We start from the raw sequence: 56,482 nt of genomic DNA, 5'->3' as shown, positions 1-56,482 counted from the left end.
TCACGTGAGCAAAGGAGCTTCAAAGTGGCTGGCCTCAGCAACAAGTTCGACTCTGAATACGAAAGCAAGAGCGTCGAGGAACTGGCCAAGGCACCCGTCGGTGCACTCCAGGGCCTGTCCGAGTCTGACGCCCAGAAGCTCCAGGAAGCCCTCGGCATCAAGACCATCAAAGACCTGGGTACCAACAAGTACTTCCTATGGGCCCAGGCGGTAGCAAAACTCGCAGAATAATCCGTTACGCACTGAGAACGCCGGCCTGCCGATCATGACGGCGGGCCGGCGTCGTTCGTGTTCGCGGTTCCAGGTTTCTGCGCGCGCGTCGCGTAGGAGCCGGAACGGGAGCGGAACTGCAATGATCAGACCATGAACAGAGTGGACGGCACAGGACACCAGGCACGGAACTTCGACCGGGCGGCACATCATTCGAGGCTCCGGTTGCTGGTGATGGCCGTCGTCGGTCTGGCTGTGGCCGGGGCCGTGGGACTCCTGCAGTCGTGGACTTATGCGCCGGCCATGGGCTGGGCTGCCGCGTCCGCTACCTATCTCATCTGGGTATGGGCCATCATCGCGCGCTTGCCGGCGGCGGCCACGGCGGCCCACGCCCGGCGCGACGATCCCGGCCGGGCCGCCTCAGACGCGCTGGTGCTGGCCGCCACTGTGGCCAGCTTCGGTGGCGTTGCCATGATCCTTGGGGACGCTTCCAACAGTGCAGGCGGAGCCAAATCGGGCATCATCGCACTCGCGCTCGGGAGCGTGGCGCTGTCCTGGTTCCTCGTACACACGCTCTACACACTGCGCTACGCGTCCATCTACTACCGTGACAAGACCGGCGTCGATTTCAATCAGGAAAACCCGCCGCGCTACTTGGACTTCGCCTACCTCGCCTTCACCGTGGGCATGGCCTACCAGGTCTCGGACACCAACCTCAAAACCGATGCAATTCGCGGTACCGTGCTGCGCCAGGGGCTGCTGTCCTACCTGCTGGGGGCGATCGTTCTGGCGACGATCATCAACCTGGTCTCCGGTCTGGTCCACTGACGGGCCGTCGCCTCGCCGAGTTACCAAAAGTGGCCGCTTCGAAGACTCGTCGCCTCGCCGTTTTACCGAAAAGGGCCGCTAGGAAGCCACTTTATGCGGCCCTTTTGGGCTAAGCGGCGAGTCTTCCCCCCGGAGGCCGCCGCTCACCACGGGCCGGGGTCAGAACTGCGATTCACCGACCGCATCCGGCTAGAACCGACACGCCCGTCTAATGGCCGCCTTTAGTGCCCCGCCTTCACGGTGAGCACCCTCAGGGCGGCGGCGTTGACCGTGGCGGCAAACGCGGTATTGTGCTGGGCGAGCTGCAGCACGGCGGTGTACATCGCCGGAACGGAGCGGGGGTTCGCACACAGCAGCATGGTCCCTCCGGCGTTGATGAAGCTCGTGGCCCGTGTGCCCAGAGCCCACGGACCCAGCTGCACCGCGTTGCACAGGTCATCGGACATGACGACGCCGGTGAAATGCAGGTCCGTGCGCAGCATCGTGCGCATGATCAGCGCCGAGAACGGGGCGATATGGCCGGGGTCGATGCGTGTGTAGTAGGCGCTCGAGACCATGACCCACCGGTCTCCCGCCTGGATCGCCGTCCGGAACGGCAGCAGGTACGGGTCGGTGCGCGTGGTCACGGTGTCCTTGACGTTCCGGCTGATGTCCGTGTTCAGGGCGACGCGGCCCAGGCCAGGAAAGTGCTTGATGACCGGCGCGATGCCCGCCTGGCGCATGCCGGCTGCGAAGGCGCCGCCGTGGGCCGAGACCGCTTGTGGCGTGAAGCCGTATTCGCGGCCAAAGAACCCGATAGGGGCATTGTGCGGTGCGAACTGCCTGCTCGGCACGGTGTCGAGAACCGGCGCCAGATTCATGGTGAGCCCCGCCGTGCGCAGCTGGCTTCCCCAGACGCGGGCATTTGCCTGCAGGGCCGCCGTTGTCTGTGTTCCTTGGGACAGCGCAGTAGGAATGACCGAGAACCCCGGCCCGCCGAGCACCTGGACGAAGCCGCCCTCCTGGTCCGTCGCCACGGCGAGGCGGATGCCGCCGGTAGTGGCCGCGGAGACCGTGGCGGTCATCCGGCGGACGACGGCGGCCGTCGCCGCGGTGCCAGCCCGGCTCCGCCCGGCAAGATACACGTTGCCGACGTGGAGCCTGGTGAGGTCGGACATGGTGTTGGCGTCTGCTCCGGTGGCCGTGGCTGCCACCATGAACAGCTGGCCGACCCGCTGCGGCATCGTGAGGCGGGCGAGCTGCTGCGCCGGAGTGGGCGCGGCTGCCTTGACGGCGGCCGCGTGGCTCACGGCGGGCTTTCGGACAGCACCTGGGACAGCACCTGGGACAGCCGCGGGCCGGCTTGCTGCGGGCCGCCGTATTGTGGGCCGGCTTGCTGCCGGCGGGTTTGCAGCAGGCAGGAACTCGGCCCTTGTCGCCGACAGGGACTTGCTTGTTGCGGACGGGGACTGGGGCGGGCCGCCCGCGGCAGACAGAGCAACCAAAAGCGCTGCTCCCAGAACTGCCAATCTACTCAGATGATGCATGTTCACACGGCTTTGCTGGGGCACTCATATACCAACGAGGGTACGCCGTTTCCGCCGGGACGGCCGCACCAAGGCGTCGTTTCATGGCACGGATCAGTTAGCGAACGGACACTTGAGGCCCTAAATAACGGAGCCACAAGGATCCGTTCGCTTCTTGGGTCTATGCATCGTGCGTCGTGTTGCCAGGAATGGCCGCTTGGAAGCATTTCAGGCGGCCATTATTGGTATATCGGCATGGAAAATGCCGCCCTGCAGTGTTGGGGGCCATCGCAGGACGGCATGGATCAAAGGTACTGTTCCGCCCGTTGCCGCAACAGCCTTAGTCCGGGAATAGCCGCAATCTTAACGTTTTTCTAACGCCTGTCCGCGTTTGAACGGCCGAAGGCGTGGAGGGGCACGCCGGACACGACGAGGCCCTGTCCGCTCTTACCGGACAGGGCCTCGAGCTTTAAAGCGGGACCTTAGTGCCTTCTGAAGGCGTCCTTGATCTTTTCGCCGGCTTGCTTCAGGTCGGCCCTGATGTGGCGGGCCCTGCCTTCAGACCGGAGCCTTTCGTTTCCGGTGGCACGGCCGGCCGCTTCCTTGCTTCTGCCGTGGAGTTTGTCGGCGGCGTTGTGGATCTTGTCACCCAAACCCATCGTGACCTCCTGTTCGGGAAAGCCGGGGCGGCCTGCTGCCGCGGCGGCCATTCTCAGTCTATCGACGGCAGGCCTGGGCAGCCATGCCCACTTTTCGCGCCGCGGCGCCCGGTTCCAGTGAATGACGACGACGGCGAGCAGGCTCCAGCCAAGGAGCGGCAGGAACATGCCCACGAGGACCATCGCCGTGATCGCGGCCAGGACGCCAGCCCGGTGTCCGCGGAGCAGGACAAGCTGGTTCGCCAGGCCGAAGTCCTTGAAGTCGGCGCGGCTGGTGACCTTCTCGGCCGCCGCATCGATGGCCACCGCGCTGGCGGTGGCGGGCCATTCGCTGCCTGCCTCGGTCACCGTCCGGGCCTTCCCCAGGGCAGCGCGTAGCGTTTTGAGTAGCGCTAAGCAGTCTCTTGCCCGGTCAGCCCGGGCAAGAGGCTGCTTAGCGTGTAAGTGATGGGTGGCTCGTTGCGCCTGGCTTATCGCTTGCTGGCGCGGGTACGGGCCAGCGCCGTCACGCCGGCGGCGAGGCCGATCAGTCCCGCGGCGAGCCCAACCCAGCCGGCCGTACTGCCGCCGTCGGAGGACGCCGGGGCGGGGCTGGTGGCCGATGCCGGGGCGGCCGATGGCGGGGTTGTGGCTTCTGCGGAGGCCGCCGCGGACGCGGGTTCGGCGTCCTTGGCCGTGGTCACGAACGAGGGGGCCGGGTGGTCGGGCTCAGCCTTGCCCTCGACGGCCTGCTGGTCCCACTTCACCACGGTCCCGTCGGTGTAGGTCTGTACCGCGGGCAGCGTGACGGTGGTTCCTTCGTCCGGCAGGACTCCGACTGAAAGGGAGAACGCCTGGTATTCGTTCTGGCCGATCTGGTGCGCGGCGTCGGCTGTCCATACCACCTTGCTGGGTGCCTTGGTGACGGTGGTCCCGTCGACCGTGACCGGTTTGGGCAGGGCTGTGGTGATGACCTGGGCCTTCCAGCCTTCGAGCGGTTTGACCGACACCGAGGTGAACGGCGTGGCTGCTGGGAGATCGACTTCCAGCTTGTTGGTTTTGGCGGCCGGGGATTCGTTGGGCACGTTGAAGGTCAGGTGCGTGAAACCGCCGGCAGCCGGGTCATCCGGGTCGACGTGCACGTGGGCGGAGGCTGCAGCCGCGCCGGCGGCAAGGAATCCAGCCGCCAGCGTGGCGGTTGCGGTGGTCTTGAGGGTGCGGCGAAGGGAGGTATTCATGGCAGGAGCGCCTTTCACAGGTTTTGGGGTCAGGAACAGCAGGCCGGGGGCCTGTCCGGAAAGCGGAAGAACCGCCGTCGGAAGTTCCTGCCAGTTGTGAAAGGAACTGTCTCTAGGCGGCGGGTGCGGGCAGCGGAGGTCCGCGCCGGGAAGGCAGCCGCACCGAGTGGTGCCTGGGCGGAAGTAGTGCGGCCACGAGGCACGGGACGAAGGTACGGACCGGAACGACGACGGCCGGTTCAGCGTCCCAGAACAGCGGGCTCAGCCGGTTGGCCAGTGCCGCGAGGGCCCGCTCACCGTGGGCAAGGAGCAGCGCGGTGGCCAAGGTGGCGACGGCGTGTGCGGCGAACATGAGTTCCCCGGGTGCGGACCCTTGGACCGGGGCGGCCATCATCAGCGCCTCGTGGTTCAGCGTGCCAGAGGTGTGTCCGGCGTGCGCGGAAAGCAGCGCAGGGGAAACCGCCGACGGAATTTCCGCAGACATGGCGTCGAACGCCCAGTGAAGCCAGGCCTGTCCGCCACCTATCAGCCCGATCAGAACCGGCAGCGACAGCTTGAAGCGGGTGAGGGCCGCGACCGGAACCATAGTCACGGCGCACAGGGCCGCCAGGATTCCCGGCATAGGCAGCTGGCCCCCACCGGCAAGGTGCCCGCCGGCGGCCAGGCCCAGGACGATGGTGCCGATCAGCCCGGAGCGGAACAAGCGGAACGAAGCATGGGGCTTCACGGTCTGTCCTTTCTCCTGGGCGACGACGTTGGCTTCAGCAGCGGAATGCACCTTACCCGCCATGCTATGACGTGGGCCACACTCTGGGGCGTTCATGACGCGTCATTGCCGGGGCCGTTTCCGGCATCCCTGATTCCATCGCGCAGGTTCCGGCGGACGTACCGTCCCGTCACCAGAACGCCGCCCGTGAGTACCGCCGCGCCGCCGACGAACACCCAGCGAACTCCAGGTGCCGGGGCCGGTTCCCGGGCAGGTGCAGTTGCGGCAGGTGCTGTTGCAGCGGACGCCGTGGCCGACTCCGAGGGCCCGTTCGATTTCCCGGCAGTGAAGGTGAAGGTTCCCTCGATGGGGTGGGAATCCGAGGATACGATGCGCCACACAACCGTGTACCGCCCGGCAGGAGCTTCCGCCTTCACCGCCTGGGCGGCGACGTTGTCCTCGATGACGACCGGTCCGATGGATTGGTTGGTGCCGTTTTCGTCTTTAACCAGGACCTCCGCACCGAGGCCGATCGGCGTGTTGTTGAAGGTCAGCTTCACCGCCGCAGGGACCGAGGCAGCAGTGGACCCTTCGGCGGGCTCAACTTTCTCGACGACGTCGTGCGCGTTCGCGGGTGCCAGCACCGTCATCGACATAAGGGCCACCAGCGCCGCAACGGCCAGACTGCCCATGGCGATCCGCGCCACACGGAAAAGGAGCAGCACATGTTGGAGATTCATCTGTGTCCCTTTCGCGAAACGGCCGGCGGATTGCTTTCGAGGCTAGGAACACCTGCGTGGAAAAACCTTGGACGGCGGCCGCAACTCGTTTCCGAAGACCGCCCCGGATGGGTGGTGCACCGCCATGCCGCCCGAGGTTTGTCCAGGCTGTTGAGATATCCAATTCCCGTGGTGCGCTCACAGGCGCCGCCGGAAACCGGGATGACTCGCAGTAAACACCAACCCGAAACGTTCCGGAAAACATCGTGGTGCAGGCTGGTCCCATCAACATTTCAAGGGAGGGGGACCGGCTGTGAACGACGATGTGGCGCTTGAAGTGGAGTCCAGTGCGGAGCTGGCGGTAGGCGACCAGGTTGAGGCCTGGCACCGCGGGCGGCTGGCACACCGGGGGACCGTGAGCAGCACGTTCCAGGACATCGACCTGTTCTGGATCATTGACGCCCGGACCGGCGCGCGCCGGCTGCTGGATCTCGAGCAGCTCAGCGTGCGGCGGGTTCCGGCCGGAAGGGCGGCATCCGGCGTCGGGCATTCCCCAACTGGCGCGCATTCCACCGGTGCCGGGAAACTGAAGCCCGACGCCGGGAACCCGGCTAACGCCGTCGGCAAGCCCGCCGCCCGGAGACGGAGGCCCGTTAGGAACCTGAGCCAGGTGGTCTTTATTGAGGCGCCGGCCACGCGGTAACGGGCCTGCAGGAAATGTCAGGAAATGTTGCTGAACCGCTCCGCCTGGGTCTTGCTGCCCTGCACGATGATCTGGTCGTCGTCGTACAGGACGGTCTGCGCCGTGGTATGGCCCCAGATGCCGCCGGGGCGCTTGACCGCCACGATGGTGATGCCGTACTTGTCGCGCAGGCCCAACACGCCAAGCGGACGGTCCCGGGCCTCGGAGGGCGGGCTGGTGCGGATCATCACGAAGTCGTCCTCGAACTCGACGTAGTCCAGCAGCGAGCCGCGGACCAGGTGGGCCACGCGCTTGCCCATGTCGTGCTCGGGGCGGATCACGTGGTCGACGCCGAGCTGGTTGAGGATCTCCGCGTGCGGTTCGCTGATGGCCTTGGCCCAGATCTGCGGTTTCTTGAACGTGAGCAGGCGCGACGTCGTCAGGATGCTCGCCTCGATGTCGCTGCCGATGCCCACCACGGCGCGGTCAAACTCGTGGACCGAGAGCTGGCGCAGCACCTCCTCCTTGGTGGAGTCGGCCCGGACCACGTGGGTTAGCCGGCCGTTGTAGGACTGCACGGTGTCCTCGCTGGAGTCGATGCCCAGCACCTCGGTGCCCTGCGCCTCGAGCTCCAGCGCCAGCGATCCGCCGAAGCGGCCCAGACCGATCACCACCACCGAGTCTGCCTGCGCCGCGGTGCCGGCCGGACGGGAGAAGAAGTTCTTAGCCAATGAGGGGCCTTTCCTTGGGGTACTCGTAGAGCAGCGGACGTTCGCGGAGCGCCAGCGCGGCGCCGAGGGTCACCGGGCCGAGCCGGCCGATGAACATGAGCAGGATCAGCACCACCTGCCCGGCCGGCGGCATGGCGGCGGTGATGCCGGTGGACAGCCCCACCGTGGCGAACGCGGAGATGACCTCGAACAGGATCCGTTCCTGGCCGAAGTCGGTGATGATCATCAGGAACATCGTGGAACCGACCACCAGCCCGATGGCCAGCAGCACCACGGTGATGGCCTGCCGGTGGACGGCCCGGGAGAGGCGCTTGCCGAAGATGTTCACGGCGGTGCCGCCCTGCAGCTCTGTCACGAGGATGAAGAACAGGACGCTGAACGTGGTGATCTTCAGGCCGCCCGCGGTGCCGGCCGGGCCGCCGCCAATGAACATCAGGATGTCCATGCCCAGCCAGGACACCTCATGCATCTGCCCGATGTCGATGCTGTTGAACCCGGCCGTGCGGGTGATGACTGACTGGAAGAACCCGGCCAGGATGCGCTGGCCCGGCTTGAGTCCGCCGAGTGTGGCCGGGTTGGACCATTCGACGGCGGTGATGAAGACGGTGCCGCAGATCAGGAGCACGGCGGTGCCCACCAGGACCAGCTTGGTGTTCATGCTCCAGTGGATGGGCCGCTGGTACTGCCGGCGCAGTTCGAACAGTACCGGGAAACCGAGGCCGCCGATGATCACCGCGGCGGCGATGGGCAGGCAGATCCAGGGGTCGCCGGCGAATCCGACGAGGTTGTCCGAATGCAGCGCGAAGCCTGCGTTGTTGAACGAGGACACCGCATGGAAGACGCCGTGCCAGAGCGCGCGGCCGGGCTCGTAGCCGTAGCCGGCGACGAGCCTGGCGGCCAGTATCCCGGCGAGCACGATCTCCACGGTGAGGCTGATGACCAGCACCCCGACCAGCACTCGGCGCACGTCCCCGAAGCCGGTGCTCTTGGTCTCCGCCGCGGCTGACAGCCGTGAGCGCAGGCCCAGCCGGCGGGCCATGAGTACGCCCAGCAGCGTGCCGAAGGACATGACCCCGAACCCGCCAATCTGGATCAGGACCATGATCACCACCTTGCCGAAGCCGCTCCAGTACACCGGCGTGTCCACGGTGATCAGCCCGGTGACGCACACCGAGGACGTAGAGGTGAACAGGGCGTCGAGGAAAGGTGCGCCCCCCGGGCCGTTCCGCGCGACGGGCAGCATGAGCAGCCCCGTTCCGACGGCGATGGCGGCGGCGAACCCGAGCACGATCACCTGGGAGGGGTGTTGAGGCGTGAAGACGTTGAGGATGCGGGGGAACACTTTGGAGCCGCCGGGCCAGAGCCCGCCAAAAGCGCGATCCGATGTTGTTGCTTTCCGGCCGGTTCTCGCGGCGGTCCGGGCCGTTTTTGCTGCCGTTCTCGCCGCGAATCTGGCCGTCTGGGCAGCCGGCCGGGGCTTCCTGCCCGGGGATTGGGCGTTCCTGCCTGCAGGCCGGGCCTTAGGGGCAGGGACGTCGCGCATACGCGTCACGCTACCACCGCGGAAATCCTATGACGGGTGTGGAGGACGAGGCGTTAAGAAAGCGTTAAGATCCCCGGTTTTGGCGCTTTCGGAATTCCGGCCGGTGCTAGGCTCCCGTGGTCATCAGCAAACTGCCCATGTGAATCGAAGGACCCCGTGGCCACCTCAAGCACGCAAGGCCGTGTCCTGCCATGCTGACCCAAAGCGCCCCGGTGCTGTGGCTGATCCTCGGCATCGGCGTCACCGGCTACATGATCTACCGGCTCATCAGAGCAACGAAGTAGCCCCCGCCGTCGGACGCATCCCCTGGCCCGACGGCGGCCCCCTCCCAGCCGCTCCGCCCGCCCGGCCCTCCAGCCGTTCGGCGGCATGCCTTCCCCGCAATCCAGAAAGACACTTCATGACCGCACCTGCCCAATACTCCGTTCCGGCCAGCGTGCCCACCCCAGAGCTGGAACACGGCCCCGGCAGCCGGCTTGCGCGGTGGCTGCTGGAGCACAAGGTGCACCAGCCGGTGGGCCCGGAGTCCGAGGAGGGCACCGGGCACCAGCAGAGTTGGTGGAAGGTCATGTGCCTGACCGGCGTCGACTACTTCTCCACGCTGTCCTATCTCCCCGGCATCGCCGCGCTCGCCGCCGGGGCCCTGTCGCCGCTGGCCACGCTGCTGATCGTGGCCCTGACGCTGCTGGGCATGCTGCCGATGTACCGGCGGGTGGCGCACGAGAGCCCGCACGGTCAGGGGTCCGTGGCCATGCTCGAAAACCTGCTGCCGTTCTGGCGCGGGAAGGTGTTCGTGCTGGTGCTGCTCGGGTTCGTGGCGACATCGTGGATCATCACCATCACCCTGTCCGCCGCCGACGCCACCGTGCACATGCTGGAGAACCCGTACCTGCCGCCGTTCCTGGAAGGCCAGGCGGTCCCCATCACCGTGGTCATGCTGCTGATCCTGGGCGGGGTCTTCCTGATGGGCTTCTCCGAGGCCGTGGCCGTGGCCATTCCGCTGGTGGGCGTCTTTCTGCTGCTGAACGCCCTCATCATCGGCACCGGGATTTACGACGCCGTCACCCAGCCGGGTGCCGTCGGCGCCTGGATGTCGCAGCTCACCTCCTTTGGCGGCGGCTTTGGAAACATCGCCGGGCCTGCCATCCTGGCGTTCCCGCTGCTGGTGCTGGGCCTTTCCGGCTTCGAGACCGGCGTGAGCATGATGCCCCTGGTCAAGGCCGCAGGTTCGTCGCCGGAAGAGATGCTGCGAAACCGGATTCGCAATACCCGCAAGCTCCTCACGACGGCGGCCGTGGTGATGAGTGTGTACCTGATCGGCAGCAGTTTCGTGACCACCGTGCTGATCCCGGCCGAGGCGTTCCAGGCCGGCGGGCCGGCGAACGGCCGTGCGCTCGCGTACCTGGCACACGAGCGGCTCGGCAACGGCTTCGGCTCCGTCTACGACGTCAGCAGCGTCCTGATCCTGTGGTTCGCGGGTGCCTCCGCGATGGCCGGGCTCATCAACATCGTGCCCCGGTACCTGCCCTCGTACGGCATGGCGCCCGACTGGTCCCGCGCGGTGCGGCCCGTGGTCCTGGTGTACACGGCCATCAGCATCCTCATCACCATCGGCTTCAAGGCTGACGTCAACGCCCAGGCCGGGGCGTATGCCACCGGGATCCTGTTCATGATGGTGTCCGGCGCCGTGGCCGTGAGCATCTCCGCCGCACGCAAGAAGCGGCGGGGGGCCGCCGTTGGCTTTACCGTCCTGACCCTCGTGATGCTGTACGCGCTGGTGGAGAACGTGATCGAGAAGCCCGACGGCCTGGCGATCTCCGGGTTCTTCATCCTGGGCATCGTGGTGGTCTCGCTGGTCTCCCGTGTTTCACGGACCACGGAGCTGCGGGTGGACCGGATCGAGTTCGACGAGGCCGCGCGGCGCTTCGTGACGGACACGATCGACTACGACGGGCGGATCAACATCATCGCCAACCGCCCGCAGGCCAGGGACGCCAAGGAGTATGCGGAGAAGGAGGCCGCGCAGCGGGAGAACAACCCCGTGCCCGGCACGGCCGACGTCATGTTCCTGGAGATCGACGTCACGGACCCGTCCGGCTTCAGCGACGTCCTCACGGTGCGCGGGGTGGAGGTGGACGGTCACCGCGTCCTGCGCGCGACCAGCCCGGCCGCACCCAACGCCATCGCCGCCATTCTGTTGGCCCTGCACGCCGCTACGGGAGTCCGGCCGCACGCGTACTTCGAGTGGGCCGAGGGCAACCCGCTGGCCCACCTGATGCGCTATCTGCTCCTGGGCCGCGGCGACACCGCGCCCGTGGTCCGCGAGATCATCCGCGAAAACGAGCCCGACCCCGCCCGCCGCCCCGGCATCCACGTCGGCTGACCCCTCGGGACGCTCTCTCACTTCCTTCCGGTTTTCCCCCGACGCTCCCTCACCGTTAGCCGGCAGGAAGTGAGAGAGCGTCGCTACGGGACGGGGGAGGCTGTGACCACCACGTTCTTGCCCCACGGATCCTCGGTGTAGCAGCTGATGAGCACCACGCGGTTGGGCACGACGTTCCAGATGTCGCTGTCCTTGAGCGTGGTTTTGTCGTGCGTCGTCACGGAATCCACCACATACTTCAGCACGCCCTTCGCAGTGGTGACCGTGAGGGTCTTGCCCACGAGCGAGCCGTCACTGAGCCGGTTGAACGGGCATCCCGGCCGTCCCAGCTGTGCCCCACGATGTAAGTAGTGTTGGTCGAACCCGCACCAGGCACCCCGTAGCTCGTCAGCCAGTAGGCGTCTACGGTCAGCGGCGGGACGAGCGACTCCGAGGCCAGCTCGTCCGCACTCGGCGTCAGCGGCAGAACCCGCACCTTGAGGTCGACGGCGTCGACCGACACTGCGGTCGGCGCTGCGGCCCGTGGTCGGGCCGCCTTGCGGGCAACGGGCGTGGGGCTCGGGGAACCCACCGCGGAAGGGATGGCTGACGGCACGACGGCGGTGCTGCCGCCGCCGCTTGGGGGAACAGCGTTCGACGGCGCCAGGAAGAGGGCTGCGGCCAAGCCCACCGCGGCAACTGCGGGTACGGCAAGCCAGCGCCGGCGGATGGGCCGGCGCTGGCTGGTCATCGTCTGCGGAGCCAACTGCCTACTTCCGGGTGCGTTCCAGGCGGCGCATCCTCATGGCGACAGCTGCGGGCACGGCGATGCCTGCCGCGAGGAGCCCCGCCAGGAGCGCAAGTCCGGGGTGAACGCCCGGCTCGGCTTGCGCCGAGGTCTGAACGTTGAGGCCCTTGTTCGTCGCGACCGCCGGGGTGCCGCCCCCGGCGGGAGTTACGCTGACCGCATTGGCGACGGCCGGCGTCGTGCTTCCAGGGGCCGCCGGGACCGTAACCGGGGGAGTGACCGCGGGATCAACGCCGCCGGCGTCCGGGTTGCAGGCCGCCAGGAAGGCCTCGAAGAGGCCCCCGAGGTCGGCGGCCGTAGCTTCGTCGAGCGAAACGGCGGCCAGTGCGGCGTCGAAGTCGGCCGCCGCCGCGTTGGACGCGTCCCGGGCCTCGATGACCTCCGGGGTGTTGATGGCTGCGTCGTACGCCGCGGTCAGGTCCGCGACCGCCTGCCGCGCTGTGTCCTCGGCCTCCTCAGCCGCTTCGGTGGCGTCCTCCGCTGCACTGATTGCAGCCGGATCGCCCGAATCCTCGGCCTCTTCCTCTGCAGCCTCGGCGTCAGCGGTTGCTGTGATGGCGTCGTCCAGCGCCGCCTGTGCCGTCGCGAGTTCGGCGGCGGGGACCGCTCCGGCTGCTTCGACCAACGAAAGGTAACCCGTCTCGGCGTCCGCCGCGACTGCGGCCTTGGACTCAAGATCGGCCACGGTTGCCTCGGTGATGCCGGCAGCAGAGAGCGCGCCCTCAAATTGCGTGGAAGCCTGTTGGCAAGCGGGGTCGCCTGGCGCCGCGGCTGCTGTCGGGGCTCCGAGGAAGAGCCCGCCGGCGAAAACGGCAGCTGACGAACCAGCGGCGACCCATTTGGATAAAGCGGTCATAGTGTGTGCGTCCCCCAAACCCGTACCGGCCGCCGGGACGGCCCCGGCGGTTCCAGCGCGCAGCAGAACGGCTCGTCGCGCTGGCTCCGGAGAATCCGGTTGGACCAGGCGGGAGAGACGCTCGTGGTGCTAATCATCCCGAATACGACGGCGAGACCTCAGTTTTACCTGAATGCCGCCCGAAAGATCGCTGTGAGAGCCAAAATGCAGATCAAATGGCGTTTGTGGCAAACGTCACTGAGTTGCGGAGACGTCGGGCCCGCTGGCCGCCTCGACGGCCGCCAACCGAACCACGTGCAGGGCCAGCGGGTCAAGGAGCTTCCGGGTCCTATGTGCTGGTCTCGAGGATCCAGAACATACCCAAGACCGGCACGGTTTCTGTCACCCTGCCCACGTGGTAGAGGTGCCCGTTGTAGCGGGCCTCCACCACGTCGCCGGGGGAAAGGTCGCGGCAGTGAACGATGCGGCCGACCGCTCCGTCGGTGGCGGCTGATTCATGCATGGCGGGCTCCGTCCTTGGCGCCGTCACCGCTTTTGATCCTGTTAGGTTGTTGGCGCTCTTTCAGGATGGCGCCGCCACATTGCCGCGCGGTTTCCGTGGGTTGATTTTCGCGTGACCTCGTTTCCCGCCCGGGATTTAGCGGCGGGAGGTGAGAGAGCGTTGGGGGGAAGGCGGCAGGAAATGAGAGAGCGTCGGGGGGAAGGCGGCAGGAAGTGAGAGAGCGTCGGGGGGAAGGCGGCAGCAGGTGAGAGAGCGTCGGGTCTTACGCGGGGCCGAGGGCCTGCAGGCCGGGGGCTACGGAGAGGTTGGGTTCGGGCTGGCTGAGGTCGCGGGCGCGGAGTACGGCCATGGACTTGGAAGCCACCTTCAGCACCGAGCCGGCGTCGAGAGGGCCGCGCTCCACTCCGGTTCCGGCGGTATTGATCACCATGTCCCACGCGTCGGCGAACTCACCGGAGGGGAGGGTGAACTTGATGTCGTCGTCGTGCGCGTTGAAGTAGAGCAGGAAGTTCACGTCCGTGATGCGGCGGCCGCGGTCGTCCCGGCCCTGGATGCCGTCGCCGTTGAGGAACACGCCGATGGTCCGGCCGAACCCGCGGCCCCAGTCCTCGGGCAGCATCTCCATGCCGGCCTCGTTCAGCCACACGATGTCCGGCAGCTTCTCGCCCTTGCCGCGCCGCACCGGCCGGCCGTCGAAGAAGGTGCTGCGCCGGAACGTGGGGTGCTTGGCGCGCAGCCGGTTCACCGCAGCGGTGAAATCCATGAGCGGCATGTCGACGGCGTCCCAGTTGACCCAGCTGAGCTTCGAATCCTGGCAGTAGACGTTGTTGTTGCCCTGCTGCGTTCGGCCGAGCTCGTCGCCGTGCAGGATCATGGGCACGCCCTGTGAGAGCAGCATGGTGGCGATGAAGTTCCGCTGCTGCCGCGCCCGGAGCGCCAGCACCGCCGGATCCGTTGTGGGGCCCTCCACGCCGCAGTTCCACGAGCGGTTGTGCGATTCGCCGTCGCGGCTGCCTTCGCCGTTGGCCTCGTTGTGCTTCTCGTTGTACGAAACCAGATCCCGCAGGGTGAAGCCGTCGTGTGCCGTGACGAAGTTGATGGACGCCACCGGACGCCGCCCCGACCGTTCGTACAGATCCGCGGACCCGGTCAGCCGCGACGCAAACTCGCCCAGCGTGGCTGGCTCGCCGCGCCAGAAATCGCGCACGGTGTCGCGGTACTTGCCGTTCCACTCCGTCCACTGCGGCGGGAAGTTGCCCACCTGGTAGCCGCCCGGTCCAACGTCCCACGGCTCCGCGATCAGCTTCACCTGCGACACGATTGGGTCCTGCTGCACCAGCTCAAAGAACGTGGAGAGCCGGTCCACGTCGTAAAACTCGCGGGCTAAAGCGGCGGCGAGATCGAAGCGGAACCCGTCCACATGCATCTCGGTGACCCAGTAGCGCAAGGAATCCATCAGCAGCTGCAGGGAGTGCGGCTGCCGCACGTTCAGGGTATTTCCGGTGCCCGTGTAGTCGACGTAGTACTGCCTGTCATTGTCCAGCAGGCGGTAATACGCAGCGTTATCGATTCCCCTGAAGCTCATGGTGGGCCCCAGATGGTTCCCTTCCGCCGTGTGGTTATAGACGACGTCGAGAATCACCTCGATCCCCGCACGGTGCAGTGAGCGGACCATCGCCTTGAAGTCCTGGACCTGCTGGCCCATCTGGCCGATCGAGCTGTACGTGTTCTGGGGTGCGAAGAACCCGATGGTGTTGTAGCCCCAGTAGTTGCTCAGCCCCTTCTCCTGCAGCGTCCCGTCGTTGACGAACTGGTGCACCGGCATCAGCTCGATGGCCGTGATGCCCAGCCGCTGCAGGTGCGCAATGACCGCGGGGTGGGCGACGCCGGCAAAGGTGCCGCACTGCTCTTTGGGCACCTCGGGGTGCAGTTCGGTGAGCCCCTTGACGTGCGCCTCGTAGATAACGGAGCGGTGGTAGGGGACCCGCGGCGGCCGGTCGCCGGCCCAGTCGAAGAACGGGTTGATCACCACGCCCAGCATGGTGTGCGGCGCCGAGTCCTGGTCATTGCGGGAGGAGGGGTCGCCGAAGGTGTAGGAGAACATGGCCGGGTGCCAGTGGACCTGCCCGGAGATGGCTTTGGCATACGGGTCCAGGAGCAGCTTGTTGGGATTGCAGCGCTGGCCCCTGGCAGGGTCGTAGGGCCCGTGGACCCGGTACCCGTACTTCTGCCCGGGCTGGATCTGGGGCAGGTAGCAGTGCCACACATACCCGTCAGCTTCGAGGAGCTCCACGCGGGATTCGGTGCCGTCGGCGGCTATCAAACACAGCTCGACGGCGGTGGCAGCCTCGCTGAAGAGCGCGAAGTTTGTCCCCATCCCGTCAAAGGTCGCACCCAGTGGATACGCGCTGCCCGGCCAGACTTCCATGATCACTCCTGCGGCTGTTCAGTTATTTCGGAAACCATATTCGATGTCCGGTTGGGGTCCGCGCGCCTCGCCCTGCTTCAAGGCTAAGCACACTTAGTAGTTTCGCCAAGCCCGGGTATCAAGCTGCAATCTTGTAAATCAAATTGTTTGTGATTCTGGCCTCGCGGAGCCCGCGATTCCGCGGTGCCGGCCCGGCCCGCACCTAGGATGAAGGGGATGACTCCACCGGACAGCCCGCCGCCCTTCAGCCTTCGCGGCATCGCTGTTCCGGCTTTTGGCCCTGCACTCCTGTTCAGCGTTGGCCAGGGCGCGATCCTGCCGGTGGTGGCGCTGTCCGCCCGGCAGTTGGGCGCATCCGTGGCCGTGGCCGCCCTCATTGTCACGCTGATCGGGCTGGGCTCGTGGTTCTTCAACCTGCCGGCGTCGATGATCACCCTGAAGTTCGGCGAACGCTGGTCCATTGTGGGCGCGGCCGCCGCGGGGGCGCTGGCCCTGCTGGCCGCCGGGGTGTCGCTGGTGATCGGCAACGGGCTCTGGCTGCTCGCGGTGGCGATGGCCGTCGTCGGGATGTCAGCCGCCGTTTTCAGCCTGGCCCGCCAGAAGTACCTCACCGAGGCGGTGCCGGTGGAATTCCGCGCCCGGGCCCTGTCCACGCTGGGTGGGGTGAGCCGCATCGGCACGTTCGTCGGTCCGTTCATCGGCGCCGCGGCCATCGCTTTCGTTGGCATCAGCGGCGCCTACTGGGTGGGCGTGGCCGGGATGGCCGCGGCCGCCGTGCTCGCCGTGACCGTCCATGACCTGGTGCTGGCGGACGGGTCCTGCGCCAAGAGCGGTCCGGAGCCCACCCTGCGTGGGGTGGCCGTCTCGCATGCCGGCGTTTTTTTGACCGCCGGAGTAGGAATCCTGCTGCTCAGTGCCCTGCGCACCTCCCGCCAGGTGGTGATTCCGCTGTGGGCCGACAACCTGGGCCTCGACCCCACGCACGCGTCGTTGGTCTATGGGCTCTCCGGGGCGATCGACATGCTGGTCTTCTACCCGGCCGGCAAGGTGATGGACCGGCGCGGGCGTCAGTGGGTGGCCATCCCGTCCACGCTGATCATGGGCGTGGCACTGGTGCTGATACCCCTGACTGCCGGGTTCACCAGCCTGCTGCTCGTGGCGCTGCTCATCGGCTTTGGCAACGGAATCAGCTCCGGTTTGGTGATGACGCTGGGTGCAGACTTCTCGCCCGACCGCGGCCGCGGGCAGTTCCTGGGCCTCTGGCGGTTCATGGCCGACGCCGGCTCCGCCGGCGGTCCCGTTCTTCTCTCCGCGGTGACGGCCGCGGCCTCCCTCGGCGCCGGTGTGACGGCCACGGGCGTACTGGGGTTCGCGGCGGCAGGCGTGTTCGCCGTGGTGCTTCCCAGGCTCAAGCACCGCCGCAACTACTGACGCCGGCCTCCAAGCCCAACTGACTCGCAGTTGTTGTCGTTTTGACGGCTCAAAACGACAACTATTGCGAGTCAGTTGGGCAGGTTACGTCCCAGCCCAGCGGCGGAGGGTGCTGTTGACGAGGCCGATCAGCACGGCCGTCCACCAGCACGCCTGCGAGATGCTGAGTGCGATCAGAAGGCGCATGCGCAGCCGGCTGCCCAGTTCCCTGAAGCTTGTTTCCCGCGGAAGTGCGAACATCTTGTGCATGGCCGGGGCGATGCTCAGGCCGTTCAGCATCAGGACGAGCACGCAGCCGAGCTTCACGGCCGTCACCGGGTTGGTGATGTCGGGCTGGATGAGGGCGCCCGAGGTCAGCAGGAGCGCGAGGCCGCCCCAGATCAGGGGCTTCGTTGCGCGTTCAAGTTTTGGGGATGCATGCATGTGAACCTTGCCCATGAGCCACAGCAGGCCCAGCCAGTCGACAACGAGGATGGTGCCGAAGGCCAGCACGAGGGCGAGGATGTGGCCGGCGAGCCCGATGCGGTGTAGTACAGGGCCGAACTCCACGAAGTGCCCCACCAGCAGGGAGGCGAGCCAGCCAGCGGTGCAGAGGGCGCCCAGCAGGAACAGTCGGATGGTCTGCCTGCGGGACGAGGGGGTCCTGAGAGCGGCGCGGTTGCGGCGGGCGGGGGTGGCAGCGCGGTGGGGCTGGTACCTGGGTGCGGAGCTTGCCGCGGTTCGGGGTTCAGGGCGGGTCAAGGTGGTGCGGGTGTCGGCGAACATAATGCCGGCCTTTCATCACTGTTGTGCTCCCCTGAATGGTGACGGGAGCTGGACTGGCCGGGTGGTTCCGGACAGCAGGGAATTGCTGGGCTTCGTGTGGGCTTTTGGGTGCCTGGAGTGGCTGGCTGGCTCGCGCTGCGATGCAGGTCGGAGGCTGCCGGAGCCGGTGGCTCCAGAGTAGTTTCGGTCTACCTAAATGAATACGATACAGGTTGATTTATGGATTGCGCAAAGAAAGCGTGTTCTATTGATCGGCGCGTCCGCCCGGAATCAGGCGCGATTCTCGTGTAGGGACGGCGGGAACGAGCGGTCCCTCCGCGTCGGTAAAGACAGCCCGCCTGCGCGGTTTTTCGCCGCGATGCGGTGGCGTATCAGTCGTCCGAACCGTGGCCGCCGCGGCCGTCTCCGGGCTCGGATGCCTTGCGCTGCCCGCCCTTGTCATCGCGCAGTTCCGGGACGGTCCGCAGGCCGCCTTTATCGTCGCCCGGCTGGACGGAGACGACGCCGGGATCCCCCGCAGCGGGGGTGCCGGCAGGCTGGGACCCGACCGCGCCCCCTGGTTGGGAACGGGTGGTGCCGGCGGCCTGGGACCCGGCAGAGCCGGCGTCGGACGTGGCTGGAACGGTTCCGTCCGTATCGTCCCCAGGCGCGGCACCCTTCCCGGGGGTGGACGACGGCGTCGTCCGCCGTCCGCCTTTGTCCTCACCGGATTCCCGTGTCCGGGTGGTCTTCGCGGGTGTAGCCGGCGTTTCGTTGGCGGCGGTGGTGGCGTTCGCTTTTGCTTTCGCGCCGACGGCGGCGGCCGGCGCGGGAGTCCTGGTGGGGTTGCTGGGCAGGAGGATGCTGTTGGCGTTGCCGGTACCCGCCGGGGTGGTGTTGAGTACGTGTGTGTTGACGGCGAGAGCGGCGGATCCGGTGACGAGGATTCCGGCCACGGATAGTGCGAGGGCTGCGCTGGTTTTCATGGTCCATCCTGGATGTCGGTGGAAGTATCGGATGCGGGAGGTGCGGGGGGTTATCCGCCGTCTTGGATCTCGCGCAGATGCGCCAGCATCGCCTGTTCGGGGTGCCCCGGATGTTCGGAGATGTGCCTGAGCAGGGCCAGCCGGATCTCCGAGTTCAGGCCTTCGTCGCCGAGAATTTCGCCCATGAGCCGCATCAGCTGGCGGTGCATGATGCCGCCCTGGGGGGCGCGCCGTGGGGGCCGGTTGCCGGTTGCCTCGGCGGGACGGTCGGTGCCGGGCGGGGCAGGGAACGCTGCGGGGCCACCGGCTACCTGGCGGGCAGGTAGCCTCTCCGGCGCCGGGGACTGCCAAGGGCTGCCACCGGGTGAATACGGGTCAGGGCTCATCATGTCGTTTACCTTCCACCTGCGCCGCCCCGCGGGCCCTTCCGGCATGCGCTGAGACCGGCGGCGTTGCCGGCAAATCCCGGTGAAGGGAAAGTGCCGTCTGCCGTTATTGTTCCGGCACTCCATGGTGGATTTGCTGGTTAACCTTGGGGCGCAGAGGAGGGTGAGGTCCCCCCATCCGGCCTCCGCGTCTGCGGCGTGCGGCCGTGAGCGGCCGCCGCCGGGTTGGGGGTCTCGGCGCTCCAAGGTTAAACGGGATTTTCCTAGGAACGGCTGGCACTCTTTTTCCATCTGGTCCTTCGCCACAGCCGCGAGTGGTCGCTCGACCAGCTCGCCGGCCCGGCATTGCACCCCCCTGACATGCCGGGCCGGCAACCCCAACCTTCTGTTGGGACCGCCGCCCTCCTGTACGCGCCGCTCTCTGCCGGCCACAACTCTGCCGGCCGCCATTCTGCCCAGGGCCCGCTGGCGCGAGCCAAAAGTCTGCACCCAGGACCCGCCGGTCCGAAGCCGCCGGTCCGGAGCCGCCGTCGTCGGTCAGAACACCTGTTCCACAACCGCCTGGGTGAGTTGCCGGATGATGGTTGTTTGAACCGGGATGTCCGCGATGCTGGGGCCGAGGGAGTACACCACGAAGGCGTAGGCGCGCTGACCCTGGACCAGGATGCTCGCGTCGTGAAGGTTCCCGTTGAGCAGTCCGTACTTATGGAAAACCGTGATCTCCGGCGGCACCGCGGCGGGGATCAGTGTCTCGTAGTTTGTGTTCTGCATGTAGGAAAGCAGCTCGGCGGTGTGGGCCGGGCTGAGCAGGCGACCGTTGTAGAGCAGGACCAGGATTTTGGCAGTCTCCGCCGCGGACAGCGTGTTGAAGGTTCTGTCGTACGGAATGCCGAGCGACGCCGCATAATCGTGGATCCCCTGGTAACCGATGGCGCCAAGGATCAGGGCCCAGGACGTGTTGTTGCTCTGCTGGATCATCTGGTGGATCTGGAAGGCCGCAGTATGGCTGCCCATCGGCGCCGCCAGGGACACGACGCCCGCTTCGGCAAGGTGGTAGTACGCGGCCGCGGCAAGAATCTTGCCGGTGCTGGCCGCCACGAACTTCTCGCGGACGCCGTACTGGCGGACCACGCCGTCGGACATGTCAACGAGCGCAACCCCCAGCTGGTAGCGGCTGTTGACCGCGATGATGGCGTTGAGCTGCGCCTCCAGGGTGGCATCAAGGGGTGCCACTTGCGGTGCCGCCTTTGGCGGGGCCACGGGCTTTGGGGGTGCCGCCTTTGCGGGCGGCGCAGCCGGCGGGCTGGAAGGACGCACGACGGCGGCGAGCGGGGAAGGTGCCACTCGCCTGGTGGCCGTCGGCTTGGGGTTCGGTGGTTTTGTGCGGCTTGCGGCTGGAGCCGGAGTCCCGGCAGCCGACAGCGGCGTCGGCTTGGTTGTTGGGGCTGCAGGGGACTTTGAGGGCAACGGCGCTGCCGCCGTGACCACCTTTGAAGGCGCGGCCGAGGGGGTCTGCGCTGTCGCGTAGGCAGTGGTAGCGCTAAGCGCTATGGCGGTGCAGATGATCAGGAGCCGATGGCGCGGTTCCGCCGGCCACAGGCCTGTCTGCGCGGACTCTTTTCGCAGCCCTTCTCCGAGCCGGTGGCGGCCCGTAGGGCCGCGGTGCCGGCCGGGGGCCCCGCTCATGGTTCGGACCTCATCGTCATGGCCTCATGGCCTCTGGACCGGAAATGTTTAGCGCCTGCCACTCGCGTCACCCCAATTCGTCTGCCAGCCTTCGTCAAGGGCGGGCCTACGGCCACGCTTGCACCCGGAGGTTGGGAAAAGGTGGGGTTTTACCTGGAGACGGTTGACTTAGGCCACTAAATTGGGGGTTGCCGGAATCCCCGCTGTGCAACTATCGCGGAAACTACTGGAGGCAGTGACTACGCCGTACGGCCGCTACGGCAGTTGCCTCGGACTCGCGGGAATGACGGGGATCAGGCCGGTAGGGAGCTTGATCTCGGCGTCCTCGGGGCGGTCCTGCCCGGCCCGTTCGATGGCCGCCCGGAAATGGGGCAGGCTGCGCCCCACCATGTCCTCGCTGGCCGTGAGGGAAATCCGAAAAAATCCCGGGGTCTCGAACAGGACGCCCGGGAGCACGAAGACGTCCTCTTGGCCGAGCGCCTCGGTGAAGGCCTCGTCGTCGTGAATGGGGGAGCGGATGAACAGGTAGAAGGTACCTTCGGCCGGCCGGAGCCGGTATCCCATCCCGCCCAGCTCCTGGACCAGCCGGTCCCGCTTTTGCTGCAGCTGGCCGACGTCGATGGTGAACGTCTCCAGCCGGGGAATCGCGTACTGCAGCACGGCGTTGGGGTAGATCCAGCCCATGGCCAGCTGCATCGCCTCGATGGCGGTGCCGAGTTCTTTGCGGTCCGGCATGCTGGGCGGCAGGGCCAGGTATCCTATCCGCTCGCCCGGCGCCAGGTGGGTCTTGCCGTAGGAGTAGGCCAGCAGCGTGTACGGATAGAACTCCACGGGACTGTGGAAGCGGGCGCCGTCGAAGACGATCCTGTTGTACGGCTCGTCGGACACCAGGAAGATCCGCCGTCCTATCCGTGCCGACGCGTCGTCGAGAAGCGTGGCCAGCTGGCGGAGGAGCTCGGGCGGGTAAATCCTGCCGGTAGGGTTGTTCGGCGAATTGATGATCACCACACGGGTTCGCTCCGTGATGGCCGCTTCCATGGCCGCGAGATCCAGGTCGAAGGTGTCGAGGTCGATCCGGACCTTGACCGGGACCAGCCCGGCCTCCACGACGAGTGGTTCGTAGAGGAACCACGGCGGCAGGCTGTAGATGACCTCGTCTCCCGGATCCGCAACCGCCTTCAGCGCAAGGGCGATGGCGGTGAAGCCTCCGGTGGTGAGGTACAGGTCCTCGGGTTCAAACGGAACGTCGAGCAGCCGGCTTAGGGAATCCGCAGCTGCCTCGCGGGCATCCACCTCGTTGGACTTGTACGCGAACCACTGGTCGTCGTGCGGGTGCAGTGCGTCCCGGAGCGCGTCCACGTAGGCATCCTGCGGCATCTGGTGCGGGTTGCCCAGGGTGAAGTCGCAGATGCCAGGCAGATGCCTGCGGCGGGCGTAGGTGGAATGGTTCAGGTACTCCGAGATCCTCCGGAAGGACGGAATGGAGGCCACCTCAAGGGCACGGCGCGAGGCCGGGGACTCCGTCACAGCCCGGCTTCCTGCGGCTTGGCGTTGGCGTTGGCATCGGCGCTGGCCTTGGCGTCGACCTTCGCCGTAAGCAGCAGATATTCCCACTCCATCTGCGCGGGCGTATCGCCGTGGGCTTCGATGTACGTGCTGGCAAGTTCCGTGAGGGCATCGTCCAACGCCCTGGCTTTCTCCTCGTCACCGGAGAGCGACTTGTACACGGAGATCGTGGGGCCGTAGTGCGACTTGAAATAGTGCAGGAAGTCCTCGGGCTGGCGGAAGCTGGTGATGGCGACGGTCCGCTTCTGCGCCCGGATGTCGCCCAGCCTGTCGCCGAACAGCTCGCGCACGTGGTCTTCGCTGCCCCACAGCGGCGGCGGCTGCGCCCCCGGCGGGGGCGGCGGCGCGAACGGCTTCATCGTGGAGAACATCTGCCCGATGAAGCCCTCGGGGGTCCAGTGCAGCAGGCCGACGGTCCCGCCCGGCCTGCAGACCCGGACTATTTCGTCGGCGCTCGCCTGGTGGTGCGGGGCGAACATGGCGCCAAGGCAGGACATCACGACGTCGAACTCGCCGTCCGCAAAGGGGAGATGCTCGGCGTCGGCCTCAACCCACTCAAGCCCAACGCCGCGGTCGGCAGCCTGCCGCCGTCCGGCGTCGAACATCTCGGGGGTAAGGTCGCTGGCTATCACCTTGGCACCCATCATGGCCGCGGGGATGGCCGCATTGCCGGCGCCGGTTCCGATGTCCAGGACGCGCTGGCGCGGTTTGATGCTGCAGGCCTCCACGAGGATGGCGCCCAGATCCGCGACGAGCTCACTGGCGAGGGCAGGGTAATCGCCCTGCGCCCACATGGCCCGGTGTTTCTCCTTCAGGGCCTTGTCCGCCCCCGCTTCGTCGTTCATGTCCGCGCACCTCTGCTTTCGCAGGTCCAGTAGCAGCCCGCTGCTGAGTCAGTGGAGGCTGTGGTGCGACTTATTGTCGGCTTCCCGGCTGGCCTTGTAAAGGTCACGCATTCCCCGACTGGGTCGCAGCTCCGGGCGTTCCCAGCGCTGGGAACGCCTTGACGTGCTACCTAGGGAGGGGGAAGGGGAGGTCAGCGCCCGGGTGAGTCCCGGCGTCGGACGGCATACGCGAACAGCGACGTCGTGGCCACGGTGGCCAGGTAGCCGGCGATCACGATCAGCGAGATGCCCGCCCAGAAGTAGTTGGTGGTGCTGTCCTCGTGGCCGATGCCCGGGGCGATCATGACCAGCGAATATACAGACACCGCAGCCGAGGCCAGCCCCAGCACGACGGGCAGGCCGATCCACAGCCGTGCCGAACCCCAGTGCCCGCCGAAGCCGTCCCAGACGTTCCACTCATGGCCGTCGTTGCGGAGAATCAGCCAGCCCGCGGGGATCATGAAGCAGCCCACCACCAGGAACGCCGCCACCACATCCGCAGGCCGGTGCCACTGATTCACCAGCGTGGACATGCCGGAGGCGATCGCGAACGTGCCGCCAACAAAGCCGGCCAGCGGCCGCCACCGCGGGGACGCCATCAGGAACACTGCCGCCGCCGCGGACGCCGCCAGCGTGGTGTGCCCGGACGGCAGCGAGTTCAGCTCCAGCGTCTCCACGCCACGGTACGGCCGCAGCGGCAGCAGGTCCTTGAGCACCTGCGTCGCGACGTTCGCCGCGACGCACGCCGCCACGGCAATGCCCGCGGCCCGCCATCGGCGGTGTATCACCGTCACCAGAAGAACGACGACGGCGGCCATCACCAGGGAGATGGTGGGCAGCCAGTCCAGGAACCGGGTGGTCACCTTGCCGGCGGGCCCGTGGATTGCGACGGCCTCCACCAGTGCTGACTCGTCCATGAACTGCCCCGTGGTGGTGCGGACGAAGTAGTAGTAGGTGGCCGCGAGGCCCGTGGCGCAGGCCAGGGTGGCCACGGCAAACAGGAAGCCGGTGCCCGCTGCGAGGCGCATTTTTCCGGCTGGCCGGCGGGACTTCTGACGGCCCCGCTGCTGGCCACCTTGTTGCTGACGGCGGGGGTCCCTGAGCTCGAACATCATCAGAACAAGGGTGTCACAGTTTGCTGGGAGGCGCCTGTCCGGCCGGTGAAGGCACTCTGTTGCTCCCTCTCTTACGCGCTGTTTCTCGGCACCATTGTTTTTGACGCCGGTGGACTCTCGACACTCCCATGCCGGGGGAATACGTTGTGGGCATGACTGAGAACCCAGACGACCCCCGCCGCGGTAGTGAAGAAAACGGCCGTGAAGAAAGCGGCCGTGAAGAAACCGGTAATGAAGACACCGGCCGCGAAGACACCGAGCTCAGTACCAAGCTGGACCCCGATTTCATCCCCCAGCAGGGCGATACCCCCGAAGCGCAGCGCGCCCGCGAGCACCCGGAGGAAACCGGCAGCTGACGCTTCGGAACCCGGGCCAAGCGGCGGGCTGATCGGGGGCCAAAACGCGGGCGGGCTGGGGGCTAAAGTTGGGGCATGGGCGGACTCGTGGATGCACTTGGCCCCATCCTGGAAATAATGACGTGGGTGGGCTTCCTCCCCGGCGTGCCGTTGCTCGTGTGGGGACTGATTATCGACAGGCGCCGCTGCGCCTGGACCAAAACCACGGGTGAGGTTTACACCGCGGGCGGCTTCACCGGCTTCCGCTGGACCGACCAGGAGAACGTCCCGCGCCAGACCCTGGTGGACTCCGACGTTGCGCGTGGCCTGGTGGCCGGCACCAAATTGGAGCTCCACTACGACCTCTGCCACCCTTCACGCTGGGGCCTGAAACCTCCCAAGCACGACAACGTCATCCTGATCCTCGGCTGGATCCTCACCGGAGTCGGCATTGTGAGCACCGTCGGTGGATTTGTGCTGCTGCTCTTCTGACGGGGCCCGTCTTCCTTCTGAGTGTCCGGCCTTGTAATCGTCCGGCTTTGTGAGAGTGCTGGAAAACCAACCCGTCCCGGACATGCATCGGGTACCCGTGCCGCGGCGGGTACCCGGTCTATGGGGCAGCCTGAGCTGCGTTTTCCGTCTGTCAGACGTGCGGATCGACTGTTGCCGCCCGGCCGCCTCGGGCGGAGCGACCGCCGCGCCGGTTCCTGTCCCGCAGGTGGTCCAGCAGCGCCTGTTCAGGATGCCCGGGGTTCTCGGCGAGGTGTCGCAGTAGCCGGCGCCGGACTTCGGACCGGGGATCGGCCGTGGCGAGAACGTTGTGGATGATGTCCAGGACCTGTTGGTGGAGTTCCGAGTCGTCCACCATGATGGTGGTGGGTTGGCCATTGGGGGAGTCAACCGTGGAGCCCCATCGCTCCGGCGGAATGGGCTCATACAGATCGCGGAATTCCGTGTGCATCACTGGCTCCTTTTTGCGGGGGGAAACTGCTTCTTCGGATTGCCGCCGCGTGCGCTTAGTCATTGTTGCTGCCACTCCTGCCGCTGTTGCCGGAGAGACCGCTGTTACTACCGGAGAGACCGCCTTTGTCACCGAGCTGGCTCGAGGACGTTGAATCGTCTGTGGGAGCCACTGCCGGGGAAGTGACCTGGCCCGGTTCCACGAGCTCGACGCCGGGATCGTCGGAGGACACGTCGGGGTTCTCGCCGGAATTGGCAGTGTCGTCCGGGGCCGGTTTTGCCGGCTTCGTGGAAAGTGGCGAGGAGGTGGCAGGGTTCAGCGGCGCCGATTTGAGCGCCGGTGATGAGGTCTGGGGCGTGGCCGTGGGGTTGGTGCGCGGCGACAGTCGCGGGGTTTCAATGAAGCCGTCGATGTTGAGGACCGAGTCGCGGGGCGCCGGTTCTCGAACAACGATGCCGGGTTCCTGACCTGTCGGAGCCCCGGTGACAGCCTGCGCCCAGACGGTGATGCTGGCGAGACCCACCAGCGGAATGCTCAGCAAAGACCATTTCTTCATCAGCCTGCCACACCTCCTTCGTGCTTTCACTTTGCGGCGCGAAGGTGAGGAAGGGATGAGACATGGATGAGAGTCTTCTCATGCACCCGGCCACGGCCTTGCGGGCAGCACCGGAAGCCGTCTAAACCGGATCGCCGTCGGCCGTGTCGGCGTCGGCAGGTGGAGCTGTCGCGGCCGGGCCGGGCAGGCACAGGAGGCGGTAGCCCACCCCGCGGACAGTCTGGATGCGCTCCTGGCCGAGCTTGTGCCGCAGGTACCGCACGTACACGTCCACCACGTTGGAGGACCCCTCAAAGTGGTACCCCCACACCCGGCTCAGGAGCTGCTCGCGGCTGAGAACCTTGCCGGCGTTCTCCATGAACGTCCGGGCCATGACGAACTCCCGCGCGGACAGGTCGATCACCCTGCCGCCGATCTCAGCCGTGCGCAGGTTCACGTCGAGGGACAGATCGCCGCAAACGAAGGTCGGGGCGGCGGTGACCGCCTGCGCGCCCCGGAGCCGGAGCTTGATGCGGGACAGCAGTTCCTCGAACCGGAAGGGTTTGGTCATGTAGTCGTCCGCGCCGCCGTCGAGCGCCGCCACGGTGCTCTCCAGGCTGTCCGCGGCCGTCAGCACGATCACCGGAATCATGGAATGCATGTCGCGGAGGGTCTTCAGGACGGTCAGGCCGTCCATCCTGGGCATGCCGATGTCCAGGATGAGGAGGTCAAACTCCCCGGACGTCGCGTAATCCAGCGCCTTCACGCCGTCGGAAACCTGGGTGGTGGTGTAGCCGGCCGCGGTAAGGCCCTTGGCGAGGAAAGCGGCAATGCGGGGCTCGTCGTCGGCGATCAGGATCCGGGTCATGCCATGCCTCCCGCCCGGGCAGCCAGGTCAATGCTCGACGCCGGTCCGGCCGGCTTCGGTTTGCGGCCTGCGGCGCCCGGTTTCTTGGGCCTCCATCCCTTAGGACCCGGTTCCCGAGTGTCCGGGTCCCACGTAACCGGTCCCCTATGCCGGGCCCCACCCTTAGCAGCTGTGCCTTCGGGGCCGCTTCGGCCGGCGGTGTCCGCGGCGGCGGAGTCTTCGGATTTGCCGCTTGCATCCTCGCCGGACGGGATCCGGAGCACGAAGCGGCTGCCTTTGCCCTCCTCCGACTCCAGCAGCACCGTGCCGCCGTGTGCTTCGGCGATGGCCTTGACGATGGACAGGCCCAGGCCCGAGCCTTCCGACACCGCCGAGTTGCTGCCCTTGCCGAAGCGCTCGAAAATGCGCTCGTGGTCGTCTGCGGGGATGCCGGTGCCCGTGTCCGAGACCCAGATTTCCAGCTCCCTGGACGAGGAGTCCCGCGCTGCCAGCTCCCGCACAACTACCGCCCGCCCGCTCTGGGGAGCGCCGTCGTCGGCCTCCACCCAGGCACCGCCAACGGAAATCCGGTCCGACTCTGACGTGTGTTTCACCGCGTTCGCGGCGAGCTGCTCCAGCGCCTGGGTAAGCCTGCGGCGGTCGGCGTGGATCAGGCCGCCGGGCTTGGCGTCCAGCTGCCACTGGCGCTCGCCGAGAACCCGGACCCGGTTGAGGACGTCCTCCAGGAGGTCGTCCGCCTCCACCCAGGCGGGCGTCACAAAGTCGGGCCGGCCGCTGCGGGCAAGGATCAGCAGGTCATCCACCAGCACCTGCATCCGGTCGAGCTCGTCCAGGAGCAGCATGCGGGTCTGGTCGACGTCCTCGGGATCCTCGGCGCGGAGCAGCTCCAGGTAACCGCGGATGATCGTCATGGGGGTGCGCAGCTCGTGGCTGGCGTCGTGGACGAAGCGGCGCTGGTTGTCGAAGCCGGACTCCAGCCGCTCGAGCATCCGGTTGAAGTTCATGGCCAGCTGGGCGATGTCGTCCGTGCTGTCGGGCACCTCAACCCGCTTGGTCAGGTCCTCAAAGGTCGTGGCCTCCGTGGCCTCACGGAGCCGCCGGACAGGACGCAGCAGCCGCCCGGTGACCAGGTAGCCCACCAGGCCGGTCAGCGCCAGCGTCGCCAGGGACGCCAGGCCGAAGGTCCACATCGATCCGAAAACCTCCGCTCGCTGGGCGCCGATGTCGCTCGAGGCAATGAGCAGGCCCTGGCTCTGGCGGCCACCGGCCAGGGAAACTGAGGTGATGGCCAGCCGCACCTGCTGGCCGTTGAGGTCAACGTCCCGCATCACGGTCTGGCCGGGCCGGCTCCAGTCCCACACGTGTTCGGTGATGGCGGCCGTATTGAGGTCAGTTTCCTGCTTTGCCCGAGGCAGGATGACGTTGCCGCCGCGGACCATGGTCATCACTGACTCGTAGCCCCCGGGAGCCCCGTTGCGCAGATACGTTGTAAAGAGCTCGTGCAGCGAGGTGTAGGCACCACCGCCGGAACTCGGCTTGCCCTGTTTGGCCAGCTCGTCCAGGTTGTTCCGCGGCAACTGCAGCTCGGCGTTGACGCGGTCGTTGAGGCTTTTCAGCTGGGCGGCATGCGTGGCCGCGCCGGCCACAAAGAGGCCCACAGCCATGAAGACGAGCAGCGTGGCCAGCAGCCGGAACCTGACGGAATGTACTTCCGAGCGCAGTGCGCCGGCCGCGTTCATGGAACTACCTGCCCGTATTTAACGTGTGACGTACGTGACAGGATGCACGGCAAGGCCAGCGGCGCAAAATTTTTTTCAAATCCGGAGCGGCCGGCAAAGACGCTCATCGCCGAGTACTCGGAGTACTTGCTTGCACCCGGTACGGCCATGGTCCGTCTCATTAGATCACCCATTTCATGCTGATTCGGCGGTCCTCCGGGGACGAGGATCGCACCAGTACCGCTCTAAACTGCGGTAATACGAATCTAACCCCGCGTTCTTGGGAAAAACTTGGTGTTTCTGGACCCCGCTGCACTCCGGCCGGCGGGTCTTAGGGGAGCGGCGGCCCGCCCCGACCGAGTGGTGGGCCGCTCTGTGCAGAAGCAACCAAGTAGCGTAGCCGCCGAAAGTCGAGTACTCGCTACTCGTGCCCCTACTTGCCCGAGTGACAAGTATGAATCCAAGCCATTCATGGGGAATGCGGTTCATGGGGATAGTAGGTGCACAAATGGTTCAGACAGTTGCAGAAGATACTCGTTGGTCCCGGAGGGGCAACGACGACGAGTACCTTCCTAACTCAATGGAAGACACCGGTGGCGCAACGACGAAGTTGTCCATCAACATCCTGGGTCCGCTCCGTGTCCGCCGCGGCGGCGCGGTGATCGGATCCCACGAACTTGGCGGTCCCAAGCCCCGCCAGGTCCTCGAAATCCTGTTGCTCAAGCTGGGGACCCCTGTCTCCAAGAACCACCTGATCGACGTCCTGTGGAACGGCCAGCCGCCGGCTGAAGCCCTCTCCACGCTCGAAAGCTACGTCAGCGTCCTGCGCCGCCACCTCCAGCCCGGAAGCGGCAAGGGTGGCGCTCTCCGCACGGTCACGGGCGGCTACATGATCGACCGCACCATGGTTGACCTGGACCTCGACCGCTTCGATGACCTGCTCAAGCAAGCCGGACATGCCTCCCCGGAGGAGTCCTTCCGGCTGCTCGAGAAGGCCCTCGATATTGCTTCGGTGCCGCTGCTCGGCGATGAGCTGCTGGCCGGCTGGGCCGAGGAAGAGCGTGCGCTCCACTCCGCACGCGTCGCCAGCATCAAGGCGCGGGCAGCGGAAGCCGCCGTCGCCGTCGGACACCCGGAGCGGGCGGTGGCCCTTGCCAGCGAACTGCTGGTGGACGATCCCATCAACGAGCGCGCCTGGACCGCACTGGTCCTGGGCCTCGAAGAATCCGGGCAGTACATGGAAGCGCTGCGGGCCTACGGGCGCTGCCGCCGGGTCATGGACCAGGAGATCGGCTGCCTCCCCGGACGCCAGCTGCGGGAAGCGCACGCCAGGCTGCTGCAGGCAACCGCCGCCAGCGAGGATGAAATGGACCTCTCGGATTCTGACGCTCCCGTCTCGGCAACATCCCAGATTACCCGGGAAATCAGCATTCTGACCATCGACGACCACAGCACGTTCACCGAACTGCTGACCGCCGCCCTCGACCGCGAGCCCGACCTGCGCAGCGTCGCCTCGGCCACCACCGCCAAGAGCGGGGTGGAGCAGAGCATCGCCCTCAAGCCCGACGTCGTGATCATGGACTTCCACCTGCCCGACGGCGACGGCCTCACCGCCGCCGCCCGGATCCTGGCGGACGCACCCAGCACCCGGATCGTCATGCTCACCGGTGACCCGACGCCGGAAGCGCTGCGGACCGCCGCCTCCATGGGCATCTGCGCGTTCCTGCCGAAGGGCGGATCGCTGTCCACCCTGCTGGACACCCTCCGCTACGCACGGGCCGGCAACATGGTGGTCCACCCCTCACTGGTGGCCCAGCTGGGCATGTCGACCCCCGCTCCGGCCCCCGTGGCCCGCGAAGTGGAGCCCGGCGGACCCGTCCTGACGCCCAGGGAACTGGATGTGCTGCGGCTGATGGCCGGCGGCCACGGATCGAAGGAAGTGGCCAGCAAGCTGGACATCTCCCTCAACACCTGCCGCGGCTACGTCAAGGCGATCTTCGCCAAGCTTGGAACGCACTCGCAGCTGGAATCGGTCATGGAAGCGTCACGGCGCGGCATGCTCGAGCAGCCGTCCCATGGCTAGGCCATCCCTCCGCAAACCTGCCCTCTTCCGCCCGTTCGAATCGCCGGCCCACCACAACTCCGAGGTTTTCAAGGCCGTCCGGCGGTTCCTGCTGATGGGGCTGGTTGCCCTGGTGGTGGTGACCACGCCTGTGGCCTTCTGGATCTGGTCCGAGGCCGAACGCCACGCACTGGAGAACTCCAAGGAGGCCACCGACCACCTGGCCAACAACGTGGTGGGGCCGCTCCTGGACGAGGAAGTCCTGTCCGGCGAGCCCACCGCCATTGACCGGCTGGACGAGCGGCTCCGCCCCTGGATGGGGGAGTCGTCCGTCTTTGAGATCAGGCTCTGGGACAAGAGCGGACGCATCGTCTACTCGGAAGACCCCAAGCTCATCGGCCACACTTTTCCGCTGCCGGACGAGGCACAGGAAGTCCTCGACGGCGGTGACGTCCCCGCCAACCTGCAAACGCAGAGTGACGAAGTCAATTCGCCCAGTGCGGAAAACGGCGAGCTCGTGGAGGTTTACGTCCCCGTGACTGCTCCCGACGGGCAGAAGTTGGTGTTTGAGACTTATTACGACGACGACGGCGTGCGGCAGGAGCAGGCGTCCGTCCTGCTCGGCATGGCCCCGCCGTTCCTGCTGTCACTTGCCGTGCTGCAGCTTGCGCAGCTGTTCCCGGCCGTCCGGCTGGCCCGCAGGATCCAGGCCTATGAAGCCGGCCGCAGCCGACTGCTCCGCCGGGCCATCGAAGCCTCCGAGCTGGAGCGGCAGCGCATTGCCCGGGACCTGCACGACGAAGTGATCCAGGAGCTCTCGGGGCTGTCCTACGTGATTGAGTCCGAGGAACTGCACAGCCCGGTGGGCCAACGGGCCCTGTTCTCCGACGCCCGCCGGATCCTGCAGGACAACGTCCGCAGCCTGCGGGCCATGACCAGCGAGCTGTACCCGCCGGACCTCAACCGGCTCGGCCTCTCGGGTGCGCTGGCGCGGCTGGGTGATCCGCTCGAGGAACGCGGGATCAGCCTGGAGCTTGACCTGCCGGGCCAGTGCGAGCTGGACCGGGACCGCGCGGCACTGTTCTACCGGGTGGCCCGTGAAGCCCTGGCCAATACCGGCAAGCATTCAGGGGCGAGGAAGGCCGAACTCCACCTTCACCAGGACGGCGACCGGTCGGAGATCCGGATCCAGGATGACGGCTGCGGCTTCGACCAAAGCCAGGGCTCACCGGAAGGGCACTTCGGCCTGCGCATCATGCAGGACACCATCGGCGAGGCCGGCGGCACCCTCCAGGTGACGTCCGCACCCGGCCGTGGGACCACGGTGATCGCGCGCTTCGGAGTCGGGGACGCCAAGGCTCCCGCTGCCTTCGACCACGAGCAGGAACCGGTGCCGTCGGCGTAACTCCCGCAGCAAACGGAACCACAGGCCGCCGGCCCCTCCAACGACGTAGGGGTCGGCGCAGTTCCGTTGTCCACATAGCGGCGGCGGCGTGGCCGCCGGTGCGAAGTGCCCCGGTACAGTGAATTCATGCCTCTTCAGTACCCGCCCCTCGAGGACCTGCTGCAAAGCGCCCGCGTGGTGGTTCTGCCCATGCGCGTGAAGTTCCGCGGGATCCTGGAGCGCGAAACAATGCTCCTCCGCGGCCCGCTGGGATGGGGCGAGTTTGGTGCGTTCCCCGAGTATGCCGACGCCGAGGCCTCCCGCTGGTTGGCAGCGGCCATCGAGGCCGGCTGGCACGGTTTCCCTGAGATGCTGCGGACCAGCATCCCGGTCAACGCCACTGTGCCCGCCATTGAAGCGGACCGGGTGCCGGACATACTGGCCCGGTTCGGCCGCGTGGACGCCGTCAAGGTCAAGGTGGCAGAACAGGGCCAAACGCTCGACGACGACGCCGCCCGGGTCGCCGCTGTCCGGGCCGCGCTTCCGGACGCTGCCATCCGCGTGGACGCCAACGGCGGCTGGGACGTTCCGGCGGCGGTGACGGCGCTGGCCCGGCTGGCCGGCGTCGGGCTCGAATACGCGGAGCAGCCTGTGCCGGATATTGAAGGCCTGGCGGAAGTGCGCCGGCGGCTCCGCGCGGCGGGGGTGCCGGTGCTGATCGCAGCCGACGAAAGTGTCCGCAAGGAGGAGGATCCCCTCAAGGTGGCGCGTGCCGGCGCCGCGGATCTCCTCGTAGTGAAGGTGGCGCCGCTCGGGGGAGTCCGGCGCGCGCTCGAGCTGGTCGCGCAGGCGGGGATGCCCGCCGTCGTGAGTTCCGCACTTGATACGTCTGTGGGGATCCGCGCCGGGCTTGCTCTCGCCGCCGCACTCCCGGAATTGCCGTATGCATGCGGGCTGGGGACGGTGTCGCTCCTCGCGGCGGACGTTGTTACCGAGCCGTTGGTGGCGGACGACGGCGCCATCGGCCTGCGCGAAGCCGCCGCTGACGAGGGCCTGCTTGAGCAGTACGCCGCCCCGGCCGAGCGCCGGGACTGGTGGCTCGCCCGGCTCCGCCGCGCCTACGCAATGCTCCCCGCCCCGGAGTAACCCTCCCCATAAAACGCTCTATCAGATCCTGCGGGTTTTTTCGGGACGCTCTATCAGGTCCTGCGGGTTTTCCTGCGACGCTCTGTCAGATCCCGCGGGTATTCCTGCGACGCTCTGTCAGGTCCCGTCGCTTCAGAGGCGACGCTCCCGTATCCACGTGCCGAGTTCACCGGATCTTCATCTGAGTGTCGGCTTCCGGTTGGCTTTCGCTGGAAGGGTGGCGGTGCCGCATCTAAACCCTTGGAAGGTCTCTCTCCCATGTCTGAAATTTCTGGACGCAAGCTCGCTCTGCTGCCCATGCTCGGCCACACCAAAGGTAAGCGCAGCCCTGTTACCTGTGCGCTCAAGTGCGACAACGCCTGCGCGGGCGACGTCTGCAACACGAGCTCCAACAGCTACTTCCGCGACATAGCCTCCACCACGCTGTCCCGCCGCGCCGCCCTGGGCGTCGGAGCCGCCGGTGCCCTCGCCGTCGTGCTTGGCGGCGCCGTGACGTCCCCCGAAACGGCCGTCGCCGACGGCGGAACAGGGCTCTCGGCCGCAGCCAAGAACGGCTTCGGCCAAGGTGCGTCCAAGCTGCAGTTCACCGCCATCCCTTCCGTCGGGGCCGACGTCGACGCCGTGACGGTTCCGGCTGGTTTCACCTGGCAGCCGGTGATCCGCTGGGGCGACCCGATCTTCAAGGACGCTCCCGCGTTCAAACTGGAGAGCCAGACGGCCGCAGCCCAGGAACGCCAGTTCGGCTACAACAACGACTACTCGGACATCCTCGAGATCCCCGGCAGCAAGGGCCGCCGCGCGCTGCTCTTCGCGAACCACGAGTACACGAACGAGAACATCATGTTCCCGGCCAGCACGCCCGCTGAGCAGATGCGTGCGGTGGGTGCGGCTGCCCACGGCCTGACGGTCGTCGAGCTGGAGCGCAAGAACAAGAACAAGCCGTGGAGCTACGTCCAGGGCGCCCGGCTCAACCGCCGATACCTGAACAGCACCCGCTACGAGCTGACCGGCAGCGTCGCCGGCTCGAACCTGGTCAAGACCGTGGCGGACCCGGAGGGCCGCTGGATTAACGGCACGCTGGGCAACTGCTCCGGCGGCACCACGCCCTGGGGCACCATCCTCTCGGGCGAGGAAAATTTCAACGGCTACTTCGTCGCACCCGGAACGTCCGCCTCGGACAAGCGCTACGGTCTCACCAACAAGGCCACGGCGCGGCAGTGGGAGCTCGACGACCCCCGGTTCAACGCCAACAACCCCGGCTACGAAAACGAAACCAACCGCTTCGGCTGGATTATTGAGGTGGACCCGTTTGACCCCGCGTCCACGCCGAAGAAGCACTCCGCGCTGGGCCGCTTCAAGCACGAGGGCGCCAACGTGATCGTGGCAAAGTCAGGGCACGTCGTCGCGTACATGGGTGACGACGAGCGTTTCGACTACCTGTACAAGTTCGTCTCCAAGGCCAAGTACCGCGAGGGCGACCGCAAGCACAACATGACGCTCCTCACCGAGGGCGACCTGTACGTTGCCAAGTTCACCGGCAAGGCCCCGGCCGCCGAGATCGACGGCACCGGCTCCGTCCCGTCCGATGGCTCCTTCGACGGCACCGGTGAATGGCTGCCCCTGGTGGTCGGCGGAAAGTCCATGGTGGCAGGCATGTCGCTCGAGGAAGTGCTCGTATACACCCGGCTGGCTGCGGACAAGGTTGGCCCCACCAAGATGGACCGCTGCGAGGACGTCCAGCCCAGCCTGCTCACCGGCAAGGTTTACGTGGCCTGCACCAACAACTCGGACCGCGGCAAATCCGGCAAGGAGGGCGCCACCGAGGTCAACCCGCGCAACGAAAACCGTGACGGGCACATCGTGGAAATCACCGAGACCGGCGACCAGACGTCCACCAAGTTCACGTGGAATCTGCTGATGGTCTGTGGCGATCCTTCGACCGGTGATGTCACCTACTTCTCGGGCTTCCCGGCAGACAAGGTCTCACCGATTTCCTGCCCGGACAACCTGGCCTTCGATTCCGTGGGTAACCTTTGGATCTCCACCGACGGCGCCCCGTCCGGCATCGGCAAGGCTGACGGGCTCTTCAAGGTCACCCTGGCCGGCCCCGAGCGCGGCCGCGTGGAGCAGTTCCTCGCCATGCCCCGCGACGCAGAAACCTGTGGTCCCATCATTCACGACACCGAGCGGACCGTGTTCGTGTCCGTGCAGCACCCGGGCGAGGAAGGCACCTTCGAGGCGCCGCGCTCGTACTTCCCCGACTACGTGGCCGCCGGCGCCACTCCCCGCCGTGGCCAGGTTCGGGCTCCGCGTCCGGCCGTGATCCAGGTGTTCCCCTCCTAGCCTCCGGCTCCGCGGCGTCCTGTAGACGCTCCGTCACGTCTGGGCGGGTTTTTCCTGACGCTCCATCAGCTCCTGCAGGTTTTCGGCCGACGCTCTCTCACTTTCCTTGGGAAAGTGAGAGAGCGTGGGGGTCTGGGCGGCGGGAGGTGAGAGAGCGTGGGGGTCTGGGCGGCGGGAGGTGAGAGAGCGTGGGGGTCTGGGCGGCAGGAAGTGAGTGAGCGTTTGGGTTGGTGGCAGACTGGTTCGGTGACTTCGCACGAACCTACCAAGCCTTCCGCCTCCATTGTCGGCGCCCCGACCAGTACCCCTGTCGACGCGCCAAAAAGCGCAAATCCCGATCCGACGCTGACGTCCGTGGCTTCGGCGCGGATAGCTGTCGCGTCGCTGCTCGACGGCGGCGTCCGGTATGTCGTTGTTGCCCCCGGCTCGCGGTCCGCACCCATGGCCTACGCGCTGGCCGAGGCCTCGGCGGCCGGGAAAGTCGAGCTGCTGGTCCGGATTGACGAGCGCTCGGCCGGATTCACAGCCCTCGGCCTGGCCCTGGCCACGGGCGCACCGGTAGCCGTGCTGACGACGTCGGGGACCGCCGTCGGGAATCTCCTTCCGGCGGTGATGGAGGCCAACCACTCGGCCATCCCTCTGGTGGTGGTTTCCGCGGACCGGCCCGAGGAACTAAGGGGCACCGGCGCGAACCAGACCACAGTCCAGCTGGACCTGTTCGGGGAGCACGTCCGCTTCGCCGTGGACGTCCCGGCCGGCGAGAGCCCGCAGCGCGCGGTGGAAACATCGCTCGCCGCTGCGACCGGGGCCTTCGAGGACACACCGCCGGGACCCGTCCAGCTCAACCTTGCTTTCCGCGACCCCCTCGTGCCCGAAGCGGGGGAGCGGCTGCCTGAGCAGCGCGGCCACGGGGCCTTCCGGATCGGCACAGATCCGCTCACCATGACCCTCGACCCCGCCCCGGCCGACCTCCCGGAACGGCGCACCGTTGTCCTCGCCGGGCACGACGCCGGTCCGGTCGCCGAGGCCTTCGCCCGCGCCCAGGGACTGCCGCTGCTGGCGGAGCCCTCGTCGAACTCCCGCTTCGGCCCCAACGCCGTGGGGCCGTACCGCCTTCTGCTGGAGCACTTCGGCCCCGAATCGGCCCTGCCGATCGAGCGCGTCGTGGTGTTCGGGCGCCCCACGCTGTCCCGGCCGGTGTCGGCGCTGCTGGCCCGCACGGACATCCCCGCCGCCCTCTACCAGCCGGTGCCAGTGGCCTGGTATGAGCAGGGGCGGCGGCGGGAATCGCCGATTGCCAGCCTGGCCGAACTCGCAGAATTCGCCGGCCGGGGCTCGTCCGCGTGGCTCGACGCGTGGTTGCTCGCAGGCGCCGCCGCCCAGCAGGCCGTCGACGGCATACTTGCCACCGAAGAGGCAGCAACGGGTCCCGCCGTCGGCTCCCTCGTCTGGCAGCACGCCCGGGGCCAGCTGGTTCTCGGTTCGTCCAACGGGATCCGCGACGTGGACCTCGCCGGCCAGCCCGCACAAGAGCCGTCCGCCACGGTTTTCGCAAACCGGGGTCTTGCCGGCATCGACGGCACAATCTCCACCGCCACCGGCATCGCCCTCGGCGGCCACCAGGAAACCACTCTGCTGCTGGGCGACGTTACCTTCCTGCACGACGCCGGCGGCCTCCTCCTCGGCGCCGGCGAGGACCAGCCGCGGCTGCGCATCGTGGTGCTCAACGACGCCGGCGGCGCAATCTTCAGCCTCCTGGAACACGGGGCGGTGGCCGAGGCAGGCGGCTACGGGGACGCCGTCGAACGCCTTTTCGGCACCCCGCACTCAGTGGACATTGCCGCACTCGCCGCGGCGTACGGCGTCGGGCATTGCTCGGTGAGTACGACGGCGGGGCTCGCCGAGGCGCTTGCCGCACCGTTCACAGGACGCACCATCATTGAGGTGCGAACAGACCGGCACGGTCTCCGGACGCTCCACGGCAGGATCAAGGCCGCAGTGGGTGCGGCCGTGGCAGGAGTCCTCGACGGCTAAGACCACGGCGACGCGCAAAATACCTCACGCAGGCGGAAGTCCGTGCGCGGCGGTAAATGTGCGGGTCGCGGGATTATGATGCGGAAATGCCCCGTCACTACCGAAATTCCAGTAGCGCCGGGGCATTTGCGCGTCGCACGCGCAGAGAGTCAGGCTAGAGAACCCGGCTCAGGAACTCCTTGGTGCGGGCGTGCTGCGGGTTGGCGATGATCTCGCGGGGGTCACCGGTCTCCACCACCACGCCGCCGTCCATGAACGTGAGGCTGTCGCCCACTTCCCGGGCAAAACCGATTTCGTGGGTCACCACGATCATGGTCATGCCGGACTTGGCGAGGTCCTTCATGACGTTCAGGACATCACCCACGAGCTCGGGATCCAGGGCCGAGGTGGGCTCGTCGAAGAGCATCAGCTCCGGCTCCATGGCCAAGGCCCGGGCGATAGCCACCCGCTGCTGCTGACCGCCGGAAAGCTGCGACGGGTAGTGGTCCGCGCGGTCCGCCAGGCCCACCCGGTCCAACAGTTCCAGCGCCTTCTTCCGGGCAGCCTCACGCGGCTGGCGCTTCACCTGGACCGGGGCCTCCATGACGTTCAGAAGGGCGGTCTTGTGCGGGAAGAGATTGAACCGCTGGAAAACCATGCCGATCTCGCGCCGCTGCGCGGCGATCTCCTTGGTCTTGAGGTCGTGCAGCCGGCCGTTCACCTCGCGGTAGCCGATCAGCTGGCCGCCCACGGAAATCCGTCCGGCGCTGATGCTTTCCAGCAGGTTCACGCAGCGGAGCATGGTGGACTTGCCTGAACCGGACGGCCCGATAACAACGGCTACCTCGCCCTGGTTGACGGTCAGGTCGATGCCGCGCAGCACATGGTGATGCCCGTAGTACTTGTGCAGGCCCTCGATCCGGACCAGCGTCTTCTGAGCGGTGATCGTCATTTTGCGCTCTCCTCGGGGAAGTCCATCTTCAGTGCCGGTTCCGCATCCGCGCTCGGGACACCGGCTGCGGCGGCCCTCGCTGCCGCAGGATTTACGACGGCGGGTACCCTGTTGTCCACGCCCTTGCCGTAGTACGCCTCGATGTAGTGCTGGCCCACCATCAGCAGGCTGGTGATGACGAGATACCAGATGGCCGCGACGATCAGCAGCGGCACCGGAAGGTAGGTCCGGTTGGCCAGGTTGTTGGTTGCGAAGGTCAGGTCCAGCGTGAACGGAACTGCCAGGACCAGGGAAGTGGTCTTGAGCATGCCGATGGTTTCATTGCCTGTTGGGGGGACAATGATGCGCATGGCCTGGGGAAGGATGATCCGCCACATGATCTTGGTCTTGGCCATGCCCAGCGCCTCGGCGGCTTCCATCTGTCCGCGGTCCACGGACTTCAGGCCGGCGCGGAAGATCTCGGCAAGGTACGCCGACTCGTTCAGGCCAAGCCCCAGGATTGCAGCAACCAGAGCGGTGATGACCGTGCTGGTGTCCACGCTGAACAGCTCCGGACCGAACGGAACCCCGGCAGCGATCTTCGGGTAGAGGACCGATACCAGTCCCCAGAAGATCAACTGCGTGTACACCGGGGTGCCGCGGAAGAACCACACCCAAGCCCAGCTGGACCAGCGGAACACCGGGTTATCTGATTGGCGCATGAAGGCCAGGAGGATGGCGAGGACGATCGCGAGGACCATCGAGGCCACCGTCAGCAACAGCGTCCAGCCCACGCCCTGGACCACCTTGGTGTCCAGGATGTAGGTGGACACGATGTCCCACCGGAAGTTCGGGTTGGTCACCAGGCTCTGCACGAATACCGCCAGCGCGCCGAGGATGATCACGGCGCTGATCCAGCGGCCCGGGTGCCGGACCGGCACTGCGTTATTCAGGACCGGCGCGGTCGTGTGATGGTCGTCCATCTCTACACCTGATTTGTGGTCGGTGACGGTAGCGCTCAAGAGCCTGCCGCCGGGTTAACTTCGGATTTGGTGATGGCGCCATCGCCATTGCCCCAGCCGTCAAGGATCTTCTTGTATGAGCCGTCAGCCATGAGCTTGGTGAGGGTCTTCTGGACCAGGTCGGCCAGGGCCTTGTCCGACTTCGCCACCGCGATTCCCTGCGGGGCAGAGTCGTAGACGTCGCCGAGCTTCTCCAGCTGGCCGTTGGTCTGCGCCAGGGCGTAGCCGATGATAGGGGAGTCCGCTGCCATGGCGTCGATGCTGCCGTTGACCAGACGGGTGGTGACGTCGGTCTGGTTCTTCAGCGTGATGATGTTGATGGGCTGCTTGCCCTCTGACACGCACTTCTTGTTGCGTGCGGAAAGATCGGGATCTTCCTGCACCGTGCCGGTCTGGACACCGATGGACTTGCCGCAGACGTCGTCCAGCGAGAAGTTCTTCGGGTTGCCCTTCTTTACGGCCCAGGTGGTGCCGGCGTTGAAGTAGCTGACCATGTTGACGGCGCCGAGGCGTTCCTTGTTGATGGTGAAGGAGGAAATGCCGAGGTCATACTTCGGGCCGAGCGCGGGCAGGATGCCGGTGAATTCGGACGTCTGGACCTGTACCTTCAGGCCGAGGGTGGCGCCGATCGCCTTGGCGATGTCCACGTCGTAGCCGACGGGGGTCTGGCCGTCCGTCCCGATGAATTCGGCCGGCGCGTAGCTGGTGTCCGATCCGAAAGTAAGAGTGCCTTTGGACTTGATCGCGGCGGGTACCGCGGCTGCCAGCGCATCATCCTTCTGAATGGTCGTCGGGTCGAAGCTGGCCGCGGCGCTGCCTGACGGCGACGCCGCACCACCGGGGGCGGCGGTCTCCGAGGCGTTGGTGCAGGCTGAGAGCGCCAGGGCGCCAATGGCGAGAACCGTGGCTGCCTTGAGCTTCGAATTGCCCACGAGCGAACGGGAAATCTGCATATTCTTACCTTTTGTTGCGGGGGGATGCGGAACTAAAGCGGGTAATAGTGTATCGCCGAACTGGAGATGTGCGTCACAGGTAACTTAGTTTCACTATTGGATAACTGTTTAGTGCCAAAGCGCAAGGGCTCCAAGGGGGAGGCCGTCTGGGATGCCAGACAGTCTAGCCGGGTTGGATCAGCTGCTGATCCCCAGCGACTCGAGCATCGGCCGGAACTTGGCCCACGACTCCGCGAGCTCCGCCTCGGGCTGCGAACCCTCGACAATTCCGCAGCCGGCATATAGCCGAACAGTCGTTAGAGACTCGATGACGGCGCCGCGCAGCGCGATGCCCCACTCACCGTTGCCCGCGGCGTCCAGCCAGCCCACCGGACCGGCATACGGCCCCCTGTCCAGGTGTTCGAGTTGCCTGATCAGTGCCCCTGCCACCTGAGTGGGAGTCCCGCAAACAGCGGCGGTGGGGTGCAGCGCGTTGATCAGGGCGAGGCACGTGGGGACGTGGCCCTCCACCTCGGTGAGCTCGGCCTTGACGTCGGACGCGAGGTGCCACACGTTGGGCAGCTCCAGGATGAACGGCTCGTCATGGGCGTTCATGGCCTCGGAGAACGGCGCTAGCTGGGTGGTCAGCGACTGGATGGCGATCTCGTGCTCGTGCCGCTGTTTCTCCGAGCCGGCCAGGACCCGCTCGGCATACTCCAGCGGCAGCCCGGCCTCGCCCACGGCGTCCCGGCGGTCCAGCGTGCCGGCGAGAACCCGGGCCTGGGCGGTGCGGCCCTCCACCTGGATGAGCATCTCGGGCGTCGCACCCACCAGCCCGTCCACGCCATAGGTCCAGCACTCGCGGTACCGGCCGGCGAGCTGCCGCAGCACCTCGGCGGCGTTGACCCCCTCGGGAACCGTGGCCACCACGTCCCGCGCCAGGACCAGCTTCTCCAGTTTCCCTGTCCGGATCTCGGCGACGCCGGCGGTCACGGCATCCATCCAGTCCGCTTCGCTGAGGGATCCCGTCTCCAGTGTGGCCGGGTCCGGAGGCACGACGGCGGCAGCAGGGCGCGTCGTCGGCCCGCCGTCCGTAGGGGAACCGGCGGGGGCGGCCGGGCCCGACTCCAGCCACCCCTTCAGGGCAGCGAACGCACCCGCCTCGGTGAGCTCGCCGTCGTCGGCCGTTATCTGGGTGAGCCAGGCGCGGCCGTCCCGGACGCCCACCACGATCTCCGGCACGATCAGGCGGGATTCGTGGGCAGAGGCCTTGGAGAATGCGAAGGACCCGAACGCGACGGGGCCGGTGCCGGGGCACTCCACGTGGTCGGTGATGTCCGCTTCGATGACCAGGTGGCGCCACCAGATGTCCGCCTCAAGGAACCGCTCGGGGCCCGTGGCGGTGAAGCGCGCCGCCTCGCCGAAGCCCACCAGGCCGGCCTCGCGGCGGGTCCAGCAGAGCACGTCATCGCGGACCAGATACGACGGCAGCCCCTCGGGAGCCGATTCTCCATCCAAAGGGACTGTCAGGGTGCGGAGCGTGCTGGTCATGATGGGTCAACAGTACTCTCAGGTGCCTGAAGCTTCCTGTTCCTGCCGGTCGCCGCCAGCCGTGCACAGTAACTTGCGGTGATTTCGAGTAGATTGTCAGGGTGAACCGAGCATCCTTGGATAAGCGTCCGGACGAAGTAGCCACGATGTTTGACGACGTCGCACCCAAATACGACGTCGTCAACGATGTCCTCTCGATGGGGCAGACGCGCCGGTGGCGCAAGGTTGTGGTCGAAGCCATGGATGTCCTGGCCGGCCAGCGCGTCCTGGACCTGGCCGCGGGAACCGGAACCTCCAGCGAGCCATATGCCGATGCCGGCATAAACGTGGTGGCCTGCGATTTCTCCCTCGGCATGCTTAAGGTGGGCAAGCGCCGCCGCCCCGACATCGACTTCATCGCCGGTGACGCCACCAACCTGCCCTTCGCCGACAACACCTTCGACGCCAGCACAATCTCCTTCGGCCTGCGCAACGTCAATGAGCCCAAGAAGGCCCTGGCCGAGATGCTCCGGGTCACCAAGCCGGGCGGCAAGGTGGTTATCGCCGAGTTCTCCCAGCCGGTGGTTCCGCTGTGGCGCACCATGTACACCGAGTACCTCATGCGAGCACTCCCCGCCATCGCCACCAAGGTCTCCTCCAACCCGGATGCCTACGTCTACCTCGCCGAGTCCATCCGCGCCTGGCCGGACCAGGACCACCTCGCCGCGTGGCTGCAGGAATCCGGCTGGGAGGATGTCACCTACCGCAACCTGAGCGGCGGCATTGTGGCCGTTCACCGGGCCCACAAGCCGCTCACCGGCAACGGCTCGGCGGAGGCTATCGCCGCCCATACCGGCCCGGTGGCCAGGCTGCGCCGCAACCTCCCGCGGACCGCCCGCTGACACTGTGAAAGTACTGATTGTTGGCGCGGGTCCCGCCGGATCCACCGCCGCGTACTACCTCGCCAAGGCCGGCCTCGACGTCACGGTCCTGGAAAAGACCAGCTTCCCGCGCGAAAAAGTGTGCGGCGACGGACTCACCCCGCGGGCTGTCCGCGAAATCCAGAAGCTGGGCCTGCCGCATCCCGAGCAGGACGGCTGGCGCCGGAACAAGGGCCTGCGCCTGCTCGCTGGCGGCCGCAGCCTCGAACTGCCCTGGCCCGAGGTGTCCGACTTTCCGCAGTACGGACTGATCCGCACCCGCCTGGGTTTCGATGAGGAACTTGCCCGCCACGCGCAGTCTGCCGGCGCCACGGTCCTGGAACGGCACAGCGTGACCGAGGCGCTCCGCAACGGCGACGGCCGCGTGACCGGCGTGCGAGCAGCGCTCCTGGACGAGTCCGGACGGAAGACGGGGGAGACGCTCGACTTCAGTGCCGACGTCGTGCTTGCCGCTGACGGCAACTCCACCCGGACCGCTGTTTCCCTCGGCATCCAGAAGCGCGACGACCGGCCCCTGGGCGTCGCCGTCCGCACCTACTTCACCTCGCCGCGGCACGATGACGACTGGATGGAAGGCTGGCTGGAGCTCCCCGGACGCGACGGCAAGCTGCTTCCCGGCTACGGCTGGGTGTTCGGCGTCGGCGACGGCACGTCCAACGTGGGCCTCGGCATCCTCAACTCCTCCAAGGAATTCGGCAAGTTGGACTACAAGCAGGTGCTCCGCGAGTGGACCGCCGGCATGCCCGCCGAATGGGGCTTCACCCCCGAGAACCAGGTGGGGGAGATCCGCGGCGCCGCCCTGCCCATGGGCTTCAACCGCACCCCGCACTACTCGCCCGGCCTGCTGCTCCTCGGCGACGCCGGCGGCATGGTGTCCCCGTTCAACGGTGAGGGCATCTCCTATGCCATGGAATCCGCCCGCTTCGCGGCCGAATTCATCATCGACGCTGATTCCCGTTCAGCTTCGGGCGGCTGGAACACGTCCGACGCCGACGCCCGGCTGGCAGGGTACGCGGACTATGTGCGTGAACAGTGGGGTTCCCACTTCACGCTGGGGCGTGCCTTCGCAGCGCTGATTGGCAAGCCCGTCGTCATGAAGCTCGCACTGCGGACCGGGATGCCCATTCCTGTGCTGATGCGCTTCGTGGTCCGGCTGCTGGCCAACCTGACCGACCCGTCGGCCAAGGGCTTCGAGGACCGCGTCATCCGCGTGCTCGAACTGCTGGTCCCGGCCACCTCCAATACTTCCGCCCTCGCCCCCTCCGGCCCCAAATCAGCGGTTTCCGCAACAAATAGTTAGGGTTAACCCGTGACCAACTCCGCGAACCACAGCTGGACGCACGCCGGGCACGGCCTGCCGGACTCCGAACCCAGCCTCAACACCACCGCCATCGCCACCGGACTGCAACTGCCGGCGGGCTTCGCGGCCATCGCGGAAGACCCCGACCTGGGTCCTGCCATCACCACCAACCTGGCCCGGGTGGAGAAGAAGCTCCGCGAAGCGATCGCAAACTCCGACCCCCTGGCTGACGCAACGTCACGGCACCTCGTGGAGGCCGGCGGCAAGCGCATCCGCCCCCTGCTGACCCTGCTCTGCGCCCACCTCGGCGACGCCTCCCTGCCCGCCGTGGTGCAGGCCGCCGTCGTTGTTGAACTGACGCACCTGGCCACCCTGTACCACGATGACGTCATGGACTCCGCGCCCTTCCGCCGCGGCGCACCCACGGCCCACGAGGTCTGGGGCAACTCCGTGGCCGTCCTCACCGGCGACCTCATCTTCGCCCGCGCTTCCATCCTCGTGTCCGAGCTGGGCTCCCGCGCTCTGGGCATCCAGGCCCGCACCTTCGAACGGCTGTGCCTGGGCCAGCTGCACGAAACCGTGGGGCCGCGCCCGGACGAGGACCCGGTGGAGCACTACCTGTCCGTGATCGCGGACAAGACCGGTTCGCTGGTGGCGGCTTCCGGCCAGTTCGGCGCCATCTTCTCCGGCGCCGACGAAGCCTACGAAAACGTCCTGGTGGAGTACGGCGAGAAGGTGGGCGTCGCCTTCCAGCTCGCCGACGACGTCATTGACGTCACGGGCGTCAAGGTCAAGTCCGGCAAGTCCCCGGGTACAGACCTGCGCGAAGGTGTTCCTACCCTGCCCGTGCTGCTGCTCCGCAACGCTGCAGCAGCGGGCGACCAGTCCGCCGTCGAACTTCTCAAGCTGATTGACGGCGACCTCTCCTCGGATGAGGCCCTCGCCAAAGCGGTGGCCGGGCTGCGCGCGCACCCCGTCACCGCGGAATCCTGGGTGGTGGCCCGCGCCTGGGCGGCCGACGCCATCGCCGCCCTGGCCCCGCTGCCCGAAGGCGTTGTGAAGGCCTCGCTGTCCAGCTTTGCGCACGCAGTGGTGGATCGCGCCAGCTAGTTCCTTGGCCGCTGGTTTTGCCTGCCAGGGCCCGGCACCGTTGAGGTGCTGGGCCCTGGCAGGCTTAACCGCTTTGCGGGGGACAGGTTTAAACGGAACGGCCCCGGGTCCTTGCAGCGTCACGAGTCAAACGCTGCGCGGAACCGGGGCCGTCTCTCCGTTCGCATCAAATCCACCGGAGGCATTCAGTGGATCCGAGAAACACTCTATGACAGGTTTGTCATATCTTCCAAATCTGTTGTTAATTCGCGTGTCACGCAGCTCTGCTGCCGCCGTTCTGACCCTGTTTGGTCACCCCCGCCGAAAGACACGCCGTCGTCGGGGCGCGTCCTGAGGAATCGGCCGCGAAACCGGGTCACGACGGACCGTGTCTGTTTTGTGCACATAGGCAAACCCGAGGCTCCCTAACAGCCCTGGGCGCGCGGACCTTAGAGTGATGGACCTTGAGAAATATCTTGTACACCGCGGGGGAGCGGCCAAACGGGCCGATCTGCTGCGCGCCGGGTTCCGCCGTCCCGCCCTTGAGGCTGCGGTGGATGCCGGCCGCCTGTACCGGCCGCTGCGGGGGGTCTACGCACTGCACACCGCGGACGACGGCGTCCTGGCCGCCTTTAGGGCGAACGGCCGGCTCACGTGCGTGTCGGCGGCCCGCTTCTACAGTCTGTGGGCCCTTCATCCCCGACGGGAAGTGCACCTGAGTTGCGGCAATGGGGTGCCGAAGGTCGGCGTGATTGACCACGCTCCATGTCTGCATGCATCCGCAGCGGGCTATCCAGTGGCGGGCTTGGCCGACGTGCTCCTGCACGCATTAAAGTGCCTACCGGAGCTTGAAGCGCTCTCGCTGGTACAGTCAGCCACCGGTCGGGGCCAGATATCCGCAGACTTCCTGAGGGGCAAACTCATCGGGAACAGGAATGGCCGCGCCCGCGCGGTGCTGGGTCTGCTGATACCGCGGGCTGATTCTGTGCTGGAGGTCCTGGCCCACACCCACTTTGTCCGGGCCGGACTCACTGTCCGCATGCATGTTCCCCTGCCTGGTGTGGGCGAGGTTGACTGTCTGGTTGAGGAATGCCTCGTGGTGGAGTTGGACAGGTCCACGCACTTTGAACCCCGGCAGGTCAAGAAAGATCAGCGGAGAAACAACGCCGGCATGCGCGGGGGGTTTCTTACGCTGCCCTATTACTACGACGACGTGGTCCATAACCCCGAGGCCATGGTAGAAGACGTCCTGGCTGTGCTCCGTCTGCGAACACTTGGCAGGTTTGCCCCTGAGTGATGCCGTCGTGACCTACTTTGCGGCCGCGGTACCGCGACACGCCGGGGAAAGCGGCGAATCGCGGTACGTCGGCGGGCAAACAAGGTCAGGACGGGCAGCGCAGGAAAAACTAGTCCTCGTCGTTGAAGGCCCAGTCGAACATGTCGAAGACGAACTCCGAGAAGGTGCCTTCTTCGCTCTTCCACTGGCCGCGGGCGTTGTTCCGTCGGTACACGATGGGGTCCGGGACGCCGAGGTCGCCCACCCGGAAGCCCCAGGTGAAGTTCTCTTCCTCGTCCTCGAGGAACATGAGGAAGCCTTCGTCGTCCACTTCGAGTTCCTCGGGGTCCCAGAAGTAGTGGTAGGCCTCCATGAGGTCCTCGCAACCGCCCAGCGCCAGGTAGAATTCGCGCAGCACCAGGGGGATGGTGAATTGGTGATCGGAGAGCTCTGCGTCCAGCTCCTCGGCGGGCAGCCCGTCCTCTTCCTGCCATTCGTCTTCGAGATACTTCGGAACAAGCGCACGGAACTTCTCGAGGAACATGTCAGTCATGGCTCTTATCCTAGCTAATCCCGGCCCCTCGAATTCCCGGGTTCCAGGCCCAGCCGGTGCCATCCGCGGACAGCCAGCGGAATGCGCCACGACCGGCGCCAGGCCACCACGCGGAACGCGAACACCAGGGCCGCCACGGCGCATGCGGAGATGGCGTTGAACGCACCCAGCAACCACAAGGTTGTGGTGAGCGCGGCGCCCAAGAAGGCAGGCAGCGCGTAGAGATCCCGGGCATCGAACAGCTGGGGCACCTCGTTGGCGGTGATGTCGCGCAGCAGCCCTCCGCCCACGGCCGTCGTGACCCCGAGCAGGACGGCGGCCACGGGGTTCATCCCGAGAGACAGCGCCTTGAGCGTACCTGTGATGCAAAACAGGGCAAGGCCGGCGGCATCGAAAAGGATGAGCAGCGAGGTGAAACGCTGCACGCTGGAGAACAGGAAGTACACCAGCACCGTGGCCAGCAGTGGCGGCACCAGGTAGGCCGGGTTGCTGAACGCGGCGGGCGGGCCGGAATTAAGGATGATGTCGCGGATCACGCCGCCTCCAAGCGAGACCAGGGAGGCGAGCAGGAGGGACCCGACGACGTCGAACTGCTTCCGTGCGGCGAGCAGCGATCCGGACACCGCGAAAAAGAAGATGCCGGCCAGGTCGAGCCATGCCAGGGCGATGTCAAAGGAGAATGTCATGGGGCGTCCCGGCAAATTTCAGGGGGCGGACAGTGCAGCTCCAACGTTACGCTAGCCCCTATGAATAGCCCGATCCTGATCGCCTGTGCCCATGGGACCTCCAACGCGCAGGGAGCCGCCGAGGTTAACGCCCTCCGTGACGCCATCGCCGCGCTGCGTCCGGGGCTCGACGTCCGCGAAGCATATGTGGACGTCCAGCAGCCCGATCTGGTGGACGTGGTGGCCGGGCTTTCGGAGGAATCCGCCGCCGGGGGCTCGGCACCCGTCTCCGGCGGCTCAGCACCTCAAGCCGGCGGGGAGGAATCCGCCGCCGGGGCGTCCGCCGTCGTGGTCCCTTTGCTGCTGAGCGTTGGCTACCACGTGAAGGTGGACATCGCGAAGGCCGTTAGGAGCCGGCCCGGCACGGCGGCCGCGGCGCCGCTGGGACCCGACCCCCGACTCGCCGCCCTGCTGGACCAGCGGCTGATGGAGGCCGGGGTTACCGACAACGACGCGATCGTCCTCGCCGCCGCCGGCTCGTCCAATCCGAACGCCGCGGTCAGCGTCGAGGAACTGGCCGGCCAGTTGGGGGCACTGCGCTCCAACCGGATCGTTCCCGCCTATGGCGCCTCGGCCAAGCCGTCGGTGCCGGAAGCGGTGGCCATGCTCCGCGAGGAGGCCGCGGGCGGCGCCGGGGCGGGGGAGTCGGCCGGGGGAGTGAGCGTCGGCGGCCGCGTGGTGGTGGCCTCCTATCTCCTGGCGCCGGGCTTCTTCCACGACCAGCTTGGCAAGGCCGGGGCGGACCTGGTGACCGAGCCGCTGCTGCCCTCACCGGTAGTCGCTGAGATCGCACTGGAACGGTACGACGCAGCCCTCGCGGCCCTCGCCGTCAAGTCCTGAACGAGTCCCGGAAAACGCCCGGAACCGTAGCCTCCCGAAGCACAGCGGGCGGCGCCGTTCAAGGCCTCCCGGCGAGTCATGACGAAATGTTTCCTTAGGTGACTTAGCATTTCCGGGCCTTTGTGACGTGTTTCGGGGCGGCCCTACAGTCGATGCATGACTGATACAGCTCTAGCCGGAGCGGCCACGGACAAGCCCGCGCGCCCGGCCCGTGCCTCCCGCCCCGCCGCCAAGCCCCACGGCCAGTGGAAGGTGGACGGAACCACGCCGCTTAATGCCAACGAAACCTGGAAGCAGGAAGACGACGGCCTCAACGTCCGCGAGCGTATCGAGTCCATCTACGCCAAGGAAGGCTTCGACGCCATCCCCGGCCAGGACCTGCACGGCCGCTTCCGCTGGTGGGGCCTGTACACCCAGCGCAAGCCCGGGATCGACGGCGGCAAGACCGCCACGCTCGAGCCGCACGAGCTTGAGGACAAGTACTTCATGCTCCGCGTCCGCATCGACGGCGGTGCGCTGACCACCGAGCAGCTGCGCGTCATCGGCCAGATCTCCGTTGACTTCGCGCGTGATTCCGCGGACCTCACGGACCGCCAGAACATCCAGCTGCACTGGATCCGCGTGGAGGACATCCCCGAGATCTGGCGCCGGCTCGAGAGCAACGGCCTGTCCACCACCGAGGCCTGCGGCGACGTTCCCCGCGTCATCCTCGGCTCGCCCGTGGCCGGCATTGCCAAGGACGAGATCATCGACCCTACCCCGCTCATCGAAGAGCTGGGCGAGCGGTTTATCGGCAACCCGCTGCTGTCCAACCTGCCGCGCAAGTACAAGACCGCCATCACCGGCCACCCCAGCCAGGATGTGGTGCACGAGATCAATGACTTCGCGCTGGTTGGCGTCAAGCACCCCGAACTTGGCATCGGCTACGACCTCTGGGCCGGCGGCGCGCTGTCCACCAACCCGATGCTCGGCAAGCGCCTCGGCGCCTTCGTCACGCCGGAGCAGGCCGCGGATGTGTGGCTCGGCGTCACCAGCATCTTCCGCGACTACGGCTACCGCCGCATGCGCACCAAGGCGCGCCTGAAGTTCCTCATGGCCGACTGGGGTCCGGAGAAGTTCCGCCAGATCCTCGAGGACGAATACCTCGGCTACAAGCTGGCCGACGGCCCCGCCGCCCCCAAGCCGTCCACCCCGGGCGACCACGTGGGCGTGCACGAGCAGAAGGACGGCAAGTTCTTCATCGGTGCCACCCCGATTGCCGGCCGGCTCTCCGGCGCGCAGCTGGTGAAGCTCGCCGACACCCTCGAGGCCCGTGGCTCATACCGCCTGCGTACCACGCCGCACCAGAAGATCGTGGTGCTGGATGTTCCCAAGGACGAGGTGGAGCCGCTCGTGGCCGAACTCGACGCCCTGGGCCTGTCCGCCCGCCCGTCCGTGTTCCGCCGAGGCACCATCGCCTGCACCGGCATCGAGTACTGCAAGCTGGCCATCGTGGAAACCAAGGTCACCGCTGCCACGGCTATTGCCGAGCTGGAACGCCGCCTCGCCGACCTCGCGGACAGCGGCCAGCTCCCGCAGGCCCTGTCCCTGCACATCAATGGTTGCCCCAACTCCTGCGCCCGCATCCAGACCGCGGACATCGGACTCAAGGGCATGATGCTTCCCACGCCCGACGGCGACCCCACCCCGGGTTTCCAGGTCCACCTGGGCGGCGGGCTGGCTTCCGTTGAACGCGACGAAGCCGGCCTGGGACGAACCGTCCGCGGCCTGAAGGTTTACGTCGCCGACCTGCCCGACTACGTCGAACGGGTTGTCCGCAAGTTCGTCGCCGACCGTGCCGAGGGCCAGACCTTCGCCGAGTGGGCCCACGCAGCAGACGAGGAGGCACTCCAGTGACTACCGCACTCCGCTCGCACGAGGAGCTGAGGGCCTTGGCCGAGGCCGGCGCCGCCGAGCTCGGCTGGGACGCCCCTGCCCGCGACGTCATCGCCTGGGTCGAGCGCAACTTCGACATGCCCGCCGTCGCCGTCGCCTGCTCCATGGCCGACGCCGTCCTGCCGGCGCTGGTCGCCGACCAGCTTCCCGGTGTCGACGTCCTGTTCCTGGAGACCGGCTACCACTTCCCGGAAACCTACGCCACGCGTGACGAGGTGGCCGCGAACCTGCGCGTCAACGTGGTGGACGTCCTCCCGGAGAACACCGTGGAGCAGCAGGACCGGCTGCTCGGCAAGGACCTCTTCGCCCGCGACGCCGCCCAGTGCTGCGCCCTGCGCAAGGTGGCTCCGCTGCGCCGCACCCTGGCCGGCTACGAACTGTGGTTCACCGGCGTGCGCCGCGACGAAGCGCCCACCCGCACCAACACCCCGCTGATCACTTGGGACGAAGCCAACGGCCTGGTCAAGGTCAACCCGGTGGCGGCCTGGAGCTTCGACCAGCTCGTCCAGTACTCCGACGACAACCTCCTTCCCGTCAACCCGCTGCTTTCACAGGGCTACCCGTCCATTGGCTGCCAGCCCTGCACACGCAAGGTAGCGCCCGGCGATGACCCCCGCGCCGGCCGCTGGGCAGGATCCGACAAGACAGAATGCGGACTACACGTATGAGCACTTTCCTAACTGAGGAGACCACCCTGGTGACCGACGCAGCTGCATCAACGCGCCTCTCCAGCCTGGACACCCTCGAATCCGAAGCGATCCACATCATCCGCGAGGTTGTGGCCGAGTTCGAGAAGCCGGCACTGCTGTTCTCCGGCGGCAAGGACTCCGTGGTCATGCTGCACCTGGCCACCAAGGCGTTCTGGCCGGGCAAGGTTCCCTTCCCCGTGCTGCACGTGGACACCGGCCACAACTTCCCCGAGGTCATCGAGTTCCGCGACCGGACGGTGGAACGGCTGGGACTGAAGCTCGTCGTCGGCTCCGTGCAGGAGTTCATCGACCGCGGCGAGCTGGCCGAGCGTGCCGACGGCACCCGCAACCCGCTGCAGACCGTCCCGCTGCTGGACGCCATCCAGTCGAACAAGTTCGACGCCGTCTTCGGCGGCGGCCGCCGCGATGAGGACAAGGCCCGCGCCAAGGAGCGCATCCTGAGCCTGCGCGACGAGTTCGGCCAGTGGGACCCGCGCAACCAGCGCCCCGAGCTGTGGAACCTGTACAACGGCCGCCACACCGTGGGCCAGCACGTCCGTGCGTTCCCCATCAGCAACTGGACCGAGCTGGACGTGTGGCGCTACATCGAGCGCGAAAACATCGAACTTCCGGGCCTGTACTACGCCCACGACCGCGAGGTCTTTGCCCGCGACGGCATGTGGCGTGCGGTGGGCGAGGTGTCCCAGCCGCTGCCGCACGAGGAAGTCATCACCAAGACCGTCCGCTACCGTACGGTCGGTGACATGTCCTGCACCGGCGCCGTTGAGTCGGCTGCCGCTACAGTGCGCGACGTCGTGATCGAAGTTGCCGCCTCCACCATCACCGAACGTGGCGCCACCCGTGCGGATGACCGCATCTCCGAGGCTGCCATGGAAGACCGCAAGAAGGACGGCTACTTCTAATGACTACCGACATTGACACCGCCCGCGCCGCGGCGCTCCTGGACGAAGCCCCGCTCGCTTCCGCCTCGCTGTTCCGCTTCGCCACCGCCGGATCGGTCGACGACGGGAAGTCCACTTTGGTGGGGCGCCTCCTGCACGACTCCAAGGCGATCCTGGCCGACCAGCTCGACGCCGTTGCCCGCACCTCGGCCGACCGCGGCTTCGGCGGCGCGGCCGGCGGCATCGACCTCGCCCTGCTGACCGACGGCCTGCGTGCCGAGCGCGAGCAGGGCATCACCATCGACGTCGCCTACCGCTACTTCGCCACGGACCGCCGCAGCTTCATCCTGGCGGACTGCCCCGGGCACGTGCAGTACACCAAGAACACGGTGACCGGCGCGTCCACCGCGGATGCCGTCGTCGTCCTCATTGACGCCCGCAAGGGTGTCCTGGAGCAGACCCGCCGGCACCTGTCCGTGCTGCAGCTGCTGCGCGTGGCACACGTGATCGTGGCCGTGAACAAGATCGACCTGGTGGACTTCAGCGAGACCGTGTTCCGCGAGATCGAGGCCGACGTGCAGCGCGTGGGCCGCGAACTGGGCCTCGGCTCCGATGGCATCGCCGACCTGCTGGTGGTTCCGGTTTCCGCGCTCGACGGCGACAACGTGGTGGAGCGCTCGGAGCGCACCCCCTGGTACACCGGCCCGGCGCTGCTCGAGGTGCTCGAGACGCTGCCCGCCGCCGATGAGCTCGAAAGCCACCTGGAGAGCTTCCGCTTCCCGGTGCAGCTGGTGATACGGCCTCAGGGCGCGCTGGCACCGGACGCCATTGCCGGCGGGCTCGACGTCGAGGAATACCGCGACTACCGCGCCTACGCCGGGCAGATCACCGAGGGCTCGGTGAAGGTGGGCGACCAGGTCAGCGTGCTGACCCCCGGCCAGGACCCGCGCACCACCACGGTGACGGGCATTGACTTCGCCGGAACCTCGCTGGAGGAAGCCGTCGCGCCGCAGTCCGTGGCGATCCGCTTGGCCGACGAGTTCGACGTCGCCCGCGGTGACACGATCGCCGCCGCCGGCACCGTCCGCGAGAGCTCGGCCGACCTGTACGCGCAGCTGTGCTGGCTGTCCCCGAAGCCGCTCCGCGAGGGCGCCAAGGTCCTGGTCAAGCACGGCACCCGCACCGTTCAGGCGCTGGTCCGCAGCGTCAACGGCAAGCTGGACCTGGCCACCTTCAACCTCGAGGGTGCCTCCAGCCTGGAGCTCAACGACATCGGCCACGCGCAGCTCCGGCTCGCGGCGCCGCTGCCGCTCGAGAACTACCTGCACCACCGCCGCACGGGCGCGTTCCTGGTGATCGACCCGCTCGACGGCAACACCCTCGCCGCCGGCCTGGTCAAGGACCACCCGGGCGACCACGAGGACGAGCGCTACAGCATCTGATTCCGCCGAATTCGCCGGAAGAGCACGGGGCCGCCGTATCCGTACGGCGGCCTCGCTGCGTTCCGGCGAGCCCGCGTTATGTGCCGGACGTTAGACGCCGGCTTCGAGGACCGACTTGAGCTTTTGCAGGTCCTTGCGCGTTGCTCTGCGGATCATTGGCGCCATGAACAGCCCCGCGAGCTGCGAGAAGCCCGATGGCTTGCCCCTGTTGCCAAGCGTCATCCTCGTCCCCCCGCTGACCTCTGACCAGGTGTAGGTCGTCTGCATGGGAAAGGGACCCTGGGCGGTGCGCATCACAAGCTTCTCGCCCGGGACGTGCTCGATGAATTCGTAGGTGTAGTTCAGGTCCCGGCCCAGGAACTTGGCAGTGAAGGCAACCTTGGATCCGACGTCGATCGGTCCGGTCGTCAGCCGCCGTGAAGAGTGGATGTTGTCGTACCACTGCGGGGCGTTGTCGGGGTTAGAGGCGTACTCTGCCACGACATCCCGCGGCCGCCGGATAACGACCTCTGTCTGAACGTCCACCATGTTGCGTCTCCTTCTTAAGAGGCCGAGGGTTAGCCTAGAAATTACGTTAGTCCTCGTTCAGTCGCAGGAGGGTACGTGGAATCCATCACCAGCCGGCTCATCAACTGGGCCTCGATCCTGGACGACAAGACCCGGGAGCAGGCCCTGACAACCTCACGCCTGCCCTTCATCTACCCGCACCTGGCACTGATGCCGGACGCGCATCTGGGCAAGGGCGCAACGGTGGGATCCGTCATTCCGACGCTGGGCGCCATCATTCCGGCCGCCGTCGGGGTGGACATCGGCTGCGGCATGATTGCGGTCCGGACCCAGTACGCCCTCAAGGAACTGCCCCGGGACCGGAAGCCGCTGCGTGAGAACATCGAGCGGGCCATCCCGTTGTCCGCGGGCCACAACAACCGCAAGGTGACGGCCACCGCTGAGCCGCGCATCGCCGAACTGCACAGGCGGGCCGAGAAGGCCGGGTTCAACCCTGCACAGTACGTGGCGAAATGGGACCTGCAACTCGGCTCGCTCGGCTCCGGCAACCACTTCATCGAGGTGTGCGCGGATGAGACCGACGCCGTCTGGCTGTTCCTGCATTCGGGCTCACGCGGCGTCGGCAACAAGATCGCCCAGCACCACATCAAGGTGGCGCAGGGAATCGCACGGGACAAGCACGTCACCCTGGAGGACCCGGACCTCGCGTATCTGGAAGAGGGCACTCCGGCGTTCACCCGGTACATCAAGGAGTTGCGCTGGGCACAGCACTTCGCCCTGCTGAACCGCGAGGAGATGATGGACCGCCTGATCCGGCAGTTCGGCGACTGGGTCGGCGGACCCGTCACGGGGACCGAAAGGATCAACTGCCACCACAACTTCACGCAGCAGGAGACGCACTACGGAAAGTCGGTCTGGGTGTCGCGCAAGGGCGCCATCAGGGCGGAAACCGGCGACCTCGGCCTGATCCCCGGGTCCATGGGGACGGCGTCCTACGTCGTTGAGGGGCTCGGCAACGCCGCCTCATTGAACTCGTCGCCGCACGGTGCCGGCAGGGAGTATTCGCGTACCGCGGCGCGCAAGACGTTCTCGCTTGCCCAGCTGAAGGAGGCCATGCACGGCATCGAGTTCCGGGCCACCGAGGCCTTCATCGATGAGATCCCGGCGGCCTACAAGCCCATCGACCAGGTCATGCGCGATGCCTCCGACCTCGTGAAGGTACGGCACAAGCTGCGTCAGCTCGTTAATGTCAAGGGGGATTAGCCCCTGAAATGTTAAGGGCGCACGGGCGGGCCGATTTTGTGGCTGAATGTGACGTTGCATGAACCTGCATGACCCCGGGTTTCCGCTCCGTTGAACCCTGTTTGGGCCAGTCCCTATGGTGAATCCATGAGTACTTCCAGGCCGGGCATGACCCGCATTGTGGCCGGCGAAAGCCAGACGCCCAAGCGCCGCCGTGCCCTGGAAGCGGCGCTGGCTCTTGGACTCGTCCTGCTGATCAGCGTGGGCGCAGTTGTTGCGTCGGCTGTGGCCCGGGATTCCAATGCCTCGGCAGCCCCTGACGCAGCGGGCACCCCTGCAGCGGAGCTGAAGCTGGGTTACTTCGGGAACATCACCCACGCCTCGGCGCTGGTCGGAGTGAGACAGGGTTTCATCGCGAAGGAGCTGGGCGGCACCAAGCTGTCCACGCAGGTGTTCAACGCCGGCCCGGCCGCGATCGAGGCGCTGAACGCCGGTGCGATCGATGCCACGTACATCGGCCCGAACCCGGCCATCAACTCGTTTGTCAAGAGCAAGGGCGAGTCCATCAGGGTCATCGCGGGGGCGGCCTCCGGCGGCGCGCAGCTGGTGGTGAAGCCGGAAATCAAGACGGCGGCGGACCTGAAGGGCAAGACCCTGGCCTCCCCGCAGTTGGGCGGCACGCAGGACGTGGCGCTGCGCGCGTGGCT

The 56,482-nt window shown here is 66.9% G+C and carries 53 protein-coding genes; 23 read left to right on the top strand and 30 right to left on the bottom strand.

Annotated features, from left to right (window positions below; all coding sequences use genetic code 11):
* Positions 1–24: 24 nt before the first annotated feature.
* Both AC1DFE_RS15150 and AC1DFE_RS15145 read left to right on the top strand, forming a co-directional pair.
* Positions 25–231, top strand: coding sequence for a hypothetical protein (locus AC1DFE_RS15150; protein WP_476906699.1), 207 nt, complete (start codon positions 25–27; stop codon positions 229–231).
* A 132-nt stretch (positions 232–363) separates the two neighbouring features.
* A complete protein-coding gene (locus AC1DFE_RS15145; RefSeq protein WP_476906698.1) occupies positions 364–1,038 on the top strand; it encodes a DUF1345 domain-containing protein in 675 nt (224 codons plus the stop codon).
* 221 nt (positions 1,039–1,259) lie between these two features.
* Here AC1DFE_RS15145 and AC1DFE_RS15140 read toward each other — a convergent pair whose 3' ends face one another.
* The 5 genes from AC1DFE_RS15140 to AC1DFE_RS15120 all read right to left on the bottom strand — a co-directional run bounded on the left by AC1DFE_RS15140 (position 1,260) and on the right by AC1DFE_RS15120 (position 5,865).
* The gene (locus AC1DFE_RS15140) at positions 1,260–2,327 is read right to left on the bottom strand and encodes a glycoside hydrolase family 3 N-terminal domain-containing protein (RefSeq protein ID WP_476906697.1); all 1,068 of its coding nucleotides are present in this window, start codon (positions 2,325–2,327) and stop codon (positions 1,260–1,262) included.
* 698 nt (positions 2,328–3,025) lie between these two features.
* Positions 3,026–3,202, bottom strand: a complete 177-nt coding sequence (locus AC1DFE_RS15135; RefSeq protein WP_476906724.1) for a CsbD family protein — start codon at positions 3,200–3,202, stop codon at positions 3,026–3,028.
* Between the two features lie 470 nt (positions 3,203–3,672).
* Positions 3,673–4,419 (bottom strand): YcnI family copper-binding membrane protein, encoded by a 747-nt coding sequence (locus tag AC1DFE_RS15130; protein WP_476906696.1) that lies wholly within the window; start codon positions 4,417–4,419, stop codon positions 3,673–3,675.
* A gap of 112 nt (positions 4,420–4,531) precedes the next feature.
* The gene (locus AC1DFE_RS15125; protein WP_476906695.1) at positions 4,532–5,197 is read right to left on the bottom strand and encodes a hypothetical protein; all 666 of its coding nucleotides are present in this window, start codon (positions 5,195–5,197) and stop codon (positions 4,532–4,534) included.
* Positions 5,198–5,238: 41 nt separating this feature from the next.
* The gene (locus tag AC1DFE_RS15120) at positions 5,239–5,865 is read right to left on the bottom strand and encodes a copper resistance CopC family protein (protein ID WP_476906694.1); all 627 of its coding nucleotides are present in this window, start codon (positions 5,863–5,865) and stop codon (positions 5,239–5,241) included.
* 292 nt (positions 5,866–6,157) lie between these two features.
* Between AC1DFE_RS15120 and AC1DFE_RS15115 the strand changes: the two genes are divergently transcribed.
* Complete coding sequence (locus AC1DFE_RS15115) at positions 6,158–6,547, top strand: hypothetical protein (protein WP_476906693.1); 390 nt, start codon at positions 6,158–6,160, stop codon at positions 6,545–6,547.
* Between the two features lie 17 nt (positions 6,548–6,564).
* Here the strand turns inward: AC1DFE_RS15115 and AC1DFE_RS15110 are convergent, their stop codons facing one another.
* Both AC1DFE_RS15110 and AC1DFE_RS15105 read right to left on the bottom strand, forming a co-directional pair.
* Positions 6,565–7,257 (bottom strand): potassium channel family protein, encoded by a 693-nt coding sequence (locus AC1DFE_RS15110; RefSeq protein WP_476906692.1) that lies wholly within the window; start codon positions 7,255–7,257, stop codon positions 6,565–6,567.
* Positions 7,250–8,800, bottom strand: a complete 1,551-nt coding sequence (locus AC1DFE_RS15105) for a TrkH family potassium uptake protein (RefSeq protein ID WP_476906723.1) — start codon at positions 8,798–8,800, stop codon at positions 7,250–7,252. Before AC1DFE_RS15105 ends, AC1DFE_RS15110 begins: the two co-directional genes overlap by 8 nt.
* 400 nt (positions 8,801–9,200) lie before the next feature.
* Here AC1DFE_RS15105 and AC1DFE_RS15100 point away from each other — a divergent pair, with 400 nt between their 5' ends.
* A complete protein-coding gene (locus AC1DFE_RS15100) occupies positions 9,201–11,183 on the top strand; it encodes an APC family permease (RefSeq protein ID WP_476906691.1) in 1,983 nt (660 codons plus the stop codon).
* Positions 11,184–11,266: 83 nt separating this feature from the next.
* On the opposite strand, the gene AC1DFE_RS15095 is transcribed toward AC1DFE_RS15100, so the two are convergent.
* From AC1DFE_RS15095 to glgX, 5 genes are all read right to left on the bottom strand, one after another.
* Entirely contained in the window at positions 11,267–11,464 is a 198-nt protein-coding gene (locus AC1DFE_RS15095; RefSeq protein ID WP_476906690.1) for a sortase family protein, read from the bottom strand.
* Positions 11,422–11,928: a hypothetical protein gene (locus AC1DFE_RS15090; protein WP_476906689.1), complete on the bottom strand. Its 507-nt coding sequence runs from the start codon at positions 11,926–11,928 to the stop codon at positions 11,422–11,424. Before AC1DFE_RS15090 ends, AC1DFE_RS15095 begins: the two co-directional genes overlap by 43 nt.
* A 4-nt stretch (positions 11,929–11,932) precedes the next feature.
* Complete coding sequence (locus tag AC1DFE_RS15085) at positions 11,933–12,826, bottom strand: hypothetical protein (protein WP_476906688.1); 894 nt, start codon at positions 12,824–12,826, stop codon at positions 11,933–11,935.
* 328 nt (positions 12,827–13,154) lie between these two features.
* Positions 13,155–13,328 carry a hypothetical protein gene (locus AC1DFE_RS15080; RefSeq protein WP_476906687.1) on the bottom strand — a complete coding sequence of 58 codons (174 nt, stop codon included), beginning with the start codon at positions 13,326–13,328 and terminating at the stop codon, positions 13,155–13,157.
* 262 nt (positions 13,329–13,590) lie between these two features.
* Positions 13,591–15,756: a glycogen debranching protein GlgX gene (glgX, locus tag AC1DFE_RS15075; protein WP_476906686.1), complete on the bottom strand. Its 2,166-nt coding sequence runs from the start codon at positions 15,754–15,756 to the stop codon at positions 13,591–13,593.
* Positions 15,757–15,972: 216 nt separating this feature from the next.
* Between glgX and AC1DFE_RS15070 the strand changes: the two genes are divergently transcribed.
* Positions 15,973–17,187 carry an MFS transporter gene (locus AC1DFE_RS15070; RefSeq protein WP_476906685.1) on the top strand — a complete coding sequence of 405 codons (1,215 nt, stop codon included), beginning with the start codon at positions 15,973–15,975 and terminating at the stop codon, positions 17,185–17,187.
* A gap of 84 nt (positions 17,188–17,271) precedes the next feature.
* On the opposite strand, the gene AC1DFE_RS15065 is transcribed toward AC1DFE_RS15070, so the two are convergent.
* The 7 genes from AC1DFE_RS15065 to AC1DFE_RS15035 all read right to left on the bottom strand — a co-directional run bounded on the left by AC1DFE_RS15065 (position 17,272) and on the right by AC1DFE_RS15035 (position 24,467).
* The gene (locus tag AC1DFE_RS15065; protein WP_476906684.1) at positions 17,272–17,952 is read right to left on the bottom strand and encodes a hypothetical protein; all 681 of its coding nucleotides are present in this window, start codon (positions 17,950–17,952) and stop codon (positions 17,272–17,274) included.
* Between the two features lie 371 nt (positions 17,953–18,323).
* Positions 18,324–18,917 (bottom strand): hypothetical protein, encoded by a 594-nt coding sequence (locus tag AC1DFE_RS15060; RefSeq protein ID WP_476906683.1) that lies wholly within the window; start codon positions 18,915–18,917, stop codon positions 18,324–18,326.
* A gap of 50 nt (positions 18,918–18,967) precedes the next feature.
* A complete protein-coding gene (locus tag AC1DFE_RS15055; protein ID WP_476906682.1) occupies positions 18,968–19,306 on the bottom strand; it encodes a hypothetical protein in 339 nt (112 codons plus the stop codon).
* 534 nt (positions 19,307–19,840) lie between these two features.
* Positions 19,841–20,536 (bottom strand): serine hydrolase, encoded by a 696-nt coding sequence (locus AC1DFE_RS15050; RefSeq protein WP_476906681.1) that lies wholly within the window; start codon positions 20,534–20,536, stop codon positions 19,841–19,843.
* A 708-nt stretch (positions 20,537–21,244) separates the two neighbouring features.
* A complete protein-coding gene (locus tag AC1DFE_RS15045) occupies positions 21,245–22,516 on the bottom strand; it encodes an aminotransferase class I/II-fold pyridoxal phosphate-dependent enzyme (RefSeq protein ID WP_476906680.1) in 1,272 nt (423 codons plus the stop codon).
* Positions 22,513–23,400, bottom strand: coding sequence for a class I SAM-dependent methyltransferase (locus AC1DFE_RS15040; RefSeq protein WP_476906679.1), 888 nt, complete (start codon positions 23,398–23,400; stop codon positions 22,513–22,515). Before AC1DFE_RS15040 ends, AC1DFE_RS15045 begins: the two co-directional genes overlap by 4 nt.
* Before the next feature lie 191 nt (positions 23,401–23,591).
* Positions 23,592–24,467: a phosphatase PAP2 family protein gene (locus AC1DFE_RS15035; protein WP_476906678.1), complete on the bottom strand. Its 876-nt coding sequence runs from the start codon at positions 24,465–24,467 to the stop codon at positions 23,592–23,594.
* A 239-nt stretch (positions 24,468–24,706) separates the two neighbouring features.
* Between AC1DFE_RS15035 and AC1DFE_RS15030 the strand changes: the two genes are divergently transcribed.
* Together AC1DFE_RS15030 and AC1DFE_RS15025 are read left to right on the top strand one after the other, a co-directional pair.
* Complete coding sequence (locus tag AC1DFE_RS15030) at positions 24,707–24,910, top strand: hypothetical protein (RefSeq protein ID WP_476906677.1); 204 nt, start codon at positions 24,707–24,709, stop codon at positions 24,908–24,910.
* Positions 24,911–24,985: 75 nt separating this feature from the next.
* Complete coding sequence (locus AC1DFE_RS15025; protein WP_476906676.1) at positions 24,986–25,381, top strand: hypothetical protein; 396 nt, start codon at positions 24,986–24,988, stop codon at positions 25,379–25,381.
* 151 nt (positions 25,382–25,532) lie between these two features.
* On the opposite strand, the gene AC1DFE_RS15020 is transcribed toward AC1DFE_RS15025, so the two are convergent.
* The 4 genes from AC1DFE_RS15020 to AC1DFE_RS15005 all read right to left on the bottom strand — a co-directional run bounded on the left by AC1DFE_RS15020 (position 25,533) and on the right by AC1DFE_RS15005 (position 28,992).
* Entirely contained in the window at positions 25,533–25,850 is a 318-nt protein-coding gene (locus tag AC1DFE_RS15020; RefSeq protein ID WP_476906675.1) for a hypothetical protein, read from the bottom strand.
* A 55-nt stretch (positions 25,851–25,905) separates the two neighbouring features.
* Positions 25,906–26,406 carry a hypothetical protein gene (locus AC1DFE_RS15015; protein WP_476906674.1) on the bottom strand — a complete coding sequence of 167 codons (501 nt, stop codon included), beginning with the start codon at positions 26,404–26,406 and terminating at the stop codon, positions 25,906–25,908.
* Positions 26,407–26,527: 121 nt separating this feature from the next.
* Complete coding sequence (locus AC1DFE_RS15010; RefSeq protein ID WP_476906673.1) at positions 26,528–27,253, bottom strand: response regulator transcription factor; 726 nt, start codon at positions 27,251–27,253, stop codon at positions 26,528–26,530.
* Positions 27,250–28,992, bottom strand: coding sequence for a sensor histidine kinase (locus tag AC1DFE_RS15005; RefSeq protein WP_476906672.1), 1,743 nt, complete (start codon positions 28,990–28,992; stop codon positions 27,250–27,252). Before AC1DFE_RS15005 ends, AC1DFE_RS15010 begins: the two co-directional genes overlap by 4 nt.
* A 487-nt stretch (positions 28,993–29,479) precedes the next feature.
* On the opposite strand from AC1DFE_RS15005, the gene AC1DFE_RS15000 reads away from it, so the two are divergent.
* The 5 genes from AC1DFE_RS15000 to menD all read left to right on the top strand — a co-directional run bounded on the left by AC1DFE_RS15000 (position 29,480) and on the right by menD (position 37,940).
* Positions 29,480–31,054: a BTAD domain-containing putative transcriptional regulator gene (locus AC1DFE_RS15000; RefSeq protein ID WP_476906671.1), complete on the top strand. Its 1,575-nt coding sequence runs from the start codon at positions 29,480–29,482 to the stop codon at positions 31,052–31,054.
* Positions 31,047–32,438, top strand: coding sequence for a sensor histidine kinase (locus AC1DFE_RS14995; RefSeq protein ID WP_476906670.1), 1,392 nt, complete (start codon positions 31,047–31,049; stop codon positions 32,436–32,438). Before AC1DFE_RS15000 ends, AC1DFE_RS14995 begins: the two co-directional genes overlap by 8 nt.
* A 126-nt stretch (positions 32,439–32,564) precedes the next feature.
* Positions 32,565–33,563 carry an o-succinylbenzoate synthase gene (locus tag AC1DFE_RS14990; protein WP_476906669.1) on the top strand — a complete coding sequence of 333 codons (999 nt, stop codon included), beginning with the start codon at positions 32,565–32,567 and terminating at the stop codon, positions 33,561–33,563.
* A gap of 258 nt (positions 33,564–33,821) precedes the next feature.
* Positions 33,822–35,906 carry a PhoX family protein gene (locus AC1DFE_RS14985; RefSeq protein ID WP_476906668.1) on the top strand — a complete coding sequence of 695 codons (2,085 nt, stop codon included), beginning with the start codon at positions 33,822–33,824 and terminating at the stop codon, positions 35,904–35,906.
* A 246-nt stretch (positions 35,907–36,152) separates the two neighbouring features.
* The gene (menD, locus tag AC1DFE_RS14980; protein WP_476906667.1) at positions 36,153–37,940 is read left to right on the top strand and encodes a 2-succinyl-5-enolpyruvyl-6-hydroxy-3-cyclohexene-1-carboxylic-acid synthase; all 1,788 of its coding nucleotides are present in this window, start codon (positions 36,153–36,155) and stop codon (positions 37,938–37,940) included.
* A 154-nt stretch (positions 37,941–38,094) separates the two neighbouring features.
* On the opposite strand, the gene AC1DFE_RS14975 is transcribed toward menD, so the two are convergent.
* From AC1DFE_RS14975 to AC1DFE_RS14960, 4 genes are all read right to left on the bottom strand, one after another.
* Positions 38,095–38,871, bottom strand: a complete 777-nt coding sequence (locus AC1DFE_RS14975; protein WP_476906666.1) for an amino acid ABC transporter ATP-binding protein — start codon at positions 38,869–38,871, stop codon at positions 38,095–38,097.
* The gene (locus tag AC1DFE_RS14970; protein WP_476906665.1) at positions 38,868–39,833 is read right to left on the bottom strand and encodes an amino acid ABC transporter permease; all 966 of its coding nucleotides are present in this window, start codon (positions 39,831–39,833) and stop codon (positions 38,868–38,870) included. Before AC1DFE_RS14970 ends, AC1DFE_RS14975 begins: the two co-directional genes overlap by 4 nt.
* A 35-nt stretch (positions 39,834–39,868) precedes the next feature.
* Complete coding sequence (locus AC1DFE_RS14965) at positions 39,869–40,825, bottom strand: ABC transporter substrate-binding protein (RefSeq protein ID WP_476906664.1); 957 nt, start codon at positions 40,823–40,825, stop codon at positions 39,869–39,871.
* 177 nt (positions 40,826–41,002) lie between these two features.
* Positions 41,003–42,355: an isochorismate synthase gene (locus tag AC1DFE_RS14960; RefSeq protein WP_476906663.1), complete on the bottom strand. Its 1,353-nt coding sequence runs from the start codon at positions 42,353–42,355 to the stop codon at positions 41,003–41,005.
* A 101-nt stretch (positions 42,356–42,456) separates the two neighbouring features.
* Between AC1DFE_RS14960 and AC1DFE_RS14955 the strand changes: the two genes are divergently transcribed.
* The 4 genes from AC1DFE_RS14955 to AC1DFE_RS14940 all read left to right on the top strand — a co-directional run bounded on the left by AC1DFE_RS14955 (position 42,457) and on the right by AC1DFE_RS14940 (position 46,961).
* Entirely contained in the window at positions 42,457–43,236 is a 780-nt protein-coding gene (locus AC1DFE_RS14955; RefSeq protein WP_476906662.1) for a demethylmenaquinone methyltransferase, read from the top strand.
* A 4-nt stretch (positions 43,237–43,240) separates the two neighbouring features.
* A complete protein-coding gene (locus AC1DFE_RS14950; protein WP_476906661.1) occupies positions 43,241–44,575 on the top strand; it encodes a geranylgeranyl reductase family protein in 1,335 nt (444 codons plus the stop codon).
* 9 nt (positions 44,576–44,584) lie between these two features.
* Positions 44,585–45,685, top strand: coding sequence for a polyprenyl synthetase family protein (locus AC1DFE_RS14945; RefSeq protein WP_476906660.1), 1,101 nt, complete (start codon positions 44,585–44,587; stop codon positions 45,683–45,685).
* Positions 45,686–46,121: 436 nt separating this feature from the next.
* Positions 46,122–46,961 (top strand): DUF559 domain-containing protein, encoded by an 840-nt coding sequence (locus AC1DFE_RS14940; RefSeq protein WP_476906659.1) that lies wholly within the window; start codon positions 46,122–46,124, stop codon positions 46,959–46,961.
* 109 nt (positions 46,962–47,070) lie between these two features.
* Here the strand turns inward: AC1DFE_RS14940 and AC1DFE_RS14935 are convergent, their stop codons facing one another.
* Together AC1DFE_RS14935 and AC1DFE_RS14930 are read right to left on the bottom strand one after the other, a co-directional pair.
* On the bottom strand, positions 47,071–47,493 hold the full coding sequence (locus AC1DFE_RS14935; RefSeq protein WP_476906658.1) for a hypothetical protein: 423 nt from the start codon (positions 47,491–47,493) through the stop codon (positions 47,071–47,073).
* 14 nt (positions 47,494–47,507) lie between these two features.
* Positions 47,508–48,179, bottom strand: coding sequence for a trimeric intracellular cation channel family protein (locus tag AC1DFE_RS14930; protein WP_476906657.1), 672 nt, complete (start codon positions 48,177–48,179; stop codon positions 47,508–47,510).
* Positions 48,180–48,239: 60 nt separating this feature from the next.
* Between AC1DFE_RS14930 and AC1DFE_RS14925 the strand changes: the two genes are divergently transcribed.
* The 5 genes from AC1DFE_RS14925 to AC1DFE_RS14905 all read left to right on the top strand — a co-directional run bounded on the left by AC1DFE_RS14925 (position 48,240) and on the right by AC1DFE_RS14905 (position 54,026).
* The gene (locus tag AC1DFE_RS14925; RefSeq protein ID WP_476906656.1) at positions 48,240–49,058 is read left to right on the top strand and encodes a sirohydrochlorin chelatase; all 819 of its coding nucleotides are present in this window, start codon (positions 48,240–48,242) and stop codon (positions 49,056–49,058) included.
* A gap of 156 nt (positions 49,059–49,214) precedes the next feature.
* Complete coding sequence (locus AC1DFE_RS14920) at positions 49,215–50,954, top strand: nitrite/sulfite reductase (protein ID WP_476906655.1); 1,740 nt, start codon at positions 49,215–49,217, stop codon at positions 50,952–50,954.
* Positions 50,918–51,661 (top strand): phosphoadenylyl-sulfate reductase, encoded by a 744-nt coding sequence (locus AC1DFE_RS14915; RefSeq protein WP_476906654.1) that lies wholly within the window; start codon positions 50,918–50,920, stop codon positions 51,659–51,661. Before AC1DFE_RS14920 ends, AC1DFE_RS14915 begins: the two co-directional genes overlap by 37 nt.
* The gene (gene cysD / locus AC1DFE_RS14910) at positions 51,658–52,605 is read left to right on the top strand and encodes a sulfate adenylyltransferase subunit CysD (protein ID WP_476906653.1); all 948 of its coding nucleotides are present in this window, start codon (positions 51,658–51,660) and stop codon (positions 52,603–52,605) included. Before AC1DFE_RS14915 ends, cysD begins: the two co-directional genes overlap by 4 nt.
* Positions 52,605–54,026: a sulfate adenylyltransferase subunit 1 gene (locus AC1DFE_RS14905; protein ID WP_476906652.1), complete on the top strand. Its 1,422-nt coding sequence runs from the start codon at positions 52,605–52,607 to the stop codon at positions 54,024–54,026. The genes cysD and AC1DFE_RS14905 overlap by 1 nt, the downstream gene beginning before the upstream one ends.
* Before the next feature lie 90 nt (positions 54,027–54,116).
* Here the strand turns inward: AC1DFE_RS14905 and AC1DFE_RS14900 are convergent, their stop codons facing one another.
* Positions 54,117–54,554 (bottom strand): SRPBCC family protein, encoded by a 438-nt coding sequence (locus AC1DFE_RS14900; RefSeq protein WP_476906651.1) that lies wholly within the window; start codon positions 54,552–54,554, stop codon positions 54,117–54,119.
* Between the two features lie 75 nt (positions 54,555–54,629).
* On the opposite strand from AC1DFE_RS14900, the gene AC1DFE_RS14895 reads away from it, so the two are divergent.
* Both AC1DFE_RS14895 and AC1DFE_RS14890 read left to right on the top strand, forming a co-directional pair.
* Entirely contained in the window at positions 54,630–55,796 is a 1,167-nt protein-coding gene (locus tag AC1DFE_RS14895; protein WP_476906650.1) for an RtcB family protein, read from the top strand.
* Positions 55,797–55,943: 147 nt separating this feature from the next.
* A partial coding sequence (locus AC1DFE_RS14890; protein WP_476906722.1) for an ABC transporter substrate-binding protein occupies positions 55,944–56,482 on the top strand: 539 nt, incomplete at its 3' end.

It is taken from the genome of Arthrobacter sp. 05T423, assembly GCF_056396245.1.
This window is presented reverse-complemented; position numbering and strand designations above follow the sequence as displayed.

Coding starts and splice junctions, on each gene's coding strand:
- AC1DFE_RS15005 (WP_476906672.1), bottom strand. CDS start 28,992: ATGAACGCGGCCGGCGCACTGCGCTCGGAAGTACATTCCGTCAGGTTC.
- AC1DFE_RS15015 (WP_476906674.1), bottom strand. CDS start 26,406: ATGAAGAAATGGTCTTTGCTGAGCATTCCGCTGGTGGGTCTCGCCAGC.
- AC1DFE_RS15040 (WP_476906679.1), bottom strand. CDS start 23,400: ATGAACGACGAAGCGGGGGCGGACAAGGCCCTGAAGGAGAAACACCGG.
- AC1DFE_RS15120 (WP_476906694.1), bottom strand. CDS start 5,865: ATGAATCTCCAACATGTGCTGCTCCTTTTCCGTGTGGCGCGGATCGCC.
- AC1DFE_RS14965 (WP_476906664.1), bottom strand. CDS start 40,825: ATGCAGATTTCCCGTTCGCTCGTGGGCAATTCGAAGCTCAAGGCAGCC.
- AC1DFE_RS15085 (WP_476906688.1), bottom strand. CDS start 12,826: ATGACCGCTTTATCCAAATGGGTCGCCGCTGGTTCGTCAGCTGCCGTT.
- AC1DFE_RS14930 (WP_476906657.1), bottom strand. CDS start 48,179: ATGACATTCTCCTTTGACATCGCCCTGGCATGGCTCGACCTGGCCGGC.
- AC1DFE_RS15030 (WP_476906677.1), top strand. CDS start 24,707: ATGACTGAGAACCCAGACGACCCCCGCCGCGGTAGTGAAGAAAACGGC.
- AC1DFE_RS15070 (WP_476906685.1), top strand. CDS start 15,973: ATGACTCCACCGGACAGCCCGCCGCCCTTCAGCCTTCGCGGCATCGCT.
- AC1DFE_RS15105 (WP_476906723.1), bottom strand. CDS start 8,800: ATGCGCGACGTCCCTGCCCCTAAGGCCCGGCCTGCAGGCAGGAACGCC.
- AC1DFE_RS15145 (WP_476906698.1), top strand. CDS start 364: ATGAACAGAGTGGACGGCACAGGACACCAGGCACGGAACTTCGACCGG.
- AC1DFE_RS15080 (WP_476906687.1), bottom strand. CDS start 13,328: ATGCATGAATCAGCCGCCACCGACGGAGCGGTCGGCCGCATCGTTCAC.
- AC1DFE_RS14940 (WP_476906659.1), top strand. CDS start 46,122: ATGGACCTTGAGAAATATCTTGTACACCGCGGGGGAGCGGCCAAACGG.
- AC1DFE_RS14935 (WP_476906658.1), bottom strand. CDS start 47,493: ATGACTGACATGTTCCTCGAGAAGTTCCGTGCGCTTGTTCCGAAGTAT.
- AC1DFE_RS15025 (WP_476906676.1), top strand. CDS start 24,986: ATGGGCGGACTCGTGGATGCACTTGGCCCCATCCTGGAAATAATGACG.
- AC1DFE_RS15000 (WP_476906671.1), top strand. CDS start 29,480: ATGGTTCAGACAGTTGCAGAAGATACTCGTTGGTCCCGGAGGGGCAAC.
- AC1DFE_RS14970 (WP_476906665.1), bottom strand. CDS start 39,833: ATGGACGACCATCACACGACCGCGCCGGTCCTGAATAACGCAGTGCCG.
- AC1DFE_RS14990 (WP_476906669.1), top strand. CDS start 32,565: ATGCCTCTTCAGTACCCGCCCCTCGAGGACCTGCTGCAAAGCGCCCGC.
- AC1DFE_RS15020 (WP_476906675.1), bottom strand. CDS start 25,850: ATGCACACGGAATTCCGCGATCTGTATGAGCCCATTCCGCCGGAGCGA.
- AC1DFE_RS14975 (WP_476906666.1), bottom strand. CDS start 38,871: ATGACGATCACCGCTCAGAAGACGCTGGTCCGGATCGAGGGCCTGCAC.
- AC1DFE_RS14960 (WP_476906663.1), bottom strand. CDS start 42,355: ATGACCAGCACGCTCCGCACCCTGACAGTCCCTTTGGATGGAGAATCG.
- AC1DFE_RS14920 (WP_476906655.1), top strand. CDS start 49,215: ATGACTGATACAGCTCTAGCCGGAGCGGCCACGGACAAGCCCGCGCGC.
- AC1DFE_RS14905 (WP_476906652.1), top strand. CDS start 52,605: ATGACTACCGACATTGACACCGCCCGCGCCGCGGCGCTCCTGGACGAA.
- AC1DFE_RS14900 (WP_476906651.1), bottom strand. CDS start 54,554: ATGGTGGACGTTCAGACAGAGGTCGTTATCCGGCGGCCGCGGGATGTC.
- AC1DFE_RS15130 (WP_476906696.1), bottom strand. CDS start 4,419: ATGAATACCTCCCTTCGCCGCACCCTCAAGACCACCGCAACCGCCACG.
- AC1DFE_RS15055 (WP_476906682.1), bottom strand. CDS start 19,306: ATGATGAGCCCTGACCCGTATTCACCCGGTGGCAGCCCTTGGCAGTCC.
- AC1DFE_RS15135 (WP_476906724.1), bottom strand. CDS start 3,202: ATGGGTTTGGGTGACAAGATCCACAACGCCGCCGACAAACTCCACGGC.
- cysD (WP_476906653.1), top strand. CDS start 51,658: ATGAGCACTTTCCTAACTGAGGAGACCACCCTGGTGACCGACGCAGCT.
- AC1DFE_RS14925 (WP_476906656.1), top strand. CDS start 48,240: ATGAATAGCCCGATCCTGATCGCCTGTGCCCATGGGACCTCCAACGCG.
- AC1DFE_RS15010 (WP_476906673.1), bottom strand. CDS start 27,253: ATGACCCGGATCCTGATCGCCGACGACGAGCCCCGCATTGCCGCTTTC.
- AC1DFE_RS15065 (WP_476906684.1), bottom strand. CDS start 17,952: ATGTTCGCCGACACCCGCACCACCTTGACCCGCCCTGAACCCCGAACC.
- AC1DFE_RS15100 (WP_476906691.1), top strand. CDS start 9,201: ATGACCGCACCTGCCCAATACTCCGTTCCGGCCAGCGTGCCCACCCCA.
- AC1DFE_RS15060 (WP_476906683.1), bottom strand. CDS start 18,917: ATGAAAACCAGCGCAGCCCTCGCACTATCCGTGGCCGGAATCCTCGTC.
- AC1DFE_RS14985 (WP_476906668.1), top strand. CDS start 33,822: ATGTCTGAAATTTCTGGACGCAAGCTCGCTCTGCTGCCCATGCTCGGC.
- AC1DFE_RS14995 (WP_476906670.1), top strand. CDS start 31,047: ATGGCTAGGCCATCCCTCCGCAAACCTGCCCTCTTCCGCCCGTTCGAA.
- AC1DFE_RS15035 (WP_476906678.1), bottom strand. CDS start 24,467: ATGCGCCTCGCAGCGGGCACCGGCTTCCTGTTTGCCGTGGCCACCCTG.
- glgX (WP_476906686.1), bottom strand. CDS start 15,756: ATGGAAGTCTGGCCGGGCAGCGCGTATCCACTGGGTGCGACCTTTGAC.